Genomic DNA, 57,671 nt, shown 5'->3' with positions numbered 1-57,671 from the left:
TTTCCTAACTTGACATTCGCTCCGCGGAAAACCTGCCTCATCCCTAGGCAGCAACCTCTCGTTTCATTGCTATCATGTCACAGCTTCCCTATAATAGCATGTCTCTTCGCAAATTGCAAGCGGTTTTTTAATTATTTTTATGTTTTTTTATATGTACACGCTTGAGCGCTGTTTTTTTGCAATCATAGACTTTGGAGGGAGATCTCTTATAGAGATTTAGGAAATATTAGAAAATATTAAGGGGCGCTCGGTCTGAGTAAATCCATGCAAACGCGCTCTCGCTCCGGGTTCGACGTAACGGTGCATAAGACTGCAAAATACGCAGTCTAAACACCGACGTCTCACACGGGTTTGCATTGTCTTTCTCAACCTCGCGCCCTGCTACGATTACACATCAAAGGAAACGCCCCACTTTAGTCAATACATAACCAGCACCAATACGGCTCTACCCCTTGATTTTTTTATACACACTAATACACACTCAATATAAAGTTTCTCGTGTGATCCAGTTAGTCAGGCGTGCTACTCTGCGATTTTAATAGATGATTATATTACAACTTGATAGATTATGGTAATTTTACAATAGCTGGCGCGACGTAGGCAAAAAAGGATGGGCAAACCCGGAGTGAGAACGAGTTTGCACACCTTATTTCGCCGGAGGCGCGCCCTATCACATAAATCCTCTACTCGCCCCACGCGCTCCACTCCGGTTCTCTCGGCTCGGTGTAATCACCTCCGCTGACTGTCTCGTCATCTTCCTTCACAAGAATTCCGCTGCCATTCGTCTTATACTTTGTTCCCGCCTTATCTTTCACAGTCGTGCTTTTTACAATCTTTCCGGCAGAATTGACGACATAATTGTTGTAGCGGCTTCCCTGCGGAATCGAGAAGACCGTGTACTGGTCTCCGCTGTCGGCCTTCTGAAGTTTTCCCATATAATATAGAGAATTATCCTTCACTCCGGTGTACCCCTCTCCGCCCGGAGCAAAATAATAATTCACCTGATCCCCGCCCTCGTCGAGCGTAAACTTTCCTTTTAAGAGACAGCTCTGGCTGCGGTCACCGAAATAATAGGCAGTGTAGGAATCTCCGTCACTTCCGGAGTAAACTTTCTGAACCCCATAGACCGGAACTCCCTTCTCATCAAACAGATAGGTGTTGCCCCCGATTTTTGCAAAGTCACTCTTCTTGGCACTTCCGCGCTCCGGTCCTGTCTTCGGCACTCCCTTGCTGTTAAAGTAAAACCACTCCACATCATGTTCATACTTATTCTGAAGGTCCTCCGGCGGATTTACAGAATACCATCCTCCCGTCTTCACCTTACCGTTCTCATCCACATAGCGGTAATCTGAAATGTTGTCGGAATCTGATCCTGTCACACAGACCCAGCCCGTCTGCATCGCACCGTACTCATCAAGACAGTAGTAGGAACCGCCGATTTTCTTCTGGCTGATATTGTCCTTCGTCTCATCCGGGAGAACTTTTTTTCCGCCGCTTCCAAAATAGTACCATTTTTTGCCCCCATCCGTCTCCCATGGTGCCGGGCGCTTATAGCTGTCCTTCTCATCTTCCGGCGGATCAAGTTGCTGCCAGCCTGTGAGCATCACACCGTTCTCATCGGAATAGTAACGGTTATCATCGATCCAGCCCGTCTGCATCACGCCCTTATCGTCAAAGTAATGCCACTTGCCATCAATTTTCTCCCATTCTCCCTTCACGCACTTTCCACTCTTATTAAAATAGTAGAAATCGTATCCGGATGATTTGGAGGAATTCTCCACCTGAAGCCACTTTCCGGAAATCCTGATTCCATTCTCATCCACATAACTGTTATCGTCATCGACCCAGGAGCTCACCGCCATCTGTCCATTGCTGTCGAGATAGCGCATCTGCCCGTCTGCGCCCTGACGCCACGCATTCGTCACACGGACATCGTTTGTTCCATAATATACCCAGGTACCATTTTCCTGCGCCCACCCGGAAGCCCACGCAGGTACTCCAAAACTGAGCGATAATGCTGTGGCAAGCATCACCGCAGTCAAACATTTTTCTTTTCTCATACTTCTTCCTCTCACGTTATTTTATCCTTATTATACACGTCCATCTTTCTTCGGTAAATGCAAAACTGTCATTTTCCAGTCAGAATCCCTGCTCTTATCCAAAACCAATCAGCAGGCAAGATTCTGCAAAGGTGGTGTAGCCAAAACAGCCAATCAATGCTATAATAACAATCGCAAAATTTGCAAGCGAACAGATTCTTCTATTTCACAAAAACACTTCCCTGTAATAAAACAACAAGAAATAGGAATAGGAAACAAAGAATGATTTTACCGCGTGAGAGAACGCGGTTCTCAAAGAAGAAAGGCAGGATACAATCTATGTGGTTAGCAGATAACTGGAAAGATTATCAGGTAATCGACTGCTCCAGAGGCGAAAAACTGGAGCGCTGGGGAAATTATCTCCTCGTTCGTCCGGACCCGCAGGTCATCTGGGACACTCCGCGAGAGCACAAGGGCTGGCGTCATATGAATGGCCATTATCACCGCAGTGCAAAGGGCGGCGGTGAGTGGGAGTTCTTCGATCTTCCGGAGCAGTGGACGATCGGATACCGCGGTCTTACATTCAACTTAAAACCGTTCAGCTTCAAGCACACCGGTCTTTTCCCGGAGCAGGCAGCAAACTGGGACTGGTTTGGCGACAAGATCCGTCAGGCAAACCGCCCGATCAAGGTCTTAAATCTTTTTGCATACACAGGTGGTGCAACTCTCGCTGCCGCAAAGGCCGGAGCTTCCGTCACCCATGTTGACGCTTCCAAGGGTATGGTCGCATGGGCGAAGGAGAATGCGGTTTCTTCCGGTCTCGCCGATGCCCCGATCCGCTGGCTCGTCGATGACTGCGTGAAATTTGTAGAGCGTGAGATCCGCCGCGGCAACCATTACGATGCGATCATCATGGATCCTCCATCCTACGGACGCGGACCGAAGGGAGAAATCTGGAAAATCGAGGACGCAATCCACTCCCTCGTCAAGCTGTGTGCCCAGCTTCTCTCCGATGACCCGCTGTTCTTCCTGATCAACTCCTACACAACCGGCCTCGCTCCGGCTGTTCTGACTTACATGATCTCTCTTGAAGTCGTATCCAAGTACGGCGGTCATGTGGATTCCCAGGAGATCGGTCTCCCGGTAAAAGAAACCGGTCTTGTCCTTCCGTGCGGCGCCTCCGGCAGATGGGAGAAATAAACCAACCATTGCGCATCTTAAGCAAAAAAAGTGACTCGCGTAACCGAAATGGTTATGCAAGCCACTTTTTTTCTGCGATTCTTATGCCTCCGGCTTCTCGATCTGAACGATCGCTGCTTTCTGCATCGGAATACGGCAGTTCTTGTTGTTTCCAAACTCTACAATCACAGTATCGTCCGTCATATCAATGATCACGCCATAGAAACCACTGCTCGTCAGAACGGTATCGCCTACTGCTACGGTAGCAAGAAGCTCTTCCTGTTTCTTCTTCTCCTTCTGCTGTGGGCGAATTGCCGTAAAGTACATCAGAGCACAGAAGAAAATAATATAACCGACCAGAAGCGGCATAGACATTCCTGTTGCCTGTAACATGATACAAACTCCTCCTTATTCTCCCGCTTCCATTCCTGCCAGCTTTTCTGCTTTATAGGCTGCATAGCGGTGCTGTTCGATCGCTTCGCGAATCTCCGTCATCATTGTATTATAAAAATACAGATTATGCAAGACACATAATCTCATTCCCAGCATTTCTTTCGCCTTGAACAGATGACGAATGTAAGCTCTGCTGTAAGAACGGCATGCCGGACACTGGCATCCCTCCTCGATCGGGCGAGGATCCAGCTCATATTTCTGATTCAGCAGGTTCAGCTTTCCGTGGTTCGTATATACATGGCTGTGACGTCCGTTTCTCGACGGATATACACAGTCAAAGAAGTCCACGCCTCTGTCCACTGCCTCCAGAATGTTTGCAGGTGTTCCGACACCCATAAGATAAGTCGGTTTGTTCTGCGGAAGGTGAGGAACCGTCACATCAAGGATGTGATACATCTCCTCATGCGTCTCTCCGACTGCCAGTCCTCCGATTGCATAGCCGTCAAGATCCATGTCTGCGATCGTCTTTGCGTGGGCAATTCGGATCTCATCGACAACTCCGCCCTGGTTGATACCAAACAGGAGCTGTTCCTTGTTGATCGTATCCGGCAGGGAGTTTAAGCGGGCCATCTCTTTCTTGCAGCGCTCAAGCCATCTCGTCGTCCGGTCTACCGAATTCTGAATGTAAGCGCGCTCCGCATGGCTCGGCGGACACTCATCAAATGCCATCGCAATCGTGGAAGCCAGATTCGACTGAATCTGCATGCTCTCCTCCGGTCCCATGAAGATCTTATGACCATCGATGTGGGACTGGAAGTAAACGCCCTCCTCCTTGATCTTTCTCAGACCTGCAAGGGAGAACACCTGAAATCCGCCGGAATCCGTGAGAATCGGGCGATCCCAGTTCATGAACTTATGCAGTCCGCCAAACTGCTTGATCAGCTTGTCGCCGGTCCGCACATGCAGATGGTAGGTGTTGGAAAGCTCCACCTGTGTGCCGATCTGACGCAGGTCATCGGTGGAGACTGCGCCTTTAATCGCAGCCACCGTACCTACATTCATAAACACCGGCGTCTGAATCGTTCCATGGACGGTCTCAACTTCGGCACGCTTTGCGCGGCCATCCGTAGTAATCAGTTTGTATTTCATTTCTTCGCCTTTGCTTTCTTTGCTGCTGCCTTCGCCTCAGCCACTTTCTTGTTCTTCCGGACTGTCAGCTCATACCAGAGAGAACCGGACAGGCATACGGAAGAATACGTGCCGCACACAACGCCCACCATCAGCGGAAGTGCGAACTCACGGATGGAGGAAACTCCCATGATGTAGAGAGCCAGAACCATCACGAATGTTGTCAGAGAAGTGTTAATGCTTCGGGTCAGCGTCTCAGTGATACTCGTGTTGACAACCTCCTCGAGCGTTCTCTTGCCCTGGATTGCCAGATTTTCACGGATACGGTCAAAGATTACGATCGTCGCATTGATCGAGTATCCCACAATCGTCAGGACACACGCGATAAACGTAGATCCAACAGACCACTTAAACAGTGCATAGCAGGAAACAACGACAAGCACATCGTGCATCAGCGCAATGACAGAGCTTGCTGCAAGACGGATGTCGCGGAAACGTGCCCAGATGTAGAGAAGCATCAGAACACCTGCAATTGCGAGTGCAACTGCCGCATCACGCTTCATCTCCGTGCTGACTGCACCGGAAATGCTCTCTGCCGTGATCTTGCTTCCATCCACGCCAAACTCATTTACAAGCTCTTCCTCGAGTGCCTGTCTCTGATCGACGTTCAGCGTCTTCGTCTTGATGATGACTTCATTTGTTCCTGCAACCTTCTGCGTCTGCACATCGGCATCTCCGGTCACTTTCTCGACAACCGGAACTACCTTTGTGGAAATATCCTCCAGAGACATCTCCTCATTGAAGGTTACGCTCGTGGAAGTACCGCCGGTAAAGTCCATACTATAATGGAAGAGATGGCCCGTCTGGGAATTGTTGATTCCCATTCCGACTCCACCTGCGACAAGAATCAGTACAGAGAGTGCGAACACCGCCTTGCGGATCTTGAGCACGTTGTAAATCTTCTTTGTCGTCTTGCTTCCATAGAGTTTCGGACTCTGAAGTCCAAGTGCATAGAACGCATAGAGAGCGCCTCTCGTCACAACAAGTGCTGTGAACATCGAGAGAACGATACCGATTGCCAGTGTCGTTGCAAATCCCTTTACCGTACCGGATCCACGGAAATACAGCACAACGGCTGCAATCAGAGTTGTCACGTTTCCGTCAACGATCGCAGAGAGCGCCTTTGCAAATCCGGCCTTGATTGCCTGCTGAACTGAGTGGCCCAGACCAATCTCCTCTTTGATACGCGTGAAGATGATGACGTTTGCATCGACTGCCATACCGACTGACAGGATGATTCCTGCGATTCCCGGCAGAGTCAGAGTCACCTCAAATGCTGCCAGAAGCAGAACAACGAGTCCCACATACAGGGTCAGGGCAATCACAGCTGCCAGACCCGGAAGCAGGTAAACGGCAAGCATGAATACGACAAGGATTGCAAATCCGACTGCGCCTGCTTTCAGGCTTGTTGAGATTGCCTCCTGTCCCAGCTTTGCGCCTACCACGTTGGAACGCAGTTCCTCAAGTTCGAGGGAAAGGGAACCGATTCGGATTGTGGATGCCAGATTCTCTGCCTCCTCATAGGAAGCCATACCGTCAATCTGGCATTGTCCTCCGGTGATTGCCTCGCGGACAACCGGAGCGGAGTAAACCTGTCCGTCATAGATAATCGCAATTCTCTTTCCGACATTTGCCGTCGTTGCATCTGCGAACGTCTTTGTTCCCTCGTCCGTAAATGTCAGGCTCACGACATAACTCTTCTGACCGTTCTTCTGATCGATGATTCCCGCCTTCGCAGTTGCCACCTGATCTCCGGTTAAGAGCACATTTCCGCTCTCATCGGTAAATGTCAGGGAACCCGGCTTTCCGAGTTCTTCCAGAATGGCATTTGCATCGCTCACACCCGGAATATCGATGTTGATTCGGTTGCTGCCTTCCTGGTACACCTCAGCTTCCGTGCTGTAATTCTGTACTCTCTGCTGAAGTTTGTAGATGGTATCAGACATTTCCTCAGAAGAAGGATTGTCCTCAACCGCCTGATACGTGATGCTGACACCACCGGCAAGGTCAAGTCCAAGCTTCACATCTCCGACGGTCTTATACCCCAGAAATCCGAAACCAACGACTGCCACCAGCAGAATCAGCAGGCCGATCAGGCCCTTTGTCTTGCTGCTCTTCATGTTGTCTCCTTTCCGCTGCCGAAGACTCCCATTCCCCCGGTCCCCGCGCAGCGGCTGTGCCTGCCGGCGACGATTAGTCCTCGTCAGCGAGCGCAGCCTTAATCATAATCGCACACTCAATTCTCTTCTTCTGCATTTCGCATCCGATGTCATAAGTGTCCGTGATTTTTCCGTGGAAATTGTAGGAATTTGCTGCGCATCCGCCACTGCAGTAGAAACGTGCGAAGCAGTCACGACATTTTTCCTTTGCATATACGTTGCAGAGCTTGAACTCATCGCGAATATCATCGCGGGTGATTCCGGTGTCCACATTTCCCATGAGGAACTTCTCATTGCCCACAAACTGGTGGCACGGATAGAAATCGCCCCACGGAGTCACTGCGAGATACTCGGTTCCTGATCCACATCCGGACAGACGCTTTGCCACGCACGGTCCCTGGGTCAGGTCAATCATAAAGTGGAAGAAGTTGAATCCTTTTCCCTCTTTTTTGCGCTTTAAGTACTCCACTGCCAGGCGATCGTACTCCTCAAGAATCTGCGGGAGATCCTCCTCGCGGATGGAATACGGCTCCTCCGGTGCGGCAACAACCGGCTCCATGGAGAGCTGCTCGAATCCGAGATCTGCGTAATGCTTTACATCCTCGCTGAAATCAAGATTGTTGCGGGTGAAAGTTCCGCGCACATAGTAATCTTTTCCTGCACGGCTCTTTGCGAACTTCTGGAACTTCGGGACAATGATGTCATAGCTGCTTCCGTGACCATTTCTCGTCGGACGCATGCGGTCATTGACTTCTTTACGTCCATCCAGACTCAGCACAACGTTTGCCATCTCGCGGTTGCAGAACTCCATGATCTCATCGTTTAAGAGCACACCATTTGTCGTCAGAGTGAAACGGAACTTCTTGTTGTGCGCCTCTTCCTGGGAACGGCCGTACTCAACAAGCTGCTTGACAACTTCCCAGTTCATGAGCGGCTCACCGCCGAAGAAATCGACCTCCAGATTTCTGCGGTTTCCGGAATTTGCAATCAGGAAATCCAAAGCCTTCTTGCCGACCTCAAAGCTCATCAGAGCACGACGGCCGTGGTACTCGCCCTCCTCCGCAAAGCAATAACGGCATGCCAGATTGCAGTCATGCGCGATATGCAGGCACAGCGCTTTTACTACGGTCTTTCTCTTCTTGAAATCCGTCACATAGTTGTGATAAATGTCCTTTGTGTACAGCTCCTCTGCATCGATCAGCTCCTGAACCTCACTCAGAGCCTCCTCAACATCTGCCTCCGGGTATGCCTCAGCCAGCTTCTGTGCTGCCTCGGCGCGAGCTTCTGCCGGAATCGGTGCAGCAGCTTCAAGCTCTCCCATTGCCGGCTCAAGCATGGCAATCGCGTCATAGACTACATCATCTACAACGTGAACCGATCCGCTGGCAATATCCATCACGATGTTGTAACCATTATTTTTATACTGATGAATCACTTATATTCTCCTTACTATTCTGGACGGCACGCAAAAGACCCCTATCATCATACATCAATAGGGGTCTTTCTCATCCGCCTTATCGCGTTGTGACACCTGAAAACTCAGGCTGTCTTATCTGTTTGCGTTCTCGCAAGCCTGGTTGCCTACGGTGCAGGAAGTCTTACATGCAGACTGGCAGGAAGTCTGGCACTCGCCGCAGCCGCCCTTCTTCATGGACTCCTTCAGGGTCTTATTGGTTAAAGTCTTAACGTGCTTCATATCTCTCGCCTCCTATATTCGTTCAAGTATTGCAATTCTATCAGATTATATCATATCTGCCCGAGGCGTGCAAGTGTAAAGTTGTGGGGAGGGTGTGTGGATTGGGTTTCTTTTTTCCGCTCCTCATGGCGAAATAAGTCCTGCAAACTCGCTCTCGCTCCGGGTTCGGCGTAACAGTGCATAAGACCGCAGAATACGCGCGGTTACTGTTTACACGTTGTTGCAACAGTAACCTGATTTTGCCGATGCTTCGCATCCTAAATCGGCAAAATCTGCTACCACTATCGTATCATACGGAATTTTCAGTTCAGAAAATTCCTACAAAAAACAATTACTGTATATAAACACCGACGCCTCACACGGGTTTGCAGGATCTTTTTCGCCTTCGTCGCTAAGATACTAACATAGAAATGATCCGGTAAATCAGCCAGCCACAAACCATTCCAACCGTATTGGTCATGATATCATCGACCTGAAAAAATCCTCTCTGAGTCACAAGCTGTGTACATTCAATCATTAAACTGCTGAAAAATCCAATCATTGTGCATATAAGCATTTGCGGGAGGATTTTCATTTTTCTGAGGCTCTTCCAGATCATCGGGAGGATCAGCCCATACGGCATGAAAAGGAGAACATTTTCCATGACAAAAGCATTTGCCATCGGACCACCAAACGTCTCAAATAACTCTAAACTGACCTTCGTTCTCGATCCTGCCTCACGCTCGAGGAGAGTGATCTGCACGAGCATCATCAGATACATTGCCATGCACGCTTTCCAGAAAAGCTGATGCTTCATTTCTCGGTTCAGCATTCCTCTTCTCTTAACAATCGCCCGCCTAAGGCTATAATAAATCAGCGCCAAAACAGCTGTCACAGGAAGAAAACACGCCTGCTCCAGAATATCTTTCCAAACATACTTCCACATGTCTTCCACCTTCCCTTTCGTATCTGTTTTTCCCTGCTGCGTGCTCCCATTACTGATCTTATTCTTATAAAAAACGAAATTTCTCAGAGCGAACGCTTTTTTTGTAAACTGTAACTCATCCTATCATACCCACTAACGGAACGCAAGAAAAATAAAGACATTTGCGCATGATATGTTATAATATCGTTGCTGTACAAAAATCCATTACCGTTCGTACAAGGCATGAGCGGCAACACAAGGTTGTTATTGTATATGGATAAAAAGAAAGGACTCTGATTTTCATGGCAACAAATAAAAAAGGAACTTTAACATTTTCGGAATTCCGATTCTGGATTCCCGCCCTCATCATGGCTGGACTTATCTTTTTCTTTTCCAGTCAGCCGGGTGAGGATTCTTCCAAATTGAGCGGATCTCTTCTTCACGAGATTCTGCTTGCCCTCTCCCGCTTTTTCCCAAGTGATCCAAATGCCAAACCGAATCTTGAGCTGCTCGCCCAGCTGGAATTTCTTCTGCGAAAGACAGCCCATGTGACCGAGTACACAATCCTCTATCTGACAGTTCTCTTCGGTCTCTCCCCACGCAGACTCCCGCGAAAGAAATGGGCATTGACGGCATTTCTGATCACAGTCTGCTATGCCTGCACCGATGAATTCCACCAGTACTTCGTACCCGACCGCGCAGCAAGAATCACCGATGTCATGATCGACAGCATTGGTTCATCAATTGTTACCCTCTCACTGATCGCCAGTACTCTCTTTAAGAAAAATGCTTGATTATGTTTGCAGGACTTATTTCGTCGTCGGAACCCTTTATATGAATCGCAACTTAAAAACAGGGCGGAGGATTCTCACGAATCTTCCGCCCCATTCTATACAATCATACAATTTGTTCGCCTATCTCATTTCCCGGCTATTTGCAATTCTAAAATAAATTCAAATTAATCTACCAGCTTATCAAGCTCTTTTACATGCTCGGTCTCATTGGAAGTCTTGTGGTTTGCCTTGGAAGCATACTGGTTGACTGCAACCTGAGATTTCTTGATCGGCTGCATCGTACCTGCACCTGCCACACATCCTCCCGGACATGCCATTCCCTCAAGCAGATAGCCGTTGTACTTTCCGGCACTTGCCAGAGTCAGCAGCTTGCGGCAGTCTTTTAAGCCTTCTGCGTTTGCAATCTTGATCTCTCTCTCCGGGAACTTCTCCTTGATAACATTGACAACAGACTGCGCAACGCCACCTGCAACTGCGAAGTTTCGTCCATCGGTGGAAGCATCATTGACACCGTTCGGATCTTCCTCGATCGTCTCAAGATCCACATGCTTTGCATCAAATACGCCTGCCATCTCCTCGAAGGTCAGAACGAAGTCCACATCGCTTCGAATATCGGTACGCATTGCCTCAAGCTTCTTTGCTGCGCACGGTCCGATGAAGACTACTTTCGCCTTCTCGTTGTGACGCTTGATCAGTCTTGCGGTCAGCGTCATCGGAGTCAGTGCCATCGAGATGCTGTTTGCATTCTTCGGGAAGAGTTTCTTTGCCATCATGGACCATGCCGGGCAGCAGGAAGTTGCCATGAACGGCAGTTTCTCCGGAACCTCGGTCACAAAGTCGATTGCCTCCTGAGTTGCGCACAGATCTGCTCCGATTGCTACCTCAAAGACATCGGTAAATCCAAGTGCCTTCATTGCCGCACGAAGTTTTCCCGGGGTTACCTTCGGTCCAAACTGACCTACAAACGCCGGTGCAACTGCTGCATATACCTGCTCACCGGACTGAATTGCACGGATTACCTGGAAAATCTGGGACTTATCTGCGATTGCTCCAAACGGGCAGTTTACAAGACACTGACCGCAAGATACGCACTTCTCATAGTTGATATCTGCCTTGCCATTTGCATCAGATCCGATTGCATCCATTCCACAGGCAGCAGCACACGGACGCTCCTGAACGATGATTGCATTGTAAGAGCAGACAGTTGCACAGCGGCCGCACTTGATGCAGGCATCCTGATCAATGTGGGAACGACCCGTTGTGCGGTCAAGGCTCACTGCATTCTTCGGACATACCTCCACACACGGATGTGCCAGACATCCCTGACATCCCTCTGTCACGGTTACACGCTTCGGTGCACAGGCGTTGCAGGCAAACTTGATTACGTTGATTAACGGCGGTGTATAATAAGTCTCCGGACGGTCAGCCGCCTCAATGTTGTCAGAAATCGGCGCGTGCTCTGCTGCTCCTCTTGCCGGAAGACCCATTGCCAGACGAAGACGCTCTCCAACGATTGCTCTCTCCAGAAATACATCATTTCGGAAGTTTCCTACCTCACCCGGAATGATCTTGTACGGCAGCTCCTCAATACGCTTGTCCACCGGCCACTCGGTGTGGTAAGCCATGCGTGCTACTTCTCTGAATATTCTGTGACGGATTTCCTGGATTCGTGTCTCGACTCCTCTCATTCTCTTCTCTCTCCTCCTGATAATTTGACCCTGTTCGTAACTGTAATGGTACGGAACAGTCACATCTGTTTATTTTTTAACGATTATTTTTCTCATTTGTATTATATCAATGGAAAATAAAAAATCAAACAGTAAATGACATTTTTTCTCATTGTTCTCAAAAATACACATCAGAAAAGGAGTCCGCCTAGAACACATATTTGTTCAGACGCTCAAATGCCTTCTCAATCTGGCTCTTCGGCGATGCCAGATTCATGCGGATGCTGCATGATCCGTGGAATGGGCGGCCATCCTGCCATGCAACGCCGACATCCCATCCAGACCGGAGCAGTTCATCGAGACTCTTGTGATGCTTCTCGCACCAGTCTGTGCAGTCGAGAAACAGCATGTAAGTTCCCTGCGGTTTTGAAACCTCCACGCCATCGAAATGATTTTTGATATAGTCATATGCATAATTGACGTTTCCCGACAATACCTCACATAACTCATCGACCCACTCATATCCCTCCGGCCGGTAAGCTCCGATGAGGGCATACATACTCATCAGATTCATCTCATTATAATTACACTTGCTGCTCTGCGCAGTCACACGGTCCCTCAGATAATCATTATAAATGATGTGATACGAACCGATCAGACCGGCGAGGTTGAACGTCTTTGACGGCGCATACAGAGCCACCGTCCGATTTCTCGCATCCTCGCTGACAGACTGGGTCGGCGTGTGCTTGCTTCCATTGATCATAAGATCTGACCAGATCTCATCAGAAATCACCACGCAGGAATTGCGCCGGTACACTTCCATCGCCGCCTCAATCTCTTTTCTCTCCCACACACGGCCGCAGGGATTGTGCGGGTTGCAGAAGACAGCCAGATGAATCCGGTTTTTGCGGATCTTTTCTTCCATATCCTCATAGTCCATCCGCCAGACTCCATTCTCATCTTTCTTCAATGGGGAGAGAATGATTTTTCTTCCTGACCTCTCAATACATCTCGTAAAACCGATATAAGTCGGACTGTGAAGCAGAATCGCATCTCCCGGCGCACTGAATGCCGAAACCACTGAAATCAATCCGCCGAGCACACCATTCTCATATCCGATGTGTTTCTTCTCAAGTCCTTTTGCTCCATTTCGCGTCTCCTGCCATCTGATAATAGAAGAAAAATATTCCTCGCGCGGCTCAAAATAACCGAATGCCGGATGACCTGCCCGCTCAATCATTTCCTGCTGCACCGTCGGAACCGTCGCAAAATTCATATCTGCCACCCACATCGGAATCGCATCAAAACCTTCCTTCGGTGCCCCCGGAGCCCCCTCTTTTCCGAGTAAATCCACTGCAATCGCATCTTTTCCATGCCGATCCATGACCGTTGTAAAATCGTATTTCATGTCCTCTTCTCCTTTTCCCCACAAGTATAACTCAGAGTGAATACGCCTTCTCACTCCTATCGCTTATATATTTCAGGTTACCTATTATTATACGTTACCACATCTCCCCCATGAAATCTAGCCGAATATATACTCGTTTAATAGCAAAAACCGTTTAATCACCGATAGTTCAAACCAAAATTCATTTTCATTCGTGCAACGCATACATCTAGCGCCGTAAGGTGAGAAAGATCGTGTCAACCCCGTGTGAAACGTCGGTGCTTAGGCTGTGTCCTTTACAGCCTTATGCACCGCTACGTTCGCTCGGCGTATCGTGGAAGCGCCAGTGGCGCTTCCGATAATTTACCCGGAGCGAGAGCGCAGTTGCACGACTTTACTCACCTTACGGCGCCCTGCATATACACACAATCCCTACACACCATATAACACATAAAAAAGAATCCTGCTCGCAGGATTCTCCGCCTGCGGCGGGTTGTTTCTACAACATCATTCACTACCGCCGCAGTGCGATCCATGCGGAGCATTTTTGTATGATAGGACGCAATTTCCTATCATATAAAAAAGGCAGGAAAAGCCCTCAGACTTTTCCTGCCATAATTCTCATCTCACTCTATCATTTATAACGCTGATTGCTTTTATCTTAATCTTACTATATCCGATTACATTCCTATCGCGTTACAATCTTACAGATACTTCTTCAGTGCCTCTACCTTGTCCAGTCTCTCCCACGGCAGATCGATATCTGTTCTTCCGAAGTGGCCGTAAGCTGCGGTCTGGCGGTAGATCGGGCGGCGCAGATCAAGCATCTTGATGATTCCTGCCGGACGCAGATCAAAGTTCTCACGAACGATCTCAACCAGTTTCTCATCGCTGAGCTTTCCGGTTCCGAAAGTATCTACGCGAACAGACATCGGATGTGCCACACCGATTGCATAAGCAAGCTGGATCTCACACTTGTCAGCTAAGCCTGCTGCAACAAGGTTCTTTGCTGCATAGCGTGCTGCATATGCTGCGGAACGGTCTACCTTTGTGCAGTCCTTTCCGGAGAATGCACCGCCGCCGTGACGTGCATAACCGCCGTAGGTATCTACGATGATCTTACGTCCGGTCAGACCACTGTCTCCGTGAGGTCCGCCGATTACGAAACGGCCGGTCGGATTTACATAGTACTTGGTGTCCTCATCTACCATTCCGGACGGAAGAACAACATCAAATACATACTTGCGGATATCCTCATGGATCTGCTCCTGAGATACGTTCTCATCATGCTGGGTGGAGAGAACAACGGTATCGAGACGGATCGGCTTACCGTTCTCATCGTACTCTACGGTTACCTGGGTCTTTCCATCTGGACGAAGATACAGAAGCGTTCCGTTCTTGCGGACCTCAGTCAGACGTCTTGCAAGCTTGTGAGCCAGAGCGATCGGATACGGCATGTACTCCTCAGTCTCATTTGTTGCATATCCGAACATCATTCCCTGATCTCCGGCACCGATTGCATCGAGTGCATCGTCGTCCATTGCATTTTCCTTCGCCTCAAGTGCCTTGTCAACACCGAGAGCGATATCAGAAGACTGCTCGTCAAGTGCAACCATCACACCACAGGTATCGCAGTCAAAACCATACTTTGCACGATCATAACCAATCTCACGAACGGTCTCACGAACAATTTTCTGAATATCGACATACGCATTTGTGGTAACCTCGCCCATTACCATAACAAGACCAGTCGTACAGCAGGTCTCACATGCCACACGGCTCATCGGATCCTTCTCCATCAGGGCATCCAGAATTGCATCTGAAATCGCATCACACATTTTGTCCGGATGGCCTTCGGTTACGGACTCAGATGTAAACAGTAACTTTTCCATGAAAATCCTCCTACGTTAAAATTTGGTGAAAAACAAAAGAAAAGTCCGTAGCAATCATACTGCGGACTTGATATTCTCTGCACATCAAATCCTCTTATTGCTCGATTTCTCGCTCAGGTTGGCACCTTCCCAACGCTCCTGTCCGCTCGTACCTTTCGGAGGTTCAGACATTTCATTCGGGGTTGCCGTGACTTCACAGATCCTTTGTATCTCCATCACTCTGAATAAGGGATTACGCACTTTTCGATTGTTATTTAGATTGTTCCGTGAATATACTAGCAGATTCCCATATAGCTGTCAAGGATAATCTTTCGCAGTTTCGGTTCATCTGCCGTCTACTCGCGGGTTCCAATCAGATAGTTGATAAACTGCTGTGCCGTACGTCCGGAGATTCCGCCGTGGCTTAACTCCCACTTGTTTGCCTCTGCGCACAGCTCTTCGTCCGTCATCGTCAGACCTGCCTTTCTCGCCAGTCCGATGACGATTCCGAAGTACTCCTTCTGCGTCGGCTTTGAGTAGTTGATCGTCACACCGAAACGGTTCACCAGAGACAGCTTCTCCTCCATCGTATCGGAGCGGTGCATACCGTTATCGCTCTCCACATCGTCGCGGTCGCTCCAGTTCTCCTTGATCAGGTGACGGCGGTTTGATGTCGCATAGATCAGGATGTTGTCCGGGCGGGTCTCCACACCACCCTCGATGACTGCCTTGAGGAACTTGTACTCCACCTCAAACTCCTCGAAAGACAGATCGTCCATGTAAATGATGAAGCGATAGTTGCGGTTCTTGATCTGCGCAATCACGGAAGACAGATCACGGAACTGATGCTTGTAAATCTCAATCATGCGCAGTCCCTGACCGTAAAACTCATTGACAATCGCCTTGACACTTGTAGATTTTCCGGTTCCGCTGTCACCGAACAGAAGCACGTTGTTCGCCTTCTTGCCCTCGACAAACGCGAGCGTGTTCTCCACAAGTTTTTTCTTCTGGATTTCGTATCCGATCAGATCGTCAAGCATGACAGAATCCATGTTGTTGATCGCACAGAATTTTGCGACTCCGCTCTCATCCGACTGGATGCGGAATGCCTTGTTCAGACCGAACATGCCAACGCCATAGTCCTTGTAGAATCCCGTCACCGCATCAAAGAACATCTCCTCATTCTCAGCCTGCTCGAGCTTCTCGCTGAGTGCCTGAACCTTCTCGCTGACATTCTTGTTGTACATCAGATCTTTCTTGCCGATCGCCTTATAATTGGAAATCCGTGAGAAACAATCCACTCCGAGATACTCCTCAAGCGGGCCAAAATCATAGGAAAACAGATCCATGAATGCACGGAAATCTCCCTTTGCAAATGCATTGACGCTTCCATCGCTCGCGCCAACCTTCTCACACGTAATGCTGAACGGATTTTCATTCGTGATCAGCAGGAAGGTCAGATAATTGTGCCACAGATTCTTGTCAAATCCATAGTCCGTTGCAACCTGAAGCAGGTGTTTCATCTGGGTAAACACACGGGTCACAAGTTCTTCCTTCGTCTGGCTCTTATCGTCCATCTTTCTCGTGATATCCGCAAGCTCCATCAGAATGGAATCCTTCGGCATATCTCCGTAAATCAGCAATCTGGAAACAATCTTGTACATTTCTCTCTCCTCCGTCCCTGTCTTTCCTTACTTTACTTTCTCTTACTTTTTCTCACTTTTCCGCCTTGTGACCACCACTGACCCTAAAAATCCTTCCCTGCCATATGTCCACACCGCGGTTAGAAACTTTTAACAGTGTAGCACATCTGTCCGCAAAAGAAAAGATGGTTCGTGCACACATAAAAAGAAGCAGAATAGCTTTCACTATCCTGCTCAGTATGGGGAACAATAAATTGATAATGGCTTATTAATAAATAACTGCAATTCTTTTATGATGTTAAAAACTTTATGCTGCCAAGAACTGCTTGATGTCGCTGCGAAGATCCTCACAGTGATCTGCATAAACCTTTAAGTTTACGATGTGGTTGAATCCCAGATTCATGATTCCAAGAAGAGATTTTGCATCCACAACAATACTTCCACGGCCCAGATCCATGTTGTACGGATACTTCTCTACCTTGCTGATAAAATCAAGAACATCGTTCGGGTTCTTAAAAGTTACGTTCATCTCACTCATGCTAATTTTTTCTCCTTTTGGTTTTCTTATCTGACAGTCTAACCAGACTTTTTCTTTCTATTCGTCTCGATTCGATTCGTTTTAGTTTCTGTTCGAGTGGCTCCTTTTTGCCGCTAAAACTATTCTATCACATCAAAATATTCTGGAAAGAGGAAATTTCTTAAAAAGGAGTAACTATTTAAGATTTTTCGTCAATTTCTGTCAGAAAATGTCGCCAAAAAGCCGTGATTTTCCTATTTGTAAATGCTTCCAAATCGTTTTTGACAAAATCAGGAGGAAAAATTTTTCCGAAACTCTGCCGGGAGAACGCCAACTTCCTCCTTAAATACCTTACTCATGTATTTCGGATCGGAGTAGCCCACCATATCTGCGATCTGGTTTAACTTCAGGCTGGAATGCAGAAGAAGTTCCTTGATCTTATCAATCCGGTAGCGCCGAACTGTCTCCGTAAATGACATGCCCGTCTCCTTCTTGAACTGCGTGCTCAGATACTCCTCCGACACTTTCAGCTTCTGGGCAAGCTCATCGAGCGTAATGCCCTGACTGTAATACTCCTCAATCAGCATTCCTGCGCGGTGCACAAGATCACTGACCGCATCGCTCTTCTCCGGAACGGCCGTCTTCTCATAGAGCTGTTCCATGACTGAGCGGATCTCATTCCATGTCACCGCCTGACTGATTGCACCGACAATCTCCTGCGCTGAACTGATTCCTGCCGTTCTCCCGAGCGTCTTTGCGAGATTCAAGATTGCCATGCTGAAGCGGATACACGCCTCGCGGATCTCATTCGGATGACAGCTTCCATTTCGATATGTGCGGATGAACTGCTCGAGTGCTTCCAAAAAGCCATCCTGGTTGCGCTCCGTGATCATCCGGCGCATCGTCTCCTCCACCTCGAGAGGATATTTGAGAGGAACCGGGTGCATCTTTCGCAGGTCCTCCCGGATCAGAAGCGTCCCCCTCGGAAAGCTTAAATTCCACTCCCGGTCAGCGATGATCTCCTCATACGCCTCCTGAAGCCCTGCCATGCCATCACTCTGTGCCCACAGAAAAACCGGAATCGGACTGAGTGACCGGCAGATCGCCGGAATCAGCATCTCCACATATCTCTTTAAAATTTTTTCCCTGTCCTGACAGTGATAGAGAATGACAAGGATCTGGTGCTGGCGCGCCGACTCAATGATCGTGCTCGAATAATCGGCAACCCGTCCCGTGTACGTCTCCACAATCTGTCTGACCTCGGAAACCTGTCTGCTGTAATTTTTTCCCATCCAGATCGAGAAGACCTCAAGCGGTTCCCGAATGTCAAGCCCGTACTCCCGCGTCGTCAGCTTGTTGAGTTCCTCATCCACCGGAAATTCCGCCAGTGCACATCCGCGGAAAATCTGAACCAGCGACAGGTACTTCTCCTGCATGTTTTCGATTCCTTTTTCCTTCTCCAGCGCATTCCGGATATTCCAGAGCGTCTCCTTGAGCTCCTGGATCTTGATCGGCTTTAAGAGATAATTGTCGATATTCATGCCGATTGCCCGCTTCGCATAGTCAAAGTCCGAATATGCCGTCAGCACAACCGCTCTCCCCGTATATCCCTCTTTCCGGAGGCGTTCCAGCATATCAAGGCCGTTCATCTCCGGCATCTGGATATCCATAATCACGAGATCCGGCTCGGTCTTCTGCACCAGATGCAGCCCCTCAAGTCCGTTCGCCGCGGTCCCCACAAGCTCATAGTCCGGATCAAGTCTGCCAATCATCTTTGCCAGACCGTTTCGGATCGAGCTCTCATCTTCTACTACTGCAATTTTCATCTGTTTTTTCCTCCCCCCGAATTGCCTTTACAAACAGATGCACCGTCGTTCCAATATCCGGACGGCTCTCAAAATAGCAAGCTGCATCTTCTCCGTAATACAGCTCAAGTCGTTTTCTCACATTGTAAATCCCGACATGTCCCTCCAGACGCTTTGTGGGATCATTCAGAATCTGAAGCGTCTCTTTCGGAATTCCCTTTCCGTTATCCCGGATCATGATATAAATCTGATCCTCAATCCGGCGGATCCGTACCGTCAGACGGCACACGCCCTCCTTCTGATATCCTCCATGCTTGATCGCATTCTCCACAAACGGCTGAAGAAGCATCTTGTGAATCTGGCAGCCTTTCAGCTCCTCCGGCACATCCGTCTGCACTTCGAGCGGCTGCTCAATCCGCTCTTTCTGAAGCATCGTATACTGGCTCAGCCAGTAGAGTTCCTGCCCGATTGACACAAGTCCTCCCGGATTCCGGATCGAATAACGCAGGATGTCCGCCAGTGCGCACACCATGCCGCTGATCTCATACTCATCCCGTTCAATCGCCTTCCAGTTGATCGTGTCGAGTGTGTTGTAAAGAAAATGCGGGTCGATCTGGGCCTCCATCGCAGAGAGCTCTGCATTCCGCTGCTCCTCCGCGGAAGTCTTTAACTTTTCAATCAGATCTCCCGTCTTCTCCACCATCTTGTTGAAGCCGCCGACAATCGTGACGACCTCCCGCGGAAGTTTTCCATTTGCGGGAACCCGAACGGAGAAATCGCCTTTCTCCACATCGATCATCGCCGCCTCAATCTGTTTGACCTGAAGAAAAATCGGCTTAAAGAGCAGATAGACGACAATGCCGCCCTCACTTAAGAATCCGAGTGTCAGAAAGATCATCAGTGTCGTCTGCTTGCTGACCACTCTGGAAAATTCTTTCATCGAATAATAATCATAGAGTTTCCACCCGGTCACGGTATTGTCAATGCTTAAGACACTGATGCCGGACGTCGGAATCTCCGATATTGACATTCCGATCTCCTCCCGGTTCTCCGCCGCAATGATCTGATCTCCCTCACAGATGTAAAGCTTGGACGCCTCCTTAGAGGAGATCGTATCCCAGAGAACCTCCTGATCGAAACTCAAAATCACAGTTCCCATATCCCGGTGAATATCCCTGTAATCCACGATTCTTCGTGCAATCTGAAGCAGATGTCCGCTTCCGTCCTCCCCCTCATCAAGGTTGATTCCGCCGTGGAAATGGACTCCGCCGTCAAGATCCGCCCCGTCTAGGTGTCCTGCCCAGACACTGTCCATCGAGGAGGCACTGACACGATCATAGAAATACCTCTGTCCGCCTGCCGTCACGAGCGTCACACCCTCGACCTCATCATTTCGGTTGCACAGGCTCTTCAGCTGACGCCGAAGCTGATTGCTGTTTGCATCGAGCACATCCCTCTTGTTGTTGATCTGCTGGACGAGGACGACAAGTTCCTCATCCGTGCAGAAATCCGAGAGCACGCTGTCATAGCGGTCCATCATCATGCTGAGCATCTGATCCGCCGTCTGAATCTCCCTCTGCATCTCCATCTCAACGTTCGATTTCAGGATTTCCCAGATTCTCGCCTGCATCACAAGAATCAAGATCAGCAGCGGAAGAACGATGGTCACACTCCCCGCCATCAACAGCGAACTTCTGAGCGATCTATTCCCCCTCATCATATTCCCCCCTGATCTGGTCAATCCGGTCAGCCAGCTTCTGCCAGGCATCCTGCGGCTCATTCTGCAAAATCGTCTGATTCACCGTCTCTGCCAGCGCAATCGAGATTGCCGGCCAATACTCCACCTGTTCTCTCATTCTCGCGTGCTCAAGTGCATAGCGCTCCTTTTTTCGCTCCGGATTTTTCTCCATCTGCCACTCCAGCACATCCCGGCGCGGGGACAGATAGCCGGCAGCTTCCAGATACGACTTGATCTGCTGTGGCTGTGCAAGAAAACGGATAAAATCAAGCGCCTTCTCCCGCCTTGCCTGATCCGGCACAACTAACACCTCTCCGCCGATCACGCTCGTCCTGTTCTCCGCTCCCGGAATCCTGATCTGGGCATAGCGGAGCTGGGGGTTCTGTTTAAAATAATATTCCATCTTTCCGGAGGCCGCAAAGATCATCGCAATGTTTCCCTTGCTGAACTGGCGCGCCACATCCGACATTGTCATGTTCGCAGCACTTTTGCTCACTGCTCCGCTCTGAACGAGTTCTTTCAGGAAGTTGAAAGCCGCCTCGCCCTCCGGGGTGTCGAGATTTTTCAAATCTGCCCCGTAATTCCAGAGAATCGGGAGAAAGCTGTACGTCGTCTCCTCGCTGATCAGACCGGCAAACCCGCAGCCATAGACCTGTCCGCTCGTCATCGCCTTCGCCGCACTCAGAAATTCCTGAAACGTCTGAGGCGGCTTCACGCCGGAACGCTGCAAAATCCCCTTATTGTAATAGAGGGTCAGGCAGTTAAGACCGAGTGGAAGCCCGATCAGCGTCCCATCCTCTCTCTCACATAATTCCAACGCCTGATCTAAATATTCCCCGCGGTCAACCACCTCCGACAGATCCGCAAGCGGACTCATCCGGTCAAAATACCGGACATCGCTGCAATCCGCAAGGACGAGATCCGGAAGCCTCCCATCTGCCGCCGCAAGCGCAAGAGTCTTTCTGAAATCCTCATCCGGCACATATTCCGGCTCAATCGTCACCTGATCCTGAGACGCGTTGTACTCCTCTGCAAGCTGGGTCAGTTTCTGACGCATCGCCGGAATATCCCAGTAGTGCCACAAAATCAGCTCTGTCCTCGTCTTCTTTGGCACTTCCTCCTCCCCTCCGCACGAAGTCAGAAGAATTCCCGCAAGGAGTGTCAGCGCGCAGCAGATGCCTCTGCAAAACCGTCTGCGAAGGTCGCGGTCTGTCCTCCTACTGCTTTGCATTCGCATTCTGATGCATTCTCTCATGTTCTGCGCCGATCTCCTCATAAAGATGATAAAAGCTCCAATTCACATTGCTCTCCGTCACAATCGCCTTTAAATCAATCTTCTGAACATTTGCACGGCGCATCGCAAGAAGCAGCTCGTCAATGCGGTTTCCCGAAAAATTGTGCATCACGAGAACTTCCCTCTCGATCGCTCCCACAGCCTCTCCGCTCTTTTCTGCGCTCTCCCTCGCCTCAAATCCTTCAAGACCGATAAGGGAACCAAGCGTATCACCAAACTGCTCCTCGCTCACATTGCGGATCCGAACTCCCATCCGCACAAGCACGCCCTTTAATTTTGCCGCATTCTTGTTTCCCTCCGGGGAATAATACAGAACCATCTCTCTGCCGCCTCTTGTCACTGCCATCTCTGTCCTCCAACACTCTTCCCAAATTTACTTGTTGCCCCATACATCCACTCTCAGATTCGGCGAAAGACACGCGAACCTGACGAGCCATTGCTCTTTTTATGGTAACACAAAAAGTCTGAAATTTCCATCAGGAAACTCCAGACTCTTCAAAAACGACCCGGATGGGGTTCGAACCCACGACCTCCGCCGTGACAGGGCGGCGCTCTAACCAGCTGAGCCACCAGGCCAGATTATAAAATTGTTTTTGCGGTTCAATGGACCTTCGGGGACTCGAACCCAGGACCGACCGGTTATGAGCCGGTTGCTCTAACCAACTGAGCTAAAGGTCCGCACTTTTTGGCGTTGCCAAGTGACCCCAACGAGATTTGAACTCGTGTTACCGCCGTGAAAGGGCGATGTCTTAACCGCTTGACCATGGGGCCGAAATTTCTGGTCTCCATGGACCTAGCTCCCCGAGTAGGACTTGAACCTACGACAGCGCGGTTAACAGCCGCGTGCTCTACCGACTGAGCTATCGAGGAATACTCTTTAGTGCTCTGTGTTTCTTTGTTGTCGTGAACAACGAGGTTATTATATGATAGATTATTCGTTTTGTCAACACTTTTTTCAAATTTTTTTGAAGTTTTTGTGACACCGCTTTTTACAGGATCCGGCGCTGTGCTGTCATGCTCTGCTCCTTGGATGAAAGACGCAAAAACAGGGTGGAGAAACCTCCACCCTGTCCCACTCTGAGTGATTAGTGTACCCAGATTCCATTTGCATCCACGCGGTATCCGTCCGGAGTCGTCGTGTTTGTCAGCATTGCTCCATCTGTTCCACAGTAGTACCAGTTGTTTCCTGCCTGGATCCAGCCAGTGCGCATCCAGCCCACTGAGTCAAAGCAGTACCACTTTCCGCCGATCTGAAGCCATCCGTTTGTCGGATAAGAACCGTTTGCGTAGCGATACCACCAGTTTTTCTGGTTGCTATCCCAGATCCACTGATCCTGAGACGTCGTATTGCTTCCCGGGGTTACTGTGCTGTTATTATTGTTACTGCTGCTGTTGTTCGTCTTCTTCAGAGAGTCAAGCAGGGCATCATCCACATAGATATAATCGGACTCATACCACTCGCCCTTCTTGGAATTGTTGTTGATGACGCGGACCTTGAAGTAATACTCGCCTTCCTTCGTGATTCTGGAAGCGAAATCGTAATAGTTATGCGTCGTGGTCACAGTCTCGCCGACAGACTTGCTGTCGCGGTAGAGACGTACCTGATAATTCTTCGCACCGTCAACCTCTTCCCACTTCGCAGTCGGAGTTTCCTCGTCCTCCCAGGAGAGATCATCAATTTCAAGCGGTCCCTCAAGTTCTTTGAGCGTCAGCTTTACAATCAGGGTTGTGCTGCTGTCCTCTCGACGGGAACCGGTGTAAGTTGCCTTATCGCCGCTCAAGTTTACCTTGCTCTTGGACATCGCATCAAAGTAGTAATTGCTGTCCGACTCAAGGGTTACCTCGATCTTCGGCTTATCTCCGCTCGTCCACTCTGCATCATCATTATCGATCTCGACATCGCTTACCTTGTAGTGACTGTCCGGAGTCGTGACATCCACACTTCCGTTGTCATCACCGACCGCAATGTTTGAATCTATTACCAGATTGATCTTTGTAATCTTTGTCCGGCTGGAAGCCGCAAACGTTGTTCCCGTGAATGCCGCTGCAATCAGTGCCGCGCCCAGCATCAGGGATAAGCCCTTTTTCCATAACTTCATTTCCTTCTCCTCCTTCTGCTGTTCCGGATTTTGATCCGAACCATCTGTTACTGTTTACGCGCTGCGTAACCGGCAGCGGATCCTGCCACAATCCGTTCTGAAGCGGCAAAATCTGTTCCGTCACCTTATCACCCGGTGCTTTTGTCTCATGCTTTCCGCCACAAATGTTTCCACCGAAACCATCTGCCTGCAAACAGTAACTCTTTCTTATCTTCTGTCTCTATCATAACTGGAAATCGTGTCCAGTTTATGTACAGTTCATAACAATTTGCTTACGGAAAGAAAACAAAAAATTTAACGGAGCCGGAACTGTTGTTATGTTTTCGTCAGTATTTTGTCAGTACTTTATCACTCACCATTGCGGATCAGCCGATTTTCAGTCGGAACTTCTGTGCTTCTTTCTCGGAATCCACGATATCGATGTGTGCGCCGAGCGCCTGCAGTTTCTCCTCAAAGTTCTCATATCCGCGCTGGATATAGCCGATCTCATCCACAACGGTATATCCGGTTGCGGACAGTCCGGCAAGCACAAGAGCCGCACCTGCGCGAAGGTCCGGAGACTCCACCTGGGCTCCCGTAAAGCCTTTGACACCGTCAATCACTGCGACATTGCCTTCTACTTTGATATTTCCACCCATTCTTGCAAGTTCATCGACATACTTGAAGCGGTTCTCGAAAATACTCTCCGTGATCATGCTCGTTCCCTCTGCGAGAGCCAGAGTCACAGCCATCTGCGGCTGCATATCCGTCGGGAATCCCGGGTAAGGAAGAGTCTTGATATTCGTCGAATGCTGTCTCGGTTTTCCAACCACGCGAACCTCATCATCGCCCTCAATAACCTCACAGCCGATCTCAATCAGCTTTGCAGAGATTGCCTCGAGATGCTTCGGGATGACATTCTTCACCGTCACGTCACCGCGGGTGATCGCCGCTGCACACATGAACGTTCCCGCCTCAATCTGGTCCGGAATGATCGAATACTCCGTTCCATGGAGACGGCGCACGCCGCGGATGCGGATGATATCCGTTCCTGCACCCTTAATATTTGCTCCCATGCTGTTGAGGAAGTTTGCGACATCCACAACATGCGGTTCTTTCGCAGCATTCTCAAGAATCGTCTGTCCCTCTGCGAGAGCTGCCGCCATCATGATATTGATTGTCGCACCCACGGAAACCACGTCCAGATAGATATGGCTTCCGACGAGATCGATTGCATGAGCGATCACTGCGCCACGGTCAATCTCAATCTTTGCTCCCAGAGCTCGAAATCCTTTCAGATGCTGGTCAATCGGACGACTTCCGATGTTGCATCCGCCCGGAAGCGGAACCTCTGCACTCTTATATTTTCCAAGCAGTGCTCCGATAAAATAGTAGGAAGCACGAATTTTGCGGATATACTCATCATCTACGCTCACCTCACGGATCGTAGACGCATTGATCTTTACGGAATGCCGGTCAATCCGCTCTACTTTTGCACCAATTTCTGAAATCGCCTCGAGAAGGACATTGATGTCCCGCACATCCGGCAGATTTTCTATGATGACATCATCATCGGTCATAATGGCAGCCGCCAAAATACCAAGCGCTGCATTCTTCGCCCCGCTGATAACCACATCTCCAACCAGTGGATTGCCGCCTTTCATAATAAACTGATTCATCCTGCACCTCTGCCACTTTCTTTTTTAACCTATTTGCAGCTGTTCTGTATATTCACAGCCGCGTTCTCACTCTTCAAAACCCAAACATTTTACAGCCATAAAATGTTTCTCTTTCGTCTATTTATAATGAATCTTTACGATTTCTTTAATTTTCCATCGAATATTCTTAATGATTATACCACATAAATCTGATTTGTAAAGGGAAACACCCGTTTCCCGGCACGCCCCGGTTCCACCTAGTTACTGTTCACGCATTGCGCAAACAGTAACGGATTTTGCCGATGCTTCGCATTCCGGATCGGCAAAATCTGCTGCCACCACGGTATCATACGGCATTTTCAGTTCAGAAAATGCCTGCCCGTGCACAGTAACCATCTATTCGAATGCAAGCGCGCAGACAAAATCATTTCCGAGTCTCCGGAAATACTCGGTGCTGTCATTGAGACCTGCCTTGTACATCTCCCCCGTCGCCGGATTGAATATCGTCACATTGTAGGAATCATACCCGCAAAGCAGCAGGTATCCCCCATTCTCCGTGTATGCGACAACCGGAATTCCCTGATCAATAAAGTAGAGCATCTGCATCATGTTGCAGCCGCGCCCATCGAGGGCAAGAACTCCATCTGAGAATTTCTGGTTTCCCACAAACTCATCGAGATGGCGGGTAATCGATGCTGACGCCGTCTGCAGATCGCGGATGGTTCTCGTCACAGACCGGTCCACACGGCTCCAGAGCAGACGGTGATAAGAATCCGTCACATATCCCATTCCCTCATAAGCAGTCTGAACCGCACTCGCAAAGTCTGTCGTCACCTGTCTGAGCTGTCCGCTCGCATACGCATAGAATTCCATATTTCCGGAACTGCGGTCTGCCTCAAGACTGAGCATATCCGCCTTTTCATAACTGATCTCATCCGGAACGGAAGTCCGGATTCCACGGCTTTTCATCTCTCCGTCAAGCTGGACAAAGTATACCTTTCCCTTTGTCTGGGATGCATACCAGCCGATTCCATCCATCCTTCCCTGACCGATGTCGGCGTTGCAGACGATCGTGTCCTCCGTCGACGGAACATAGCTTTGATCCCCCGAACGGACAACGCGGTCCAAATGGATCCTGCTCTCCTCAACCGAAACCTTTGAGATATAGTATCCCTCTTTCTGGTAGGTAGTCTCCACCTCCATCTGGTCGTTCACAATCTTGACATTGTACATCGGTTCCTCTTCGGTTCTTCCGTTGACGATCCAGCGGTCGCTCTCTCTGGCCGTTCCGTAGACGAGATCTCTGCCCACAAAACCGAGCACCCGGACATTCTCTCCGGCTCCTCCGTCAATCTCCTGGCTCTGACCGGACTCAAGATCCATCAGATAAAGAGAACCGGCTCCGCCCTGGCTGCGCCCGCTCTGCCATGCAAAACGCTTCTGATCCACGCTGACCGCATAGCTTCCCTTTTCCAGACGGTCTGCGACCACCATATTTTCACGGCTCTCCAGATCGATTCCGTAAACCGCATGTTTCAGATAGAGGTAGAGCATTCCCGACGGATTGAGACAGACAAGCTGGTCGAGATCCTCCTCAAGCTCCGTGAAGGAGCCGCTGTACGGGATGAAAAATCTCTCCTCAAGCGCATTCGCATCCGTCTGGTAGCGGTAACCCGCAATTCCCATATTTCCCTCGTGTTCTCCGCGGTTCATATATCCGTACACAAGAAACTCAATGCTTCCGTCATCTCCAACGGAGAGAATCCGGGTGTCGTGACGGCTGTCATTCTCCCGCACATCGTCATTCTTGCCGCGGAAAGAAAATACCTTCACCGCATGAGCGTTCTTCTGATCGTAAGTCCACAGCTCCCGTCCTGCACGGTAGGCAATCACATTTCCTGACGGGCTCTTTCTCGCCTCCACGCGGCTCTCATCCGTGATTCCGAGAAGAATCCTCTTTCCCGAATAATCTGCCTCTTTCCCGGAAAAAATCTGATTCACACTGCGCTCATAGTCCATGAGGTAAATGCGAAGTTCATTCCACTTCATCGTGAAATTCTCCTCCACCTCATAGACCTCGGATTCTCCGGTCTCATCGTCCTCGCGGACAGCCGGATATCTCAGCTGGACACTGCTCATCGCCCCGTCAAGCTCCCGGAGTGCGATCTGCACCTCCCCAGACGGCTGCATACCGAGCTTTCCCCAGGTCAGTCTTGAAAAACTTGAGTGAATCGTTGTCCGGTGGAAAGAAGACTCATCCTGCGAGGCATTCGTCTCAAGGTAAGACGCAAGTTCCCTCGCCTGTGCCGGATCAAAGGTCTTCGTCGAGAAATTCACTGCGAGATCCACCATCGCCTGCGCGCGGGCGTTGTCCGTCCACAGAATTCTCGTGTAATAGTAGACCGGTCCGTGCTGCTGCGTCTCTAAAGTGATCTGAAGCAGATACTCCTGATCTCTCGAAATCAGGTTCTGGATCGGAAGCTCCGCGCGGATTTTCCCGTCTGTGGTCAACCAGTTCTCAAGATCCGTTCTCTCAATCAGGCGCTGGCGGTCCATACTCCGCACATCATAGCGGATTGCCGTGACTGCGTCCTCCTGATTCTCAATGTCCAACGCCAGCTTTCTGTCCTCCGGAATCAGCGTCAGAAGCTCTGCCGCCACGGAAGAATCCATCTCCTGACGATATCCTGCCATCCTGTTCATCGTCCGCCCGCAGGTCTCGGCGTACACAGTCGGAAGCGAAGCATCCTGAAGTGCCACATAGACAGTCTCATCTGCTCCGCCCCTGTTTCGATTTCCTATCATAAAATAAATCAGCAATGCCGCTGCAAAAATTCCAAATAAAATCCCTACTCGTTTTACAATCTGATACATCTCTCTGTTTTCCTGTTCTATCGCGGTTTTCGGCTGCCGCAAACCAGCCCTTATCGTGTTTTTCTTCTTTCTCTTCCTATTTTATTTGTTTTTCCCTCAAACTACAACAAAACTTTTTATTAAGAATCTTTGCGAAATCACATGGATTTTTCCACTCAGAAATTCTCCTCGCAGACTTTACATCTGTACTTTTCCGTTTGTCTGACTTCCCTAATTTTCCCTTGCGCCTTTTTCCAAAATCAAGTATAATAAAAATCACCCAATCAGATTTCAGGGATTCTTATCTTTTCAATTTTTCTCATTTTTTCTCTTATTTTTCTTTTCTGAGAACCATGTTCCCTGCATGCAAACAGCCAAACATAAACTATGCATTTTTCAAAGGAGGTCTTCTATTGAATTACATGAATTACAAGGAATTTTTGGAGACAATCACACAGAACCTTCACCGCACACTCGGGGATTCCTACCAGATCGACGTCTGTCCGCTTTCCAAGAACAACGGTGTGATTTTAGACGGACTCCGCATCCGCCGCGACGGCCAGATTTTTGTGCCCACCATTTACCTGAACATGTATTTTGATGCTTACCAGAACCACTCCATGAGTGTGGAAGAGATTCTCTCTGACATTCTCGGTCTCTACCGGTGCTCGACACCTCCGTGCTGTCTCAGCGAAGAATCCATAAGTGATTTTGAATCCCTGAAATCCCGCGTGATGTACCGAATGATTCACACAGAGTCCAACCAGGAACTCTTAAAGGAACTTCCATCCATCCGTTTCCTCGATCTGTCTGTCGTCTTCTTCCTCTATCTCGATGAGAATGCGGCGGGCCAGCTGACTGCCCTGATCCGCAAGGAACATCTGCGCCAGTGGAAAGTTGGCGTCTCTGATCTGTGGAAACTTGCGCGCGTCAACACCCCGGCTGCTTACCCGCCGGTTGTCCAGAGCATGACAGAACTGCTCGGCGTTCTGAGCGAATCCACCGGAATCGATCCCGCTGAAATGAATGACGCCGAAGCGGATCCTTCAAAAAATGAGGACCCGCTCCCGCTCTATGTCATCACCAACAGCAGCGGACTCTACGGGGCTGCGTGCATGCTCTACCCCAATGTCCTCGACGATCTCGCCTCCCGGTTAAATCAGGATCTTCTGATCCTGCCGTCAAGCATCCATGAGGTTCTCGCTCTGCCCGCAGACACCCCGGTGAGTTTGATGGAACTGCGCGCAATGATCAGCGCGATCAATCAGGTCGAAGTTCCGCCGGAGGACCGCCTCTCCGATCAGGTCTATTTCTACCAGAAGGATGACGGCATGCTTGACCTTCTTCCGGAAGAGGCGTTCTCTGAGAATCCCGATGAGAGCGGCTTTCTCTCATAATGCTCCGCTCTGTCTTCATCAGACCCTGCTCATTCTCATGTCATGAAATGAATGACCGTAAGTGATCTCATTCCAGATCAAGCAGCATCTTTTTGACCTCAAGCATCCGGTCACGAAGCACAACCGCATCCTCAAAGTTGAGTTCCGCTGCGGCCTGATTCATCTTTTTCTGAAGTTCTTTCTCCAACTTCTGAAGTTCCTTCTTGCTCATCGACTCGAGATCTTTCTCCTCCTTCTCCGGATGAGACTCTGCCGCCTTCGAGATCGCAATCAGATCCCGGACTGCTTTTTTGATCGTGGTCGGCGTGATCCCGTGCTCTTCATTGTATCTCTGCTGAATCTCTCTTCTTCGTCCTGTCTCCTCAATCGCGTGGCGCATGGAATCCGTGATCGTATCCGCATACATGATAACATGACCCTCCGCATTTCGCGCCGCACGTCCGATCGTCTGGATCAGGGACGTCTCAGATCGCAGAAAACCCTCTTTATCCGCATCTAAAATCGCCACAAGCGTGATCTCCGGAATATCGAGACCCTCCCTGAGAAGGTTGATGCCGACAAGGACATCAAATACATCAAGACGCATATCGCGGATGATCTGGGCACGCTCTAACGTGTCAATGTCAGAGTGCAGATACTTGACCCGGATCCCGACTTCTCTCATATAATCAGTGAGATCTTCCGCCATCCGCTTTGTCAGCGTTGTGATCAGCACCTTGTGATGAGCTGCGACTTCCTTGTTGACTTCTGAGACGAGATCATCGATCTGTCCCTCAACCGGACGGACGGAAATCTCCGGATCGAGCAGTCCGGTCGGACGGATGATCTGCTCCGTACGCAGAAGTTCATGTTCTGCCTCATACGGTCCCGGCGTCGCCGATACAAACATCAGCTGGTCGATCTTGCTCTCAAACTCTGTGAAGTTGAGCGGACGGTTGTCAAGCGCCGACGGCAGGCGGAATCCGTAGTCGACGAGGGTCTGCTTTCTCGAGCGGTCTCCCGCATACATTCCCCTGATCTGCGGAAGTGTGATGTGGGACTCATCCACGATGATCAGAAACTCATCCGGGAAATAGTCCATCAGCGTCCACGGCGGCTCTCCCGGTTTTCCGAATGTCAAATGTCTCGAATAATTCTCGATTCCCGAACAGAATCCGGTCTCCCGCATCATCTCGACATCGAAATTCGTCCTCTCGGCAATTCTCTGTGCCTCAAGCAGTTTGTCCTCGCTCTTAAAGTAGGCGACGCGCTCCTTAAGCTCCTCCAAAATATTCTCCGTCGCAAGCTGCATCTTCTCCTTCGGCACAACGTAGTGGGATGCCGGGAAGATCGCAAGATGGCCGAGCTCACATCTGCTCTGCCCCGTCAGCGTATCAATCTCCGTGATCCGGTCAATCTCGTCCCCGAAGAACTCGATGCGGTACGCCTCACTGCCGGAGTATGCCGGAAATACCTCAAGCACATCTCCCCGGACCCGAAAGGTTCCGCGGTGGAAATCCATGTCATTCCGGCTGTACTGAATGTCAATCAGCTTGTGAATGATCTCATCGCGGTCTCTCTCCATGCCCGGGCGCAGGGAAATCACCATCTCCTTGTAATCGATCGGGGAACCGAGTCCGTAGATGCAGGACACCGATGCCACAATAATCACATCGCTCCGCTCCGAGAGCGCCGCAGTCGCAGAATGGCGCAGTTTATCGATCTCATCGTTGATCGCAGAATCCTTCTCGATATAAGTGTCCGTCGACGGGACATACGCCTCCGGCTGATAGTAATCATAATACGAAACAAAATATTCCACGGCGTTCTCCGGGAAAAATTCCTTCATTTCCGAATAGAGCTGGGCGGCAAGCGTCTTGTTGTGCGCGATAATCAGTGTCGGCTTCTGCAATTTCTCGATGACATTTGCCATCGTAAAAGTTTTTCCCGAACCGGTGACGCCAAGAAGCGTCTCAAACTGGTTGCCTTCCCGAAATCCCTTCACCAACGCATCGATCGCCTGGGGCTGATCGCCGGTCGGCTGATACTCACTGTACAGACGAAACTCCATGTCTATTCTTCCTTTCCGTTTCCATTTCCATCAAAGTTTCCCATCACCACTTTACAAAAATCCGTTTCTCCCAACATAAAAAAAGAGCCCCGCTCAAAAAATAAAGTCGGTTTAAGTTCCATCATATCGAATTTAATGTGAAATTTCAAGGCAAAAAAGAGACAATCTTTTCCCTTGTGCTTCAAGAAAAAACTGTCTCTTTCCATGCAGGTCAGAGATCCTCTCATATCAGAATAATCTCCGCCCTATTATTTTATTTTTCGATATAATTTTGGAAATTGGAAAACGCTTCCAACTGCCTGTTTTTCGCTTCTACTCGTAGAGGAAGCCCTTTTCGTTGTAAATCAGGGCCATAAATTCCACATCCTCATCGGAATTATTCTCAAGACTGTGGAACTGTCCCACCTCAATCAGACAGCAGTCGCCAGGGCCTACCTTTGTCACGGTTTTATCATTATCGATGAAGTCCGCCTGTCCCTTCAAAATGTAGTACGGCTCAGTATCATGCACATGCTGATGCCAGCCCACGCTCGTACCCGGAGGAAGAACCACCTTTGCATACATTCTTCCGTGTCCCAGCAATTCCTCTTTCGAGACAATGTGATGAACATACGCGGTTCCCTTTCCACCGCCTAAATGCTCCACTGCCACAATATTTTCTTTTCTGACCATGTGACTTTCCTCCTGTCTATCCTGTTTCTCGTCACCCAAACCATCGCCGCCGTCGCTGTTATTTCCCATTGCGCCGTTTTTCGCCCTTGTTCCGTTACCGGCTGACAAAGCTTTGGCGTTGCAACACACTCAGTATACTACTTTTCTTCGGCGTTTCCAAGATAAACATCGATCGCATGGGCAACTCGCTTCGCCTTCGCAACTGCCTCCACAACGGTTCTTCCGCCGTGCACGACATCTCCCGCTGCAAAGACTCCATCGGCAGTCGTTCTGCCGTCCTCATCGACTTTCAGAAGTCCTTTTTCCGTTCCCTCAAGTCCCTCTGTCGTCTGGATCAGCTTGGATTTCGGTCCCTGGCTCGCCGCAATGATCGTAAAGTCTGCCGGCTCTAAGAGATCTTCATCCTCGAGAGAAAGAATCTGGCCGTTCTCATCAAGGTTGCTCTTGTGGAAGACCGGCCCCTCCTTCGTGATCTTCACGATCTGCATGCCATAGTGGAACTGTGCACCCTCGAGCTTTGCCATCTCGATCTCTTTCGGATCTGCGGCACTCTTATCTCTGCGCGCGTACAGGGTCACATATTCAACACCGCGGTGGAGCGCTGTTCTCGCCACATCCATCGCCGTATTTCCGGTTCCGATTACTGCCAGACGCTTTCCAATCTCAAAAGAATCCGGAGATGCCAGATAGTGAATGCCGTAGCAGACGTTCGGAAGGCTCTCTCCCGGCACATTTAACGGGCGCGCACGCCACAGACCACTTCCGATGAAAACCGCATCATATCCATCACGGAAGAGATCCGGGATTGTCAGCGATGTTCCGATTGCCGTGTGGAGACGGATGTGGATGCCGGCGCGCTTTAAGAGTGCCGTGTAGCGGTCTAAAATGCTTTTTGGAAGACGGAATTCCGGAATTCCATAGCGAAGCATTCCGCCCAGTTTACTCTCCGCCTCAAAAATTGTGATGTCATGGCCGGATTTTCTCAGCTCAATCGCCGCCGTCAGTCCGGCAGGACCGCTTCCGATGATTGCAACGCGCTTTCCCGTCTCAGGCGCCGGTTTGATCTCCATGCGGTCGAGATAGGTGTCGGAGATATAGCGCTCAATCTGACCCCAGCCGATCGGCTCTCCCTTCATTCCGCGCACACAGTGACCCTCGCACTGACTGTCATGGTTGCATACAATCGCACACACCACAGAAAGAGGATTGTTCTCAAAAAGCTGGTGAGCGGCCTCACTCATCTTTCCCTCTTTCAGCAGCTGAATCGCCCCCGGAATATCTGTGGAAATGGGGCATCCCGTACTGCATCTCGGTTTTTTGCATTGAAGGCAACGCTCTGCCTCGGACTGAACTCGCAACATTTGACTGATCTCCTATTCTGTCTCTCATTATTATTCTTATCTCTCAAAAAATTTATTCTATTGAATAATAATTCATTATAACGGCTCTTTTTTTAGTATGCAAGTTCAATTCTGCATACAATTATATTGTTTTTATGCATCATTTGTTATATTTTTCACGCAATTTGTTTTCTTTTTCACAACATTTCTTTGCGATTTCCGCACATAAATTTTTGATTTTTACCCGGCGATGAGAAATCCGCATAAAAATCCGCATAAAGAAAAAGCAGAAGCCATCACACAACCTTTATGTGCACAGCTTCTGCTAAAAATCCTGATTCCAGTCTTAATCGCGGTTCAGAATCTCCATGAATTCCTCTCCGCTGATGGTCTCTCGATCATACAGGTACTTTGCCAGCTCATCGAGTTTCGCTCTGTTTTCAATCAGAATGCCCGCCGCTTTCTCATGCTGTCTCTTCACGAGAGCGACCACCTGCTCGTCAATCTTTGCCTGTGTCTGGGCGGAACAGCTCAGGGAAGTATCTCCGCCGAGATACTGGTTTGTCACGGCTTCCATTGCAACCATGTCGAATTCTTTGCTCATTCCATAGCGGGTGATCATCGCACGCGCGAGTTTTGTCGCCTGCTCAATATCATTAGAAGCTCCCGTCGAGGAGATTCCAAAGATCACTTCCTCCGCCGCACGTCCTCCGGTCAGCGTCGCAATCCGGTTCTCAAGTTCCGTCTTCGTCATCAGATAATGATTGCCCTGTTCAACCTGCATCGTGTATCCAAGCGCACCGGAAGTGCGGGGAATGATTGTGATTTTCTGAACAGGTGCAGAGTTCGTCTGCTTCGCTGCGACAAGTGCATGACCGATCTCATGGTAGGAAACCGTCCACTTCTCCTTGTCAGTGAGAATTGCATTCTTCTTCTGGTATCCCGCAATGACAACCTCGATGCTCTCCTCGAGATCCTCCTGCGTCGCATAGGAACGGCCGTCACGCACCGCACGAAGTGCTGCCTCGTTGACGATGTTTGCAAGTTCCGCTCCCGATGCTCCCGATGCCATGCGGGCAATCTGGAGATAATCCACATTGTCCGCAACCTTGATCTTCTTTGCATGAACGCGAAGAATCGCCTCTCTTCCCTTGAGATCCGGAAGTTCTACCGGAACCCGGCGGTCAAAACGGCCCGGTCTTGTCAGCGCCGGATCAAGGGATTCCGGACGGTTTGTCGCCGCCAGAATGATAACGCCGTTGTTGCCCTCAAATCCATCCATCTCCGTGAGCAGCTGGTTGAGCGTCTGCTCTCTCTCGTCGTTTCCGCCAAGATTTCCGCCGTCACGCTTCTTTCCGATCGCATCGATCTCATCGATGAAGACGATACACGGTGCCTTCTCCTTCGCCTGCTTGAAGAGATCGCGCACCTTCGATGCACCCATGCCGACAAACATCTCGACAAACTCCGATCCGGAGATCGAGAAGAACGGAACATTCGCCTCACCTGCAACTGCTTTTGCGAGAAGCGTCTTACCCGTTCCAGGAGGTCCTACAAGCAGAATGCCTTTCGGCATTGAGGCACCGATCTCCTCATACTTCTTCGGATTGTGCAGATAATCCACAATCTCTGCTAAGTTCTCCTTCGCCTCATCCTCTCCTGCGACGTCAGAAAACTTGATTCCATTGGAGGACTTGATGTAGATCTTCGCGTTGGATTTGCCCATGCCGAAGGACATGGAGTTCGCTCCGCCCATCTTTTTCATCATCTTTTTCGACATGAACTGGCCGAGTCCCCAGAAAATCAGGATCGGCAGAACCCAGCTTGTCAGAAAGCTCGCCATCGGAGACATCTGCTCGACGATCTCGCTCGAAAATGACGCGCCAGAATCATAGAGACGCTGGGTCCGTCCCGGATCGTCCATCACACCGGTCTTGTAGATCGTCTTATTGTCTTTGCTCGTGAACAGAATCTGATTGCTCTCGATCTCGACCTGACCGATCTCCTTGTTCTCCGTCATCGTCATAAAAGTTCCGTAGTCAACTTCCTTGATCTGACGCTGTGCCAGATACGGTGCCGCCAGAAAGTTGAACAGCATCAGAATCAAAAGCACAATTCCGTAATAATACAGCAGTGGTTTTTTCGGCTGTTTTACTTCGTTCATAAGTTTCCTCCTTCTTCGTTCTTCTCCATTTTTATATCCATGTCTATGTCCATGAAATTTTCAAAATGTTTACATTTTATTATACTGTTTTTTGAAGGATTTGAAAATCTACAATCTTTCCCTTTTTTGTCACTTAATTTACGTCTCTCAGAGTGGATGCACCGTAATTCTGATCGCTTTGCATATCAAAAAACGTACCAGATCAATGTTTGTGTCGGCTTAAACAACTGGAAATCTGCTGTCATCACGGTACCATACAGAATTTTCAGTTCAGAAAATTCCTGCTCCTGTCCATGTTTCCCCTCACAAACATGGTATTTTCCCATTGTAATCCGACATTACCTGTGCTATATTGTTTTCTAAGTTACTGTTTTTGAAAAATGAGGACAGGAACGCAAGCGTCCGAGGACGCAAGATTCTGGAGAGTCTCTTATTACAAAAGAGCGCCGAAGGTGTACGGCAGACAAGGATTCTGCCAATCTCTCAGGCAAAAGGACAGGAGGAAAAAATATTATGGACACTTTCTTACATCTGGTGGATACCGCCAATTCCATTCTCTGGAATGTGGTTCTGATTCTGCTGTTATGTGGCACAGGTATCTACTACACCATTCGTCTCAGATTTATCCAGGTACGAAAACTGAAAGACGGCTTTCATCAGGTATTCGGCGGAATCCGACATAAGGGTCGGGAACACGGCGAAGGCGAGATGAGTTCCTTCCAGTCGGTTGCAACTGCAATCGCGGCTCAGGTCGGAACCGGCAACCTGACAGGAGCAGCCACCGCTCTGATCGGCGGAGGTCCGGGAGCGATTTTCTGGATGTGGCTTTCCGCTTTCTTTGGCATGGCGACGATCTATGCGGAGGCGGTTCTTGCCCAGGAGCACAAAACGGTGCATGACGGCGAAGTCACCGGTGGTCCCGTCTACTACATTCACGCAGCTTTCAAGGGAAAAGCAGGCAGAGTTCTCGGCGGAATCTTTGCTGTTCTGATCATCCTTGCACTCGGTTTCATGGGCAATATGGTTCAGGCTAACTCTGTCAGCGCAGCCTTCACTCAGGTCTTTGCGACCCGTCAGATCTCCATTCCGCCAGTCACAATCGGAGTTCTTTTAGCTGTCATGGCGCTCTTCATCTTCATCGGTGGAACGAAGCGTCTCGCCGCTGTCGTAGAAAAATTTGTGCCTTTCATGGCATTTGTCTATATCATCGGAAGTCTCACAGTTATTGTGTGCAACATCACACAGGTTCCGGAAGCCTTCATGCAGATCATTCGAGGAGCTTTTCAGCCGTCTGCCGTTCTCGGCGGTGCTGCCGGTATCACCGTGAAGGAAGCCATCCGCTACGGCGTTGCCCGCGGTCTGTTCTCCAATGAGGCCGGCATGGGTTCCACCCCGCATGCACATGCTAGAGCTGTCGTTGACACCCCTCATCATCAGGGTCTCGCTGCGATGGTCAGCGTCTTCATCGATACCTTCATCATCTTAAACTTAACCGTATTCAGCATTCTGACCACCGGTGCACTTTCCAGCGGCAAGGACGGAATCGCACTGACCCAGCACGCATTCTCCACCGTATTCGGAGGTTTCGGCGATATCTTCATCGCAGTCTGCCTGCTGTTCTTTGCATTCTCCACGATTCTCAGCTGGCACTTCTTCGGTGCTATCAACGTGCGCTATCTGTTCGGTTCAAAAGGACTGACGGTCTACTCCGCACTCGTCGCAGTCTTTATCGTCATCGGATCTGCTCTGAAAGTAAATCTTGTGTGGACACTTGCAGACTTCTTTAACGGTCTGATGGTCATCCCGAATGCGATGGCACTGCTCGCACTCAGCGGTTCCGTCGTCCTGATCGCAGCAAAATCAGGAGCGTTCAAGAAAATGACCGCAGAACCAGCAGCTGACGAAGCAGAAAACACGAAAAACAGCAAGCTTGTCGAAAAGACAGAATCTTAGGATTACACATAAAAAACGGCGGTCCCCTCACTCTCCAGAGACCGCCGTTTTCTAATTCTTATCCATCTTATACTTCTTATAAATCCACTTTATAAATCTAATTACACAGCAATATGTCACAATATGTCAACTCAATATCATTTACGTCAACATCATTTGAGCCAGAATGAGAACATAAACGATGCAATGATCAGCACAATTCCACCGCCGAGACGGGAGGAGAGCTGTGCGTAAGCCATCAGATCCATTCTCTTTGCTGCGCCCAAGCACGCCAGATCGCCGGAACCTCCACGGTTTGCCATGCAAAGACCTGCTGTCAATGCAGCATCTACCGGGTAGAAGCCAACCACATATCCGATCAGACCTGCGCCGAATGCACCGCCCACAACGATTGCCAGTGCCATCACCACATTTCCCGGTGTCATAACATTGAAAAGCTCTGCGATATCAAAATCGGCACCCATTCCGACCATGATGACCATTCCGAGAACTCCGCTCATGAAACTCTGGATTCTCTTTGCACCGGCGCGCACACCTGCCGGAACGAGACCGGTTGCTGCCAGAATGACAACAAAGATGATCATGTACGCATATGCATGGATTGCTGCACCCGCGATTGTCGGAAGCAGTTTCTTGCTCATGATGCGTCCCACACAGTAGCAGGCAAAAGTCAGAACAACCGCTCCGAGCATATCTTCCACTGTGGATTTTACTTTTGCATCGTCACGGGTAATATTTTCTCCACCGCGCACCAGCGTTTTTTTGTCGCCGGTCATCCACGGAACCTTCTCACCGATGGTATTTAAAACCGCAGATCCAACAATCGCAAAAATGTTTCCGATTGTCAGCACAATGATTGCAAATCCATAAAAGTTTGCCGCTGCATCGCCTGTCACCTGCTCATAAATGTTGCTCAGCGGAACTGCGCCTGCACCGTTTCCGCCTCCCATGATCGGAAGCACATATTTCATAATTGTGGTTGTCGGAGCCACGCCGAACAGAAGTCCTGCCACAACTCCAAAAATTCCTGCAAACAGAAGTCCGCCGAGAATCGTCGGAATGTATCCCGCAAAGGACTTGAGCAGGATATCTTTCTCCAGTGCCAGCACAGAACCGGAAATCAGGAAAATGATATACATTTCCAGAAGATTGACCTCATCTCCGGAGATTACCCGGTTGATGTTTTCCAGTGCTTCTTCCGGAATGATCTTGAAATACTTGAGCAGTGCCACACCGAAGAATGCCATCAGCAGTCCGCCGCCGATGTAATTGTTCCAAATCGGAAGTCTCTCACCCAGTTCATAGAGAATTACCGCAAGGGCAAAACAGGAACACAGGGTTCCGACCATGCTCTTTGACTGAATTCCCCAGTACATTGGAACCGCACACAGAATTACTGCAATCACTGCCTGCCACCATGGAAGTCCACCGAGCTTGAATACCTTCTTCTCATCCGTAGCCATAATTTACCTCCCGTATGATATGATTTTATATATTTTTTATGCATTTATTATATTTTTTTCATGCTTTCTTGTAAAATTGTATAAAATCATGTCATCATTCCAAAATGGAATCTCGGAGATCTCTTTTCTCTTGCCCTCGCCTACTTCTCACTCACTTCTCGCTTACTTTCTTACTCTTCATACCGGCGGTGGAAATATCGCTCTGCCTGCCGGATGAATTCCTGTGCATACGGGGAGCGGGTCAGCTGTTCCGAATAGATCAGCCAGGTATTTCGCTGCAAGGGTCTCCCGTCTGAAAAATAGAGCGGCATCGCAGACACTCCAAGATTTTTCAGCTGATTTTTCTCAAAAAATCCGATCGTGTACCCAACTCCCTGCTGGGCAAGCGCCCAGCTTGTCTCCACCATCCGGACATGAACAGCCGGGGCCGGAGGAGTCTTTGAAAAATCCTCCCACCACTGTTCAACCAGTTTCTGGCTGTACTCCCCGAGCGTGCAGTCAATTCGTTTCATCGTAAAAAGAGATTCCTTCGCGATCGGGACCGCGGCAATCGCATACGCCTGTTCCGTAAATAGCCGGATCTTCTTCAATTTGCACTCGTACTCTCCCCGGAGAAACGCCATATCCGAGACGCCCTCCTTCAGGAAATGGAGCAGATCATGGCTCTTTGCGTGCTCCACATCAAATGTCACATTCGGATAGTGGTCCGTGTATTCCCGGATCAGATCCGGAAGATAATATTCCGCGAATGAGGTTGAGGCGGCAAGGCGAATCGTTCCCGCCTCATTCTCCCGGAACGCCTCAAGTCTGCGCTCAATTCCTCCGCGAAACTGGAGATACAGCTCTGCCTGATGGGCGAGATACTCCCCCTCATCCGTAAAAGCGACTCCTTTTGTGCTGCGATCCACAATCTTGACATTCAGCTCATCCTCCATGCACTGAATCCGCTTTGTCAGTGTCGGCTGAGTCATAAACAGTTTGTCTGCCACCTTTGTGATATTCGGAGTTCGATACAGCTCAAACAAAATTTTCCAGTCAATATCTCTCATCGTTTCCCCACCTTCTCTCTGCACACTCTTTTCCGCACATTTTGTCATTTATGAGAGTTTTTCTCATATTCCCCGTTTAATTCTTATCATATCAGACTTTTTATCATTGATAAAATGCATTTATACAAACGAATCCCATGAGCAAAAACTCATGGGATCCCAACTTTCACATCTATTCTTTTATTTTTCCACTTTCGCTTATCTTCTTATTCCGTACACGCTTTACTGCATTTTATTCTTTTATCGTCTTATTTCTCCAGTTCTTTTGCCGACACGAGATAATAATGGCGTCCGTTTGCACTTGTCTCAAGCGATGCCAGACGACGCAGAGCCTGAATCTTCCACTGGCGCACCTGCGCATTCTGCGCCTCATCCGCGCTCTCCTCATCCCAGTACTCTGCAAGCTCTAAGCACCACTGATCATCCTGCTCCTCATTTGCCTGCCGGATCGCCTCAATCAGCGCCTCTGTTCCGCCGATCAGTTTTCTCATCTTCTCTGCGCGGCTCTTTGGGGCAAGCGGATGCAGATGAGTCGGATTTCCGTCAAACCAGCCCAGATATGCCGTGAAAATCGCTCTCACCGTCCACTCGGCACAGCCATAGAACTCACCAAGCCACGGAAGATCCCGGTATTGCGGCGCAAGCCGGATCTCCGATGCCAGTTCATCCTCCGTCTTTCCCTGATTCATTCCCTCAAGCGTCCGCAGTAAAATATCCTCGATCGCCGCCTGAAAGCTCTTCAGCACTTCCTCTATCTTTTCTCTTCCGCAGATCACGCGGGTGTGACCCGGAAGCAGATATTCTGCCGGAAATTGTCTGAGCCGGTCCAGACTGCGGATCCATCCCGCAATATCGCGGTACTGGCTACCGCGAATCGCGTACAGGTTCGGGAAACATCCATAATAATTGTCTCCGCAGCAGAGTACTTTCGCATCCGGAATCCAGACTGCCATCTGATCGTCCGTCTCCCCCGGAAGACGGAAAAGTTCCAAGCGGACTCCATCAATCTCCCGGCCTTCCCAGTCACTCTCATAGACGATATTGGCGGGCACAAAGTCATACTTGTCCCCGTATGCAATGCCCTCACGGATTCCGATTCCCTGAGAGATGTTCTCCTCGTCAGAAAGCGCATATCCAAACTGGCGCGCTCCCCTGCGCATCTGGATCTCCCTGAGCATTCCCGTGTGCTCGAGGATCGGCATCTTCGGTGCAAATGCGATAATCTCCTTTGCCGTATCTCTAAATGCACCTGCACCTCCCCGGTGATCCGGATGCATATGGGTATACAGAATCGTGTGGACTTCTTTTCCCGTTTTCTCCTTAATCAATTCTCTCAAACGCTCTCCACGTTCCAGAGTGTCGAGCGTGTCAATCAGAATCACTCCGGTATTTCCCTCGAGGAAAATCGCATTGCTGTGACCCATTCCGAGCACATGCCAGATGCCTTTCGTCACCTCCGTCACCGTCTCCTTGTACTCCCGCTCCGTGAATTCCCGCAGTCTCTCTTCTCCATTCTGTACCAGCATCTTAACTCCTCCATTTAAAAAATATATTTTGCTCCCAGGCACTCTAATCCTCGCTCCTCAAATCAGCATCCGACCAGATTTTTTCTCTGTACAATAACTCTTATTCCTTTTCTTTCTGAAAAAAGTATAGCATAAATCTCCTGTCAAATACAGAAGGCACTTTTTTGTTACCGTATCTTACGTACAACATTTCACGGATGCTGCTGCGCCCAGTCACATTCTCACGGAGCATTTTTTCACAGAACGCCATTTTCTATAAAAAAAGAGAGAAACACAGAGGTAACTCTCCATGCTTCTCTCTCATAAAATTCAAAATCCTGTTCCCAGAACGGGACTATTTTACAGGCAGCTTGCGTATGCAGCCTTTGCGCCCTCGGTGCGGATCATCTTCAGATCTGCAACAACCTTCTCCTCAAGGCCTGCGATCTTGGTCAGATCCTGATCCCACATCTGCTCGTTGGTCAGAACAGCGTGTACCAGCTCCTCTGCGGAGTCATCCTTGTGTGCATAGTAGAACTCCAGAGCCCATCTGTCATCACTTACGGTGTACTCATTGCCTGCCGGACGCTTACAAACCAGACCTGCATCGGTCAGAGCCTGGATGTCATTGCTGTAAAATGCAATGTAAGCAGCCAGAGACATGGTCAGGCACTCCGGAAGCTGTCCCTTCTCCTCGATGTAGCCCAGGAAGGACGGCATGTTTCTTGCTTTCCACTTGGAGGTGGAATTCAGGGAAATGCTCATCAGCTCGTGGTTTACGAACGGGTTGTTGAAACGATCCTCAACAGCTGCTGCGAACTTCTTCAGATCATCCTTGTCCAGCGGAAGGGTCGGGATAACCTCATCGTACAGCATCTTGTTCATGAAGCCCTTGATAACCTCGTCGTGCATGCAGTCACGAACGATGTTCTCGCCTGCTAAGTATGCACCCAGAACGAATCCGGTGTGTGCGCCGTTTAAGATACGAACTTTTCTCTTCTTGTACGGGCTCATATCCGGGGTAACGAATACTTTGTCGATCAGACCAGCCTTCTTGAACGGAAGAACATCGTTGAGTTTCTCATCGCCCTCGATTACCCAGACACCGAATACCTCACCAACGTCGGTCAGCGGATCCTCGTAGCCGTTCTTCTCATCCAGTGCTTTTACTTCCTCCTGGTCACGGATACGACCCGGAACGATACGGTCTACCAGAGAACCACAGAAGGTGCAATCCTCGTTTACATACTTCTTGAATCCATCCTCAAGACCCCACTGCTCAATGTACTGGTTTACGCACTTTAACAGCTCTTTGCCGTTATTATCGATCAGCTCGCATGCCAGCATGATGATGCCCGGCTTGCCTGCCTGATAACGATGATACAGAACCTGGGTCAGCTTTGCCGGGAAGCTGGACGGCGGGCAGTCATCCTTCTGGCAGGACGGATCATACTGGATACCAGCCTCGGTGGTGTTGGAAACGATGATCTCAAGATCGTCGCTTGCTGCAACTTCCATCATCTTCTCGTAGTCAGCCTTCTCATACGGATTCAGGCAGTTTGCAACGCTGGAAATCACGCGCTTGTCGTCTACCTTCTTGCCGTTCTCGCTTCCGCGCAGATACAGGGTGTAAAGACCTTCCTGCTCGTTGATCATCTTTGCCAGTCCCGGAGCAATCGGCTGTACCAGGCAGCACTTTCCGTTCCATCCAGCCTTCTCATTTGCAAGATCGAACCAGTAATCTACGAATGCACGAAGGAAGTTTCCCTCACCAAACTGCATAACCTTTACCGGAGCATCCTCCAGAATGTAGCCATCGTAACCGGATTTCTTTAATACATCATAATTCAGAAGTGCCATCGCTATTTTTCTCCTTTCCATTGACCGCGTCCCCTCGTTACGGTATCATACGGCATTTTCCACTCAGAAAATCTCCACCCGTGAAGCGTAACGTCTCATCCGCTGCCGTCTTTGTACGTTTTTCATTTCTGAGCCCTATTCTACCACACTTTTTTCAATTTGGGAATACTAAATTGTAAATACTTTCATAAAAATTTTTCCCTTGTTTTTAAGGTATATGATTGTCTGATTTGTGTCAAAATTGTAAACGCTTTCATTTTCATGGAAATCTCTGCAATTTTGCTGACTCCTCCTGCTTTTTCGTAGTATAATAAATTCAGAAATTTTAATTATACCTTTCCATTTTTCCCACTCAGGCGGCAGTACTTCAATCCTGCGCTCTATATTAAGCATATTAAGTCAAATGCAAACTATCTTATCAGGAGGACAAATATATGATTCGTCATATCTTATTTTGGAAATTTACCGATCAGATAAAAGCAGAACATCGCGAGGCAGAGGCTCTCGCCTTTCTTCAGAACTCCGTCGCAACAATGGACGGACATATCGATGGGCTTCTGTGTGCAGAAATCGGCACAAACACTGCCGGCGGCGATTATGATCTCGTCTTCTACTCCGAACTCGCGGACGAGTCCGCCCTGAAATCTTTCCAGAACCACCCGCTCCACGTCGCCCACAGAGAGCGCTGCAAAGATCTCGTGACCGACCGGCTCTGCGGAGATTTAGCACACTGACAATTTCTTTTTATATTGTAGAAATGCAATCACTCAGGCGGGGATTACCTCCCCTCCTGAGTAATACGCTTCGCGAAGGCACAATGCGCCAGTGGCACTTGTCATGCACCAACCACAGTGAAACAAAAAAATTTGTTCTACTGATCTCAAAAATTATTTATAAAATCTCAATCAGCGCCTTCACATCTTCCATCTTCGTCGCCCAGCTTGTCGCAAAGCGCACAACCGTGTGAGTTTCATCCATCTTCTCCCAAAAGCTGAATGCCACTTCCTTTTCCAGACGCTCTTTCTGCTGATTTTCCAGAATCACAAAAATCTGATTTATCGGAGAGTCCACATAAAACTCATACCCCCGCTTCCTCAACGCCTGCTTGAGCACCTTTGCAGTCTGGATCGCATTTTCACTGATCTTTAAATAGAGATCATCGGTGAACAGTGTGTCAAACTGGATTCCGAGGAGACGCCCCTTTGCAAGCAAGGCGCCCTGCTGTTTTACCATCGTGATAAAATGTTTCGGCGCGCCATTCGGGAAGACAACAGCCTCTCCACAGAGTGCTCCGACCTTTGTTCCTCCTATATAAAAGACATCCACGAGATGCGCAATATCTGCAAGCGTGAGGTCTGTTCCCTCACTCACAAGTCCATATCCAAGTCTTGCGCCATCCAGAAACAGCGGAATCTCAAAAGATTTGCAGACCTCAGAAATCGCTTTCAGCTCCGTCTTTGTATACAAAGTTCCGTACTCCGTCGGATGAGAGAGATAAACCATTCCCGGAAATACCATGTGATCGTGGTTTCCGTCCTGATAGAACGTCTCCAAATACTGTCTAAGTACTTCTACATTCATCTTTCCATCTTTCTCCGGAATCTCAAGAACCTTATGCCCGGTGTACTCGATCGCTCCCGCCTCGTGAATGCTCACATGACCGGTTTTTGCTGCGACAACACCCTCATATCTTCTAAGCATCGAGCCAATCACCACCGCATTTGTCTGCGTTCCCCCGACAAGAAAGGTGACATCCGCATTCGGACAATCACACGCCACTCGAATCTTCTCCTTTGCTGACTCGCAATACGGATCCATCCCATATCCATCAAGTTTCTCCATATTTGTCTCTACCAGACGTTTTAAAATTGCTTCGTGAGCACCCTCACAGTAGTCATTTACAAAGTATAACATTGCTATCTATTTCCTTTCCTGATTATCTGATTTTTTCCAAAACTCAGCTGTTGCACAGGCGCAGGAGCGGAGAAGTACAGGCAAACCCGTGTGAGACGCCGGTGTTTAGGCTGTGTCTTTTACAGCCTTACGCACCGCTGCGTCGAACCCGGAGCGAGAGCGCGTTTGCATGACTTACTCCGCTCAATACTTCCTCACATACTTCTCCAGCGCCGCAAGCAGCTTATCAATCTCAAGCGGTTTCGCGATATGCTCATCCATCCCGGCTTCCCGGCATCTCATAATGTCCTCGACAAATGCATTTGCCGTCATCGCAATGATCGGCGTACGAACGTCATATTCCTGCTCCAGTCCCCGGATCGCTCGCGCCGCCTCATACCCATTCATCACCGGCATCATAATATCCATCAAAATCGCATCGTATCTTTTTCTTCCCGTTTTTTCATTTTCCTCCAGATTTCTGCGAACTGCCTCGACCGCCTCCTCGCCGTTCCAGACACTCTCAATCTCGGCTCCAGCCTCAGTCAGCATAAACTTTGCAATCTCCTGATTGAGTTCATTATCCTCAACAAGCAAAAGTTTCTTTCCCCTTATCCCGCTGCCGCCATCACCTGTCTTGCCCCGCTCGCGCCGCAGTCGCGCCTCTTCGTTCTGTCTGTCCGCATCCGGATTGAGAAGAAAAGGAATCCGTACATCAAACGCACTTCCCATGTATTTCCGGCTGTGCACCTCAATCGTGCCGCCCATCTTTTCGATGAGCTTTTTCACAATCGCCATACCAAGCCCGGTTCCCGCATGCGTCTGCCCTGCCTCATTCTCCTGTGTAAATGGCTCAAACATCTTTTTCTGAAATGCCTCGCTCATTCCGATTCCCGTGTCCTCAATCAGAAAGCGCACCCAGATTTTTTCCTGTTTTTTCTGATTTTTCTGCTTCTCCTGCTTTTCTGACCTTTCCGGCAGTCTTTGCTCTCCCGGAATTTCCCGCCGTCCCGAAATTTTCCTATCCTCCGCGGCATTCTGCCCCTTCGGCATCTCCTCCACCGCAACGAAAATCTGACCGCCGATGCGATTGTACTTCACAGAATTCGATAAAATATTTGTCAGAATCCGGTTCACATACGTCGCACTTCCGATGAGCTGCGGATGCCTGATTCCATCCGGTGTACGGTTCACGATCGTCACAGAGCGCTTCTGCGCCTGCACCCCGATCACCTCCATGCAGTGTCTCATCTGGTCATTGAGATTGAAAGGCTCCTCAATCAGCTCAATCTCCCCGCTCTCGAGCTTGCTCATATCAAGTACATCATTGACAAGCATCAGAAGCTGTTTGACCGCTGCCCGCTCCTTCTCCCGGTTTTCTTTCAGCTTCTCGACATCATCCGGATAGCGGTCCGACATCTCGATCAGCCCGAGAATTCCATTGATCGGTGTCCGGATATCGTGGCTCATTCTCGCAAGGAAATCCGACTTTGCCGCATTTGCGAGATTCGCTTCCCGGTAAGCCTTCTCAAGTTCCCTCTTCTGGCGCTCCAACCTGCGGTTTGCCGCCTGCATCTCCTTGTGGTAATTCTCCACCTCACGAATCTGGCTGCTGATATCGCGTCCCACAATGATCGCACAGATATGACCATTCTCCTCTTTCTCCGACATCAGGACCGTCGCGCGGACGTACTTATTCTGCCGGATGTCCCAGTAATCGTATTCGCACTTTCGGATTCCATGCTGATACGACTGGAGCAGTTTCTCCGTCGTCGCCTCCTCGAGCGCCCTTCCGTCTGTATACACAGACTTCAAAATCTGTTTCACCCTGTCGAGATAGTCATCAAACTTGAGCGGCAGATGAAGCCCCAAAAGGCGAATCGGATTCTCCCCGTTTTTCATCTCATATGCCGTCTCTATATATCCATTCGTCAGATCAACCGAAAAGCTGTACTCGCAGTCATGGGTGATCGCATCGCGGTACTGTCTGCGTTCCTGACGATACATCAGATTCATCTGTTCCGACTCATTGACATCCATGATCAGACTTTGAATTATGGGGTTTCCATTCTCATCTCTCCCCCGTTTTCCGGAGTCAAGCACCCATTTGAGACTTCCATTCTTACAAATCACCCGGTATTTCATCGAATAGCTGTCCTTCCGCTTGAGCTGGTGCCTCAGCGAAAACAGCACTTCCGAGCGATCCGGCGGATAGACATTTCCGAGCATGCTCCCCATGCAGGCATCCAGAAATTCCTTTGCTGTGTAGCCCTGATTTGCCGCAACATTCCGGCTGACATAGCTGATTGAGAACTGTCTGTCTTCCCGGCTGATCATATATCCGCCGTTGATTCCGTTTGCAAACGTGTCAAGCTGTGCCATGATCCTTGCATTCGCATCCTCGAGCTTCTGATTGACCTCAACGATCTCACATTCCGCCTCAAAGAGCTCCTGCATATTGCAGACGGAAATCAGCCAGATCTCTCTCCCGTCATAGCTGATGTGCTCCTTCTTGACAATCCGGACCCAGAGCCGCGCTCCCTGTGCCGTATGCATATGCGTCTCCATCGTTCCCGACCACCCTGCAAACACAGTTTCCGAGAAGACTTCATTCTGATTCGGGCAGATGATCTTCATCAGCAGCTTGCCCGTGTGTCTCTCAAACTCCTCAATCGACTCATACCCGAGCATATGGACGCTGAGCTCACTCACCATACAGATCGGAAGACCCTCTTCATAATATCCGCCAATAATTCCCACCCCATGATTTTCCATCAAAAGGATCTGAAATTTTTCTTCCAGATGTTCTGAAAAAATCTGATACTGCTCGTTTAAAAACAGTCCCTCTCCGTAGTATGTCTTGCGCACCGCTTTTGTGTCTCCTTCCTGAACAGCCTGTCGTTTGGTGTTCTCATTGTCTGTCCGTTCCCGGTCTGTCGCTTATCCCTGATCCCTGTCACCCGTCCCGCTCATCTGCCTCTGCTGCCTGTTCATCTGCTTCATCTTCCGGACTGCAAGCAGAAACTTGGAGATGTCGAGCGGTTTGGAAATATGCTCATTCATCCCCGCCTCCCGGCTCCTGCGGATATCCTCAAGAAATGCGTTCGCCGTCATCGCAATGATCGGAACCGTGGCGGCATCCGGGCGATCCATCGCACGAATCTGCTTTGCCGCCTCAAGTCCGTTCATCACCGGCATCATGATATCCATCAGAATGATCTCATACGTTCCCGGAGCCGAGTCGGCAAATTTCTCCACAGCATCTTTTCCATTCCACGCCTGGTCGACAACCGCTCCCTCCTCCGCAAGAAGATACTCTGCGATCTCCATGTTCAGCTCATTGTCCTCCACGAGAAGAATTCTCGTACCCTCAAGCGAAACCTCGGGAAGTACCTCCGTCTCGCCAGAAGCTTTCACCTCCCGGTCTTTTTCAAACACAAAGCGGAGAAAGAACGTCGTTCCCGCTCCCTTTTTGCTCTCAAACCGGATGCTTCCGCCCATGCGCTCGATCAGTTCCTTCACGATCGCAAGTCCCAGGCCGGTTCCCGCATACGTTGTCCGCGCCGAGTCTCCCTCCTGTGCAAACGGGTCAAAGACCCGCTTCTGAAACTCCTCACTCATGCCGATTCCGCTGTCCCGACAGATCCACTCAAACGTCGCCGTCTTCTCATCCGATCCGACCTCCCGGCAGGAGACGCGGATGCTTCCGTGTTCCCGATTGTACTTAACCGCATTTCCCATGATATTCTGGACAATCCGCTTTAAGTGCAGAGGACTTCCGATCACCTTGTTGTGAGACAGCTCCTGATACTCCTCACAGAAGTGAAGACCTGCCTCCCTCGCCTGCTCCTCCACAACCGTCGTCGCCTCCTCGAGCGTTTCCTGAAGATCAAACGGACGGTTTTCAAGCTCAATCTCCCCGGATTCGAGCTTGTTCATGTCGAGAACTTCATTTACGAGATCGAGCAGGAAATGGGAGACACTGATAATCTTGTTGAGACACTGTCTCTGCTTGTCGGGATCATCCAGACTGCGCTTTGCGATCGTCGCCATTCCCATGACTCCGTTGATCGGGGTTCGGATGTCGTGGCTCATCCGGCGCAGGAAGTTCGTCTTCGCCCGGTTTGCACGCTCCGCCTCCATCATGCTGTCGTGAAGCTGTCTCTGGTACTCCATCTCCTGCCGTTTCTGTGCATCGATCGCAGAAACCACGTAGAGGACATGAGTCACCCGCCCTTCTTCATTCCGGTTTTTCACAATGAAACGGCCGCTGTACCAGCTTCCACTCAGCCCCATATATTCCATCATAATGGTTTCTGCATGCGCGAGCCGGTCCGGGAGCGTTGCAAGGTCAAAAAATCCCTTCACCTGTTCCCGGTATTCCGGCGCTACCATCTCCGTATAGATCTGCCTTCCCATCATGGATGCACTTCCGCTCTGTCCGGTCAGACGATGAATCTCCTCGCGGTTTGAGATCTGTTCAATAAAATCATTCTCAATGTCTATCTGATAGATCAAAAAGTAAATCTTGCTGATCGCAGAGATGATCTCATTGCTCATCGTCACATCCCGGAGAGCGCGCTCAAGCAGTTCCTGATGTTCACGCTCCTCTCTCACAATGTCATCGATCGGGCGGAAGCCGATGACTACCTGAAACTCGTCATCCCCCTCCTGAATGAGGATCGCCTGCGCCTCAAAATACTCTCTCCCGACGAGATTCTTTTTCGCGCGGTAACGGTAGACAAAACGGTCCTGATGTTCAAGAACCTTCATCAGGTGCTCTGCATTCATCTTTTCCATGAAATCCGGAGCTGCTTTCTGGACAATGCAGTGATCATAGTAATCTTTTATGCGGCAGGAATACTGTAATTTTCCCTCCTGCATCAGTTTCTCGCTGATCGCCGCGTTCGTCGTCTCCTCCTGTTTGATGATCTCGAGCGTATCCTTTCTTAAATCCACATGATAGACATTGGAAAACTCCCTGCACAGAGAGACGAGAATGCTTCTGTCCTTCTCTTCCTCCTCCATCCGGATCCGCAGAAGTTCCTCCTGCGCATCGATGAACATCAGAAGAATCGTTGTGGTGAGTCCCATATTGGAACACGGATACTCCGGAAATCTCATCTGAATCAGAGTGCCGGCAATCACCGGAATAGCGTATGCAAAAGACTGTTCTGCCATCTTTTTCTTCCGCTCATCCTTCTGGATAATCATCCGGTGGATATTGACAAGCGTCGTCCAGCCCATATATCCGCCTGCAATAATCGCATAGAACACATAGTAAAGCGGTCCCCTGCTGTAATCTCCCTGCGCGCTCACCCGGAAAATCCATCCCGTCCAGAACGAGACAAGCAAAAGAATTCCGAGAAGCATCAGCGGCGCAGACGCGAGGATCCTGAATTTCCGGTTTTTAAAAAGACCTGAGCGATATTTTTTCTCACTGTAATAAAAGAGATAAAATCCGACAAAGCCAAAAGAAAAGTCAAACGCACAGTTCAGAAAAAACGTTCCGATATGCCCCGCTCTCTGCTCCATCACCACACAAAGCATGTCGGAACCGGCACAGAATACGCACGCCACCAGCATAATCATCATCCGCTTCTGCAGTTTCCCAAACCCGGACATCCGGCTGAGTTTATATACAAGTGCCACATCTACGCTCAGCAAAAACAGAACAATCACCAGATAGGTGTGGTCAAACACTTCCATATACATATCTCCTGCCCCTTTTTCTCATTCAAGTACGTCTACGTCTGTCTGCTCTGTCATGCAAAATCTCTTATTTCTTCAACCCTCAAAGAAATCTTACATTCAGAATTTTCTGCTACAAAAAAACATAAAAAAAGTATAACACATTCTGTCGAATTTTGCGATGAAGTTCGCGGAGAATTGGAGAATTCAAAAAGCGGCATTCCCGGATTTCTCCGAGAACACCGCTCTGATTGTTTTTGATAATTAGAATTTCCTGACTGATTACAGGATTGCCTGTACCGGGCACTTCTTTGCGCACTTGCCGCAGTTCTTGCACTTTGTGTAGTCGATGACTGCCACGTTGTTATCCATATGGATTGCATCAAACGGGCACTCCTTGGTACACAGCGTACATCCGATACATCCGGCGGTACATACCTTCTTGACTGCCGGTCCGCGGTCATGGGAAGCACACTGTACGAGGTGCTTTGCCTTGTACGGAACCAGAGTGATCAGGTTGCGCGGGCAGGCAGCAACACACTTGCCGCATGCCATACATTTCTCTTTGTCTACAACTGCAACGCCGTTTACCACATGAATGGCATCAAACTCACATGCCTTCACGCAGGAACCGAAGCCCTCGCAGCCGTAAGAACATGCCTTCGGGCCGCCACCCGGAACAACAGATGCCTCGCGGCAGTCATGAATTCCAGAGTACTCATACAGAGTCTGTGCCTTGTCGCAGGTTCCCTTACATTTTACAAATGCTACGTTCTTGTCGCCCTCTTCTACGGTTACACCGAGAATCTCAGCAATCTTCTCGCCGACTGCTGCACCGCCTACCGGACAGGTATTCGGAGCTGCCTCGCCATTTGCGATTGCCTTTGCCAGAGCGTCACAGCCTGCAAATCCGCAGCCGCCGCAGTTGTTTCCCGGAAGCTCTGCACGGATTGCCAGCTCTTTTTCATCCACTTCAACTTTAAATTTCTCACCGAACAGCCCCAGACCGATACCAACTACGATACCGGCTGCCGCAACTACTGCTGCCGCGATGACTACTGCCATTATATCCATCCTCGTCTCTCCCTCCTACAATAATCCGGAAAATCCGAAAAATGCGATCGCCATCAGTCCTGCAGTTACAAGAACAATCGGAGATCCCTGGAAACTGTAAGGAATATCATTTCCCTCAATTCTCTCACGGATGCCGGCAAGCAGAACAATCGCAATCGTGTAACCGACTGCAGTTGCCACGCCGTTTACTACGCTCTGTACGAAGCCGTAACCATTCTGTACGTTGGTCAGTGCCACACCGAGAACGGCACAGTTCGTGGTAATCAGCGGAAGGAATACGCCCAGTGCGTTGTAGAGGGATTCCATGCACTTGTGCAGGAACATCTCTACAATCTGTACCAGAGCTGCGATTACAAGGATGAAGACGATCGTCTTCATGTAATCAAGTCCAAGAGGACTTAAAATATAGTTGTAAATCAGACTAGCCACGATGGAAGCGATCGTAATAACGAAGATTACCGCACCGCCCATACCTGCTGCAGTCTCTACCTTACGGGATACACCGACGAAGGAACAGATGCCCAGGAACTGGCTCAGTACAACGTTGCTGACCAGCGCGGAGCTGATCGCAATAACCAGTAATTCTTTCATTTATTTGCCCTCCCCTTCGGTCTTATGCTCGGCGCAGGTCATGCAGTTGCCAGTGCAACCGAAGTTTTCTTTCTCTTCCTTATCTGCAGAACCATTCGTTGCGCACGGTGCTTTCAGCTTGTTCTGAAGAGCGGTCAGCATGGACAGAACGAAGAATGCGCCCGGTGCAAGAATAAAGATGGAGATCGGCTGGAAGGAAGACGGAGTTACCTGGATGCCGAATACAGTTCCGGCACCAAGAACCTCACGGCATGCTCCGATCAGTCCAAGTGCGATTGTGAATCCAAGACCCATTCCAAGTCCATCGAATGCGGACAGGATCGGGGTGTTCTTCATTGCGAAGGACTCGGCACGACCAAGGATGATACAGTTTACAACGATCAGCGGAATGTAAATACCCAGAGCGCTGTACAGAGACGGAAGGAAACCTTCCATCAGCATATCTACGATCGTTACGAGTGATGCTACGACTACGATCTCGCCTGGAAGACGAACGCGGTCCGGAATCAGGTGGCGCAGTGCGGAAATCAGAAGGTTTGCACACACAAGTACCGCCGTGGAAGAAAGTCCCATGCCGACACCGTTGATTGCGGATGTTGTTACCGCCAGAGTCGGGCAAAGGCCAAGCATCTGTACGAAAATCGGGTTTTCTTTCCAGATACCATTGTATAAACGTTCTACATATTTGTTCATGATTGCCCCTCCTACTGTGTGATGCAGTTCTCTACGAAGTAGACTGCCGCATTGACTGCACCGGTCGTTGCTTTGGATGTGAAGGTCGCACCACTGATGGCCTGAATCTCCTCATCAGAAGCAGGAGCCGTCTTTGTTACTGAGAATGTTGCTGCCGGTTTTCCGTTGAACTGATCCTTGAAGTCCGGCTCTTTTGCCTTCATACCAAGACCAGGGGTCTCGCTGATGGACAGGAAACCGATTCCGGTCAGGGTGTTCTCCTTCGTCACACCGACAGAAATCTGAACTTTTCCGTTGTAACCATCATTGGAAGTGGAGGTGATCAGATATCCGATCACGTTGCCGCTTGCATCGAGTGCTTCCTGTGCACCATCCACAGATACATTACCAAATCCCTGTGCGGAAACATCTGCTGCGCAGGCCTCTACGGCTGCCTTCAGATCATCTGTCTCCTCAAAACTTGCTGCATCCGGATAAACCTCTTTGTATGTAGCAGTTGCTGCTGCGAGCTGTGCTGCCGCAATCGGAGCCTTGGTTACCTCATGTACGGCACCTAAGCACACACCGGCAATCAGGGTAATCGCAAATAAGATGGACGCGTCTTTCATAATTCCTTTCATGACTACTTGCCCTCCTTTTTCGCAAACATTTTTGCCCAGCCGCTCTCGCTCTCTCTGCCGAATGCTGCCGGAAGGGTTGCCTTCTCAATAACCGGAACAAGCAGGTTGCTCAGGATGATTGCGTAGGAAACGCCCTCTGCGGAAGCTCCCCACAGACGGAAGATACCGGTCAGAAGACCAAGAACAACGCCGAATACGTACTGACCAGCCGGGGTTACCGGGCTTGTCACATAGTCGGTTGCCATGAAGAAGGCACCAAAGATCAGACCGCCTCCGCATACTTCACAAGCTACATAATACGGATCATGGTTGCCGAAGATGAAGATGAAGACAGCGGTTGTGATGATGTAGGTCAGCGGGATGCGCAGGGAAATTACCTTGCGGACTACCAGGTAAGCTGCACCGATCAGAAGAGCGATGACAGAAACCTCACCGATGGTTCCCGGAATCTTACCGATGAACATGGATGCTAAATCCATCGTCTCACCATTTCTCATAGCTGCCAGAGGAGTTGCACCACTCCATCCATCCAGAGTAAAGCTGGACATCTTTCCTGCGAAAGAGATCAGCAGGAAGCATCTTGCTGCCAGTGCCGGGTTCATGAAGTTCTGGCCCAGACCACCGTAGAGCTGCTTTACAACGATAATTGCAAATACACCGCCAAGTGCCGGGATCCACAGCGGAATCGTTGCCGGCATATTCAGCGCAAGAATCATACCGGTTACGACAGCACTGAAATCAGAGATCGTGATCGGCTTTTTCATGCCTTTCTCATAGACATACTCACTCAGCACGCAGGCTGCAATCGTTACAATCAGAACCAGCAGGGCATGAAGACCAAACTGGAACACGCCGTATGCCGTTGCAGGCAGCATCGCAATCGCCACATCCATCATGATGCTGCGGGTTGTCTCACTGCTGCGCACATGCGGGGACGACGATACGTTAAATAATTTACTCATTTCTTATTCGCCTCCTGCGCTTTCTTTCTGCGGTTAGCCGCAACCGTCTTTCTCATTTCCTTGAATGCCTGAGTAAGCGGTCTCTTGGCAGGACAGATGAAGGTACAGCTTCCGCACTCCATACACTCCATACCATTTAATTTTTCAAATTTATCACAGTCACCCTTGAGTGCTGCGTCCATCATCATAACCGGAACAATGTGGCTCGGGCATACGCTGATGCACTTACCGCAGCGGATACACGGAGTCTCCTGGTTTGCCTTGACCTCATCCTTAGTAAAGCAGGTCAGTGCGGAGTTTGTCTTGATGACCGGAACGTCCAGAGTGAACATTGCCATACCCATCATAGGACCACCGGAAATGACCTTCTCCGGCTCCGTCTTGAAACCGCCGGCTGCCTCAACGATCTCCTGCATGTTGGTACCGATCTTGACACGGAAGTTCTGCGGGTTTGCCACAGCATCACCGGTCACGGTAAATGTGCGCTCCATGAGCGGAGTCGTCTTGCAGACTGCCTGATAGATTGCGCGCATCGTGTCTACGTTGTCCACGATACAGCCTGCATCTGCCGGGAGCATGGAGGAATTTACCTTGCGTCCTGTGATTGCATAAATCAGGGAACGCTCACCACCCTGCGGATACTTGGTCTTTAACGGACATACAGAAATACGAGGCTCGTCCTTCACAAGCTCAGTCATCTTCTTGATGGCCTCCGGCTTGTTGTCCTCGATACCGATCACACCTTTTGCCTTCTCAAACAGCTGAAGAACGACTTTCAGTCCACCGATGACCTGCTCAGGAGCTTCCATCATCAGACGATAGTCGGAAGTCAGATACGGCTCACACTCTGCACCATTTAACAGAATGTAATCGATCGCATTCTCATCCTTCGGAGAAAGTTTTACGTTGGTCGGGAAGCCTGCACCGCCCAGACCTACAATTCCCGCTTCCTTCACGATGGTGCGAATATCCTGCTTGGAAAGTGTTGACGGATCACGGTCTGCTCCCAGACCCTCCACCGTGTTGTACTCTCCGTCATTGGTTACCACGATGGAATTCACCATCGCACCACTGGCAACTCGCCGCATCTCCACTGCCTTAACTGTTCCGGAAACTGAACAGATTACATTCGCAGAGATAAATCCACTGGCTTCGCCGATTTTCTGACCCACCAGAACCTGATCGCCCTTTTTTACAAGTGGCGTAGCCGGAGCACCGATGTGCTGGGACATCGGATATACCATATCGCCCTTCGGCATCAGGACCTGAACCGGCTTGCTCTCAGACAGTTCTTTTCCCTCAAAAGGATGAACGCCGCCTCTAAATGTAGCCAATCCCATTACCTTTACCCTCTTTCTATACATTTTCGACTTCTATTGACAAATTATCTCGTTTGTCATCTGTAACAGTATAACACATTTGCATGGATTGGACAATTTCATTTTTAACATTGTATACAAAAACCACCCTTGATTTTCCTTGTAAATCGGACGTTTTTGGCGGTTTTGTCTCCTCATTTTCGTTAAATTTCAAACAGGTATTTCCCCGTTTCACACGCACGATTTTTTTGAAGAGCAGACCTTTTTTCTGCTTTTTGCACTTTTTTCGTTAAATTCTCGTTAACAAATGTCAACTTTTTATCATTATTCTTTATCACGCTAAAGTTCTATTAATTTTACTTATAGATCTATCGAAATATCGCTGTTTTTTTTATCAGTGAATGGATGTGAACTGCCCATTGTCTAAAGCCAATGGGCTTCCTGCTTCACAGACCTCGTGACCTACTATCTCCACAGGCGTTAATTCGGGCAGTCCCCGCCCTATATATTTA

42 protein-coding genes, 4 tRNA genes and 2 riboswitches are annotated in these 57,671 nt (G+C 49.5%); of the genes, 5 read left to right on the top strand and 41 right to left on the bottom strand.

The features are described from left to right. Positions 1–683: 683 nt before the first annotated feature. Positions 684–2,060, bottom strand: a complete 1,377-nt coding sequence (locus tag ACR0QE_RS02770; RefSeq protein ID WP_432626858.1) for a cell wall-binding protein — start codon at positions 2,058–2,060, stop codon at positions 684–686. 318 nt (positions 2,061–2,378) lie between these two features. Between ACR0QE_RS02770 and ACR0QE_RS02765 the strand changes: the two genes are divergently transcribed. Continuing rightward, positions 2,379–3,239: a class I SAM-dependent methyltransferase gene (locus ACR0QE_RS02765; RefSeq protein ID WP_432626857.1), complete on the top strand. Its 861-nt coding sequence runs from the start codon at positions 2,379–2,381 to the stop codon at positions 3,237–3,239. A gap of 81 nt (positions 3,240–3,320) precedes the next feature. On the opposite strand, the gene yajC is transcribed toward ACR0QE_RS02765, so the two are convergent. The 6 genes from yajC to ACR0QE_RS02735 form a co-directional block, all read right to left on the bottom strand. Beyond that, complete coding sequence (yajC, locus tag ACR0QE_RS02760; protein WP_432626898.1) at positions 3,321–3,593, bottom strand: preprotein translocase subunit YajC; 273 nt, start codon at positions 3,591–3,593, stop codon at positions 3,321–3,323. A gap of 33 nt (positions 3,594–3,626) precedes the next feature. Next, positions 3,627–4,760 (bottom strand): tRNA guanosine(34) transglycosylase Tgt, encoded by a 1,134-nt coding sequence (tgt, locus tag ACR0QE_RS02755; RefSeq protein WP_432626856.1) that lies wholly within the window; start codon positions 4,758–4,760, stop codon positions 3,627–3,629. Beyond that, a complete protein-coding gene (secD, locus tag ACR0QE_RS02750; protein WP_432626855.1) occupies positions 4,757–6,919 on the bottom strand; it encodes a protein translocase subunit SecD in 2,163 nt (720 codons plus the stop codon). Before secD ends, tgt begins: the two co-directional genes overlap by 4 nt. A 73-nt stretch (positions 6,920–6,992) precedes the next feature. Further along, complete coding sequence (gene scfB / locus ACR0QE_RS02745; RefSeq protein ID WP_432626854.1) at positions 6,993–8,393, bottom strand: thioether cross-link-forming SCIFF peptide maturase; 1,401 nt, start codon at positions 8,391–8,393, stop codon at positions 6,993–6,995. Between the two features lie 114 nt (positions 8,394–8,507). Then, positions 8,508–8,654, bottom strand: coding sequence for a six-cysteine ranthipeptide SCIFF (gene scfA / locus ACR0QE_RS02740; RefSeq protein ID WP_177978829.1), 147 nt, complete (start codon positions 8,652–8,654; stop codon positions 8,508–8,510). A 391-nt stretch (positions 8,655–9,045) separates the two neighbouring features. Then, a complete protein-coding gene (locus tag ACR0QE_RS02735; RefSeq protein WP_432626853.1) occupies positions 9,046–9,579 on the bottom strand; it encodes a VanZ family protein in 534 nt (177 codons plus the stop codon). A gap of 281 nt (positions 9,580–9,860) precedes the next feature. Here ACR0QE_RS02735 and ACR0QE_RS02730 point away from each other — a divergent pair, with 281 nt between their 5' ends. Next, positions 9,861–10,352 carry a VanZ family protein gene (locus tag ACR0QE_RS02730; RefSeq protein WP_432626852.1) on the top strand — a complete coding sequence of 164 codons (492 nt, stop codon included), beginning with the start codon at positions 9,861–9,863 and terminating at the stop codon, positions 10,350–10,352. 164 nt (positions 10,353–10,516) lie between these two features. On the opposite strand, the gene ACR0QE_RS02725 is transcribed toward ACR0QE_RS02730, so the two are convergent. From ACR0QE_RS02725 to ACR0QE_RS02650, 16 genes are all read right to left on the bottom strand, one after another. Continuing rightward, the gene (locus ACR0QE_RS02725) at positions 10,517–12,040 is read right to left on the bottom strand and encodes a 4Fe-4S dicluster domain-containing protein (protein ID WP_432626851.1); all 1,524 of its coding nucleotides are present in this window, start codon (positions 12,038–12,040) and stop codon (positions 10,517–10,519) included. Positions 12,041–12,227: 187 nt separating this feature from the next. Then, complete coding sequence (locus ACR0QE_RS02720) at positions 12,228–13,427, bottom strand: MalY/PatB family protein (protein WP_432626850.1); 1,200 nt, start codon at positions 13,425–13,427, stop codon at positions 12,228–12,230. Positions 13,428–14,110: 683 nt separating this feature from the next. Next, complete coding sequence (gene metK, locus ACR0QE_RS02715) at positions 14,111–15,298, bottom strand: methionine adenosyltransferase (protein WP_432626849.1); 1,188 nt, start codon at positions 15,296–15,298, stop codon at positions 14,111–14,113. Positions 15,299–15,389: 91 nt separating this feature from the next. Continuing rightward, a riboswitch (SAM riboswitch) is annotated at positions 15,390–15,529 on the bottom strand. Between the two features lie 104 nt (positions 15,530–15,633). After that, positions 15,634–16,941, bottom strand: a complete 1,308-nt coding sequence (locus ACR0QE_RS02710; RefSeq protein WP_432626848.1) for an ATP-binding protein — start codon at positions 16,939–16,941, stop codon at positions 15,634–15,636. Between the two features lie 286 nt (positions 16,942–17,227). Next, positions 17,228–17,458, bottom strand: a complete 231-nt coding sequence (locus tag ACR0QE_RS02705) for an HPr family phosphocarrier protein (protein WP_432626847.1) — start codon at positions 17,456–17,458, stop codon at positions 17,228–17,230. Between the two features lie 269 nt (positions 17,459–17,727). Then, positions 17,728–19,263, bottom strand: coding sequence for a response regulator transcription factor (locus tag ACR0QE_RS02700; RefSeq protein ID WP_432626846.1), 1,536 nt, complete (start codon positions 19,261–19,263; stop codon positions 17,728–17,730). Continuing rightward, complete coding sequence (locus ACR0QE_RS02695; protein ID WP_432626845.1) at positions 19,238–20,959, bottom strand: cache domain-containing sensor histidine kinase; 1,722 nt, start codon at positions 20,957–20,959, stop codon at positions 19,238–19,240. The genes ACR0QE_RS02700 and ACR0QE_RS02695 overlap by 26 nt, the downstream gene beginning before the upstream one ends. Then, a complete protein-coding gene (locus ACR0QE_RS02690; protein WP_432626844.1) occupies positions 20,946–22,235 on the bottom strand; it encodes an ABC transporter substrate-binding protein in 1,290 nt (429 codons plus the stop codon). The genes ACR0QE_RS02695 and ACR0QE_RS02690 overlap by 14 nt, the downstream gene beginning before the upstream one ends. After that, the gene (locus tag ACR0QE_RS02685; protein ID WP_432626843.1) at positions 22,198–22,620 is read right to left on the bottom strand and encodes a DUF3783 domain-containing protein; all 423 of its coding nucleotides are present in this window, start codon (positions 22,618–22,620) and stop codon (positions 22,198–22,200) included. The genes ACR0QE_RS02690 and ACR0QE_RS02685 overlap by 38 nt, the downstream gene beginning before the upstream one ends. Before the next feature lie 156 nt (positions 22,621–22,776). After that, positions 22,777–22,850, bottom strand: a tRNA-Asp gene (locus tag ACR0QE_RS02680). Between the two features lie 28 nt (positions 22,851–22,878). Continuing rightward, positions 22,879–22,952 (bottom strand) — tRNA-Ile (locus ACR0QE_RS02675). Between the two features lie 21 nt (positions 22,953–22,973). Further along, positions 22,974–23,045: transfer RNA gene (locus tag ACR0QE_RS02670), tRNA-Glu, on the bottom strand. Between the two features lie 26 nt (positions 23,046–23,071). Continuing rightward, positions 23,072–23,144 (bottom strand) — tRNA-Asn (locus ACR0QE_RS02665). A gap of 215 nt (positions 23,145–23,359) precedes the next feature. After that, a complete protein-coding gene (locus tag ACR0QE_RS02660) occupies positions 23,360–24,373 on the bottom strand; it encodes a hypothetical protein (RefSeq protein ID WP_432626842.1) in 1,014 nt (337 codons plus the stop codon). A 365-nt stretch (positions 24,374–24,738) separates the two neighbouring features. Further along, positions 24,739–26,031, bottom strand: coding sequence for a UDP-N-acetylglucosamine 1-carboxyvinyltransferase (locus ACR0QE_RS02655; protein WP_432626841.1), 1,293 nt, complete (start codon positions 26,029–26,031; stop codon positions 24,739–24,741). Positions 26,032–26,406: 375 nt separating this feature from the next. After that, a complete protein-coding gene (locus tag ACR0QE_RS02650) occupies positions 26,407–28,884 on the bottom strand; it encodes a hypothetical protein (protein ID WP_432626840.1) in 2,478 nt (825 codons plus the stop codon). Between the two features lie 401 nt (positions 28,885–29,285). On the opposite strand from ACR0QE_RS02650, the gene ACR0QE_RS02645 reads away from it, so the two are divergent. Next, positions 29,286–30,260, top strand: a complete 975-nt coding sequence (locus ACR0QE_RS02645; protein ID WP_432626897.1) for a DUF5688 family protein — start codon at positions 29,286–29,288, stop codon at positions 30,258–30,260. A gap of 67 nt (positions 30,261–30,327) precedes the next feature. Here the strand turns inward: ACR0QE_RS02645 and uvrB are convergent, their stop codons facing one another. The 5 genes from uvrB to ftsH form a co-directional block, all read right to left on the bottom strand. Continuing rightward, the gene (gene uvrB / locus ACR0QE_RS02640) at positions 30,328–32,310 is read right to left on the bottom strand and encodes an excinuclease ABC subunit UvrB (protein WP_432626839.1); all 1,983 of its coding nucleotides are present in this window, start codon (positions 32,308–32,310) and stop codon (positions 30,328–30,330) included. 2 nt (positions 32,311–32,312) lie between these two features. After that, a complete protein-coding gene (locus tag ACR0QE_RS02635; RefSeq protein ID WP_432626838.1) occupies positions 32,313–32,516 on the bottom strand; it encodes a hypothetical protein in 204 nt (67 codons plus the stop codon). Positions 32,517–32,622: 106 nt separating this feature from the next. Next, positions 32,623–32,982, bottom strand: coding sequence for a cupin domain-containing protein (locus ACR0QE_RS02630; RefSeq protein ID WP_432626837.1), 360 nt, complete (start codon positions 32,980–32,982; stop codon positions 32,623–32,625). Positions 32,983–33,119: 137 nt separating this feature from the next. After that, positions 33,120–34,343, bottom strand: coding sequence for an NAD(P)-dependent oxidoreductase (locus ACR0QE_RS02625; protein ID WP_432626836.1), 1,224 nt, complete (start codon positions 34,341–34,343; stop codon positions 33,120–33,122). A 325-nt stretch (positions 34,344–34,668) separates the two neighbouring features. Further along, a complete protein-coding gene (gene ftsH, locus ACR0QE_RS02620; protein WP_432626835.1) occupies positions 34,669–36,486 on the bottom strand; it encodes an ATP-dependent zinc metalloprotease FtsH in 1,818 nt (605 codons plus the stop codon). A 408-nt stretch (positions 36,487–36,894) separates the two neighbouring features. Beyond that, positions 36,895–36,995, top strand: a riboswitch (glycine riboswitch). 4 nt (positions 36,996–36,999) lie between these two features. On the opposite strand from ftsH, the gene ACR0QE_RS02615 reads away from it, so the two are divergent. Then, on the top strand, positions 37,000–38,439 hold the full coding sequence (locus tag ACR0QE_RS02615) for an alanine/glycine:cation symporter family protein (protein ID WP_432626834.1): 1,440 nt from the start codon (positions 37,000–37,002) through the stop codon (positions 38,437–38,439). A gap of 152 nt (positions 38,440–38,591) precedes the next feature. Here ACR0QE_RS02615 and ACR0QE_RS02610 read toward each other — a convergent pair whose 3' ends face one another. The 4 genes from ACR0QE_RS02610 to ACR0QE_RS02595 all read right to left on the bottom strand — a co-directional run bounded on the left by ACR0QE_RS02610 (position 38,592) and on the right by ACR0QE_RS02595 (position 44,316). Beyond that, positions 38,592–39,902, bottom strand: coding sequence for a 2-hydroxycarboxylate transporter family protein (locus ACR0QE_RS02610; protein WP_432626833.1), 1,311 nt, complete (start codon positions 39,900–39,902; stop codon positions 38,592–38,594). A 170-nt stretch (positions 39,903–40,072) separates the two neighbouring features. Beyond that, positions 40,073–40,951: a LysR family transcriptional regulator gene (locus ACR0QE_RS02605; RefSeq protein ID WP_432626832.1), complete on the bottom strand. Its 879-nt coding sequence runs from the start codon at positions 40,949–40,951 to the stop codon at positions 40,073–40,075. Positions 40,952–41,199: 248 nt separating this feature from the next. Continuing rightward, positions 41,200–42,477 (bottom strand): alkyl/aryl-sulfatase, encoded by a 1,278-nt coding sequence (locus tag ACR0QE_RS02600; protein WP_432626831.1) that lies wholly within the window; start codon positions 42,475–42,477, stop codon positions 41,200–41,202. Positions 42,478–42,816: 339 nt separating this feature from the next. Continuing rightward, positions 42,817–44,316 (bottom strand): tagaturonate reductase, encoded by a 1,500-nt coding sequence (locus ACR0QE_RS02595; RefSeq protein ID WP_432626830.1) that lies wholly within the window; start codon positions 44,314–44,316, stop codon positions 42,817–42,819. A 434-nt stretch (positions 44,317–44,750) separates the two neighbouring features. On the opposite strand from ACR0QE_RS02595, the gene ACR0QE_RS02590 reads away from it, so the two are divergent. Continuing rightward, the gene (locus tag ACR0QE_RS02590; RefSeq protein ID WP_432626829.1) at positions 44,751–45,050 is read left to right on the top strand and encodes a Dabb family protein; all 300 of its coding nucleotides are present in this window, start codon (positions 44,751–44,753) and stop codon (positions 45,048–45,050) included. Positions 45,051–45,207: 157 nt separating this feature from the next. On the opposite strand, the gene ACR0QE_RS02585 is transcribed toward ACR0QE_RS02590, so the two are convergent. The 9 genes from ACR0QE_RS02585 to rsxC all read right to left on the bottom strand — a co-directional run bounded on the left by ACR0QE_RS02585 (position 45,208) and on the right by rsxC (position 57,180). After that, on the bottom strand, positions 45,208–46,230 hold the full coding sequence (locus ACR0QE_RS02585) for a threonine aldolase family protein (RefSeq protein WP_432626828.1): 1,023 nt from the start codon (positions 46,228–46,230) through the stop codon (positions 45,208–45,210). A gap of 183 nt (positions 46,231–46,413) precedes the next feature. Next, complete coding sequence (locus ACR0QE_RS02580; protein ID WP_432626827.1) at positions 46,414–49,077, bottom strand: response regulator; 2,664 nt, start codon at positions 49,075–49,077, stop codon at positions 46,414–46,416. 72 nt (positions 49,078–49,149) lie between these two features. After that, positions 49,150–51,918 carry an ATP-binding protein gene (locus ACR0QE_RS02575; protein ID WP_432626826.1) on the bottom strand — a complete coding sequence of 923 codons (2,769 nt, stop codon included), beginning with the start codon at positions 51,916–51,918 and terminating at the stop codon, positions 49,150–49,152. A gap of 264 nt (positions 51,919–52,182) precedes the next feature. Then, complete coding sequence (locus ACR0QE_RS02570) at positions 52,183–52,974, bottom strand: RnfABCDGE type electron transport complex subunit B (RefSeq protein WP_432626825.1); 792 nt, start codon at positions 52,972–52,974, stop codon at positions 52,183–52,185. 15 nt (positions 52,975–52,989) lie between these two features. Further along, the gene (gene rsxA, locus ACR0QE_RS02565; RefSeq protein ID WP_432626824.1) at positions 52,990–53,565 is read right to left on the bottom strand and encodes an electron transport complex subunit RsxA; all 576 of its coding nucleotides are present in this window, start codon (positions 53,563–53,565) and stop codon (positions 52,990–52,992) included. Further along, positions 53,566–54,258, bottom strand: a complete 693-nt coding sequence (gene rsxE / locus ACR0QE_RS02560) for an electron transport complex subunit RsxE (RefSeq protein ID WP_177978321.1) — start codon at positions 54,256–54,258, stop codon at positions 53,566–53,568. Between the two features lie 11 nt (positions 54,259–54,269). Beyond that, complete coding sequence (locus ACR0QE_RS02555) at positions 54,270–54,878, bottom strand: RnfABCDGE type electron transport complex subunit G (protein ID WP_432626823.1); 609 nt, start codon at positions 54,876–54,878, stop codon at positions 54,270–54,272. Positions 54,879–54,880: 2 nt separating this feature from the next. Further along, positions 54,881–55,840, bottom strand: a complete 960-nt coding sequence (locus ACR0QE_RS02550; RefSeq protein ID WP_432626822.1) for an RnfABCDGE type electron transport complex subunit D — start codon at positions 55,838–55,840, stop codon at positions 54,881–54,883. After that, the gene (gene rsxC / locus ACR0QE_RS02545; protein ID WP_432626821.1) at positions 55,837–57,180 is read right to left on the bottom strand and encodes an electron transport complex subunit RsxC; all 1,344 of its coding nucleotides are present in this window, start codon (positions 57,178–57,180) and stop codon (positions 55,837–55,839) included. Before rsxC ends, ACR0QE_RS02550 begins: the two co-directional genes overlap by 4 nt. Positions 57,181–57,671 lie beyond the last annotated feature (491 nt).

Origin of the sequence: Brotaphodocola sp., assembly GCF_050873065.1 — a bacterium.
Lineage (GTDB): Bacteria > Bacillota > Clostridia > Lachnospirales > Lachnospiraceae > Brotaphodocola.
Note: the sequence above shows the minus strand (reverse complement) of the source record. Positions and strands in the feature narration are given on the sequence as shown.

Bases quoted from the DNA above. Each gene is read 5' to 3' on its own strand.
- metK (WP_432626849.1), bottom strand. From the start codon at position 15,298: ATGGAAAAGTTACTGTTTACATCTGAGTCCGTAACCGAAGGCCATCCG.
- ACR0QE_RS02570 (WP_432626825.1), bottom strand. From the start codon at position 52,974: ATGGATATAATGGCAGTAGTCATCGCGGCAGCAGTAGTTGCGGCAGCC.
- secD (WP_432626855.1), bottom strand. From the start codon at position 6,919: ATGAAGAGCAGCAAGACAAAGGGCCTGATCGGCCTGCTGATTCTGCTG.
- rsxC (WP_432626821.1), bottom strand. From the start codon at position 57,180: ATGGGATTGGCTACATTTAGAGGCGGCGTTCATCCTTTTGAGGGAAAA.
- yajC (WP_432626898.1), bottom strand. From the start codon at position 3,593: ATGTCTATGCCGCTTCTGGTCGGTTATATTATTTTCTTCTGTGCTCTG.
- ACR0QE_RS02550 (WP_432626822.1), bottom strand. From the start codon at position 55,840: ATGAGTAAATTATTTAACGTATCGTCGTCCCCGCATGTGCGCAGCAGT.
- ACR0QE_RS02630 (WP_432626837.1), bottom strand. From the start codon at position 32,982: ATGGTCAGAAAAGAAAATATTGTGGCAGTGGAGCATTTAGGCGGTGGA.
- ACR0QE_RS02635 (WP_432626838.1), bottom strand. From the start codon at position 32,516: ATGGAAAGAGACAGTTTTTTCTTGAAGCACAAGGGAAAAGATTGTCTC.
- ACR0QE_RS02605 (WP_432626832.1), bottom strand. From the start codon at position 40,951: ATGAGAGATATTGACTGGAAAATTTTGTTTGAGCTGTATCGAACTCCG.
- ACR0QE_RS02555 (WP_432626823.1), bottom strand. From the start codon at position 54,878: ATGAAAGGAATTATGAAAGACGCGTCCATCTTATTTGCGATTACCCTG.
- ACR0QE_RS02710 (WP_432626848.1), bottom strand. From the start codon at position 16,941: ATGTACAAGATTGTTTCCAGATTGCTGATTTACGGAGATATGCCGAAG.
- ACR0QE_RS02645 (WP_432626897.1), top strand. From the start codon at position 29,286: ATGAATTACAAGGAATTTTTGGAGACAATCACACAGAACCTTCACCGC.
- ACR0QE_RS02660 (WP_432626842.1), bottom strand. From the start codon at position 24,373: ATGAAGTTATGGAAAAAGGGCTTATCCCTGATGCTGGGCGCGGCACTG.
- tgt (WP_432626856.1), bottom strand. From the start codon at position 4,760: ATGAAATACAAACTGATTACTACGGATGGCCGCGCAAAGCGTGCCGAA.
- scfA (WP_177978829.1), bottom strand. From the start codon at position 8,654: ATGAAGCACGTTAAGACTTTAACCAATAAGACCCTGAAGGAGTCCATG.
- ACR0QE_RS02590 (WP_432626829.1), top strand. From the start codon at position 44,751: ATGATTCGTCATATCTTATTTTGGAAATTTACCGATCAGATAAAAGCA.
- ACR0QE_RS02770 (WP_432626858.1), bottom strand. From the start codon at position 2,060: ATGAGAAAAGAAAAATGTTTGACTGCGGTGATGCTTGCCACAGCATTA.
- rsxE (WP_177978321.1), bottom strand. From the start codon at position 54,258: ATGAACAAATATGTAGAACGTTTATACAATGGTATCTGGAAAGAAAAC.
- ACR0QE_RS02575 (WP_432626826.1), bottom strand. From the start codon at position 51,918: ATGGAAGTGTTTGACCACACCTATCTGGTGATTGTTCTGTTTTTGCTG.
- ACR0QE_RS02725 (WP_432626851.1), bottom strand. From the start codon at position 12,040: ATGAGAGGAGTCGAGACACGAATCCAGGAAATCCGTCACAGAATATTC.
- ftsH (WP_432626835.1), bottom strand. From the start codon at position 36,486: ATGAACGAAGTAAAACAGCCGAAAAAACCACTGCTGTATTATTACGGA.
- ACR0QE_RS02690 (WP_432626844.1), bottom strand. From the start codon at position 22,235: ATGAGAGAATGCATCAGAATGCGAATGCAAAGCAGTAGGAGGACAGAC.
- ACR0QE_RS02695 (WP_432626845.1), bottom strand. From the start codon at position 20,959: ATGAGGGGGAATAGATCGCTCAGAAGTTCGCTGTTGATGGCGGGGAGT.
- ACR0QE_RS02685 (WP_432626843.1), bottom strand. From the start codon at position 22,620: ATGGCAGTGACAAGAGGCGGCAGAGAGATGGTTCTGTATTATTCCCCG.
- ACR0QE_RS02705 (WP_432626847.1), bottom strand. From the start codon at position 17,458: ATGAGTGAGATGAACGTAACTTTTAAGAACCCGAACGATGTTCTTGAT.
- ACR0QE_RS02585 (WP_432626828.1), bottom strand. From the start codon at position 46,230: ATGTTATACTTTGTAAATGACTACTGTGAGGGTGCTCACGAAGCAATT.
- ACR0QE_RS02735 (WP_432626853.1), bottom strand. From the start codon at position 9,579: ATGTGGAAGTATGTTTGGAAAGATATTCTGGAGCAGGCGTGTTTTCTT.
- ACR0QE_RS02765 (WP_432626857.1), top strand. From the start codon at position 2,379: ATGTGGTTAGCAGATAACTGGAAAGATTATCAGGTAATCGACTGCTCC.
- ACR0QE_RS02610 (WP_432626833.1), bottom strand. From the start codon at position 39,902: ATGGCTACGGATGAGAAGAAGGTATTCAAGCTCGGTGGACTTCCATGG.
- uvrB (WP_432626839.1), bottom strand. From the start codon at position 32,310: ATGGAGTTTCGTCTGTACAGTGAGTATCAGCCGACCGGCGATCAGCCC.
- rsxA (WP_432626824.1), bottom strand. From the start codon at position 53,565: ATGAAAGAATTACTGGTTATTGCGATCAGCTCCGCGCTGGTCAGCAAC.
- ACR0QE_RS02650 (WP_432626840.1), bottom strand. From the start codon at position 28,884: ATGTATCAGATTGTAAAACGAGTAGGGATTTTATTTGGAATTTTTGCA.
- ACR0QE_RS02600 (WP_432626831.1), bottom strand. From the start codon at position 42,477: ATGCTGGTACAGAATGGAGAAGAGAGACTGCGGGAATTCACGGAGCGG.
- ACR0QE_RS02720 (WP_432626850.1), bottom strand. From the start codon at position 13,427: ATGAAATACGATTTTACAACGGTCATGGATCGGCATGGAAAAGATGCG.
- ACR0QE_RS02655 (WP_432626841.1), bottom strand. From the start codon at position 26,031: ATGAATCAGTTTATTATGAAAGGCGGCAATCCACTGGTTGGAGATGTG.
- ACR0QE_RS02595 (WP_432626830.1), bottom strand. From the start codon at position 44,316: ATGGCACTTCTGAATTATGATGTATTAAAGAAATCCGGTTACGATGGC.
- ACR0QE_RS02615 (WP_432626834.1), top strand. From the start codon at position 37,000: ATGGACACTTTCTTACATCTGGTGGATACCGCCAATTCCATTCTCTGG.
- ACR0QE_RS02730 (WP_432626852.1), top strand. From the start codon at position 9,861: ATGGCAACAAATAAAAAAGGAACTTTAACATTTTCGGAATTCCGATTC.
- ACR0QE_RS02700 (WP_432626846.1), bottom strand. From the start codon at position 19,263: ATGAAAATTGCAGTAGTAGAAGATGAGAGCTCGATCCGAAACGGTCTG.
- ACR0QE_RS02625 (WP_432626836.1), bottom strand. From the start codon at position 34,343: ATGTTGCGAGTTCAGTCCGAGGCAGAGCGTTGCCTTCAATGCAAAAAA.